Origin of the sequence: Lewinella sp. JB7, from assembly GCF_024297185.1 — a bacterium.
Lineage (GTDB): Bacteria > Bacteroidota > Bacteroidia > Chitinophagales > Saprospiraceae > Neolewinella.
Map to the genome: position 1 here is coordinate 627,067 of NZ_JANCTD010000001.1, position 57,671 is coordinate 684,737.

The following is a 57,671-nucleotide window of genomic DNA, read 5'->3' on the forward strand; positions in this document are numbered from 1 at the left end:
CGATCAGGCCCAGCGATAGGGGGCCGAAGCGGTAATTTAAGTTGGCATCGACCAGGAAGTACCCGTCGGCGACAATGGAAAAATCCTCCGTGGCGGGCCGGTCCCGCACGTAGCGGTAGCGGAGGCCGCCGGTAAGTCGTTCCCGCAGGACGTGCACCCCACCGGTGGCCGTAAGATCCGGAGCGAGCGGGATGTAGGCGGCTCCTTCCGGCGCGTCGAGGCTGCGGGCGAAGGCGTAGTTGATGTCGGCATCGGCAAAGAGCCAGTTGGTGAGCTGGTAGCGGACTCCCAGATCGGCGCCTACCCGCCGGCTTTGCCCACTCGGTTCCACGATGCCGGCATCGCCGACGTACACGAACTCCTGTTCCGAGTGGAGGTACCACAGCGCGGCGTTCACCAGGATCCGGCCGGCGGGGCGGTAGATAGCGCCCAGGTCCGCGCCGTAGGCCCGGGGCAGGATCTTGTCGGCCGACCGATCGATCACCACCCGCGTATCGTTGGCGTGGTAACCCATACCCGTGCGGACGTACAATTGCCACGCCTCGTTCGCGCTGTAGGAGACGTTGAGCTTTGGACTTACCGCCCCCCGGCGTTGCTCCTGCCGGTCGTAAGTAGGTGCCAGCCGGTCTACGTAGTTGAATACGAGTTGATCTATTCTCAGGGCGGGATTGATCAGCCACCGCCCCCTTTCGATCTCGAGACTGCAGTAGGCGAAGAGGTTGGTTTCGTCCACGTCGCCGTGCTGGATGGGCCGGAGCACCTCGCGCCGGTTGCGGGTATGGTTGAGCTGAATGTCGTCGACGTCGTCGTACCGCATACCGATGCCCGCCCGCAGCCGGCTTTCCCCGCCCAGGGCGGCGAGGCCGTGGTTCAGTTCGGAGCGGAAGCCGAAGAGCTGGCGGTCCTCCCGTTGCTGGATCTGGTCGCCGTTGACGGGATCCTCTAGAAAGAAGGTGAAGTTGGAGAACAGCTCGAAGGCGTAACGGGAATAGTACACGTCAGACTTCACGAAGGTGCCGCGGTTCACGATCTGGGTGAAGCTGGCGGCCAGGTTGCTGCGTCCCGTAAAGCCGCCTTCGGTATCGTCGATCGCCCCGAAGCGACCGATCAGTCCGCTTGCGACGGCCCGTTCCGGAATCTGTCCGGAGGCATCCCACCGGCTGCTGAAGTGGGAAGCCAGAAAGGAAAGCCGGCTGCCGTTCTCCAGTTCGGTCGCGTAGCGGCCCAGGAGGTTGAGGCGGCCGAAGTGCTGACTGGATTCGAAGGGGCCGTCGGTGAGGGTGTATTCCGTAGCCAGGTAAGCGCTGCTGCGCTCCCGGTCGAGCAGGTCGAAGAGGCCCACGGCCCGCAGCGTATTGAAGGAACCCGCCTCTACGGTCAGCAGCGAGCGGTCGAGCTTGTCCTTCAGCGAGAAGTCGACGTAGCCGGCGGTCGCGAAATTGCCCCGGTCGGCGAAGTAGGGTCCCTTTCCGTAGTCAATCTTTCCGATGGTTTCGGGGATCACGAAGTGGAGGTCGGCGTAGCCCTGCCCGTGGGCGTGGCTGACCATATTCACCGGCATTCCCTCCACGGAGATCGCGACGTCGGTGCCGTGATCGATATCAAAACCCCGCAGAAAGATCTGCTCGGCCTTGCCCCCGCCGGCGTGCTGCCCGATCACGAGTCCGGGTACGCGCCGCAGTACGTCCTGGGCCGAATTGACCGGGCGCAGGCGGGCGTCGATGTCGGTCACCACGTTCAGGGCGGCCACCGTCGGGCGCACCGTCACGGCGGCCAGGTCGAAGAAGGCTTCCTGCAGGACGACGTTCACCTCCCCCCCGCCCGCGGGTACCACCGCCCGGGCCGACCGGTAACCGAGGTAGGCGATCAGTAGCGTATCCCCGCCACGGACCCCGTCGAGGTGAAAGTTCCCCAGTTCGTTGGTGTGGGCGTGGTGTTCGCTCTGCAGGTGGGTCACGTAGGCTCCCACTACGGGCTGCCGGTCGACGTCGGTGACCCGGCCGTACACGGTCTGGGCGCGGAGTGCCGGACAACACAGCACGACCGACAGGAGAAGATAGATTACGGGATGCACGCGGACGATTGGTTTAGGTGGGCTTCCCGGAATCGGCAAGCAGCCGGAGCAGGGTGGCCTCAAGGTACGCGCCCTGCTCCGCTACGGTGGAGAGTTCAAAGATCATCGGCAGGGGAAGGTCGAGCTCAAAGGCCTCCGTGATTCGCGCCGCGAGGCGGATGGCGGTGAGGCTGTGTCCCCCCAGATCGAGAAAGGCGTCATGACGACCGATCGGACGCCGGTCCAGTACTTCCGACCAGAGTTCGGAAAGGATCGTTTCGATCTCCCCCTGCGGGGCTTCGTAACCGCCCGGCGGTGGTTCGGCCACCCCGGCACGCCCGGCCAGCGCCCGGCGATCGATTTTGCCGGCGGGGGTCAGGGGTAGGTTGGTCAGTGCTACGAAGGTTTGGGGGATACTGTAGGCGGGTAGTTGGCGCTGCAGCTGGTACCGGAGATCCGCTTGGGTCGTACCCCGGTCGGCCACGTAGTACGCCGTGAGTTGTCGTTGGTTGGGATCTTGCCCATTGGCGGGTGGGGGCAAAGCAAGGTCGACCGCCGCGGCCGTAACGCCGGGCACCGATGACAGCACCCGTTCGATCGCGTCCAGTTCGATGCGGAAGCCCCGCCATTTTACCTGGCGGTCGGTGCGGCCGATGAACTCCAACACGCCCTCCAGCGTCACGCGGGCCCGGTCGCCCGTACGGTAGAGTCGCGTCCCGGGTTCCGTGGGATGAGCCACGAAGCGTTGGGCGGTAAGTTCGGGCTGAAGCCAGTATCCCCGGGCCAGGCCACTTCCCCCTAGGTAGAGTTCGCCTACTTCACCGGCAACCGTGGGCTGCATCGCGTGATCGAACAACCACACGGAGGTATTGTCGGTCGGCAGGCCGATGGGAACGGCATCCGCGTGGTCGGTCCGCTTGTCGTAGCGGTGCACGATGCAGCCGACGGTCGCTTCGGTGGGGCCGTACTCGTTCACGATCTCCGTACGGGCCGGCAGGCAGCCACTCATTTCCCAAGCCAGGCGGGAGGATAATTGTTCGCCCCCTACGATCAGGGTGCGCAGTCGGTGTCCGCGGTAATCCTTCCCCCGCAGCAGGCCGAGGTGGGCGGGAGTCAGTTTGATGACGTCGCAACGGTCCTCCGCCATCACGTCCAGTACGGCAAGGTCCGGCGTGCCCGGGCGGGATTCGGGGTAGATCAACAGCCGCCCGCCACAGGTGAGTGGGGTGAACAGGGATGTGACCGTCAGGTCGAATCCGAAGGTCGTAAACAACGGAAATACGGGTGCGTCGGTGGTAACGTAACGGTCGCGAGCGAAGGCGATGTACCCCGCCAGGGCTTCGTGCTCGATCACGACGCCCTTGGGGGTGCCGGTCGAACCCGAGGTGTACATGATGTACGCTACGGCGGAAGGGGGCGCGGGCGCGGGAGCCACGTACGTCGGAGGCAGCAATGCGTCATTCACGGCAAGGACCGGGACACCGGAGCCGCCGAAATGATCGTCGCCGGTCCGGGAGGTAAGGATCAGCGCACACTGCGTTTCCCGCAGAATATGATCGCGGCGATCCGGGGGCGTATCCGGGGGCAGGGGAACGTAAGCGTGACCGGCGCGCCAGCATCCGAGCACCGCGATGAGCAAGTCCGCGGAGCGGGGGAGGTGAAGGCAGACGTTGCATCCGCGCTCCGGCAACTGCTGTCGGAGCCGGCCGGCGAGTTCGCCTGCGCGTTGATCGAGTTCGCGGTAACTAAGGCATCCTCCGGGGTGCTCGAGGGCGACCGACTCCGGTGTAAGCTCCACCTGACGGGCGATCATCTCCGGGACGGAGCGGAAGTGTAGGGGCAACGGAGCGGAAGCAGACATGAGCGGGGAGATGGGGCGATCGGGTAAAGAGAGATTCGTAGAAGCGAGAGCAAGCGGATTCACGCGCGTACCTTGTCTCGTATCGTAAGGGGCTGGCGAAGGGGTTAAATGTCGCGGCCTTAAAACTATTCGTATACCCTTTTCCGTATACAGAGTGCGTATTAATACCCCAGACAAACCTTCCCGAACCCCGCCGACCTTCACTCCGCCGGCTCCTATTACCCTCTTGTGGTCTAGGCATCGGGTTCTTCCGCGCTCGGGGCTACTTTTCAGCAGCTAGATCTATGAGCAATACTTCCCTACTGAGCCGGTGGCTTGGGCGAAATAAAGGTACCGACAAAAATTCCGCACCCGCCCGGGATACGAGCGATTACCCGACCACCTACGGGCAGCAACGTATCTGGGCCCTCTGCCAACTCTCTCCCGACGATCCCTTCTACAATTCCGCGGAAGCCTACCGCATCGTCGGTGACCTTGACCCGGAAAGATTACGGGCCGCCTACGCGGACCTGATCCGCCGCCACGAATCCCTACGCACGGTATTTTACGAACAGGACGGGACGCCGCGCCAACGGGTGCTGGACGAAAGCCCCACCGACTTTCAGGTTTGGGACGGGCGCAACGAGTTGGCCACGGACCGGGCCGGACGCATCCGATCCTTCGTCCACCAACCCTTCGACCTCGGGGCGGGGCCGCTAAGCCGTATGCTGGTCATCCGTGAAGGGGCGGATACCCACACGGTCGTGGTCGTCCTCCACCACATCATCAGCGACGAGGCCGCCATGGCCGTATTCCGTACGGAACTGGCCGCGGGTTACCGTGGTGGGGTCTCCTTACCCCCGCTACCCATTCAGTACGGGACGATGGCCGTCCGCCAACGGCAACGGGACCATACGGAATCCCTCGCCTACTGGCAAAATCAACTCCGAGAAGCCCCGGCAACCTCCACCCTGCCCGCCGCCGACTGGGAGCACGGCCCTACCTCCCGCTATGCGGGTGAACTGATCCACGCGGAACTGGGCGGCGCGCTCACCGCTCGTATACTAAGCCGGAGCCAAGAAGCCAGAACAACACCCTTTCTCTACCTGCTAGCAGCCTACTACGTCCTGCTGGAAGCCCAGTCGGGACAGGCGGACCTACTGGTGGGGACGCCGGTCACGAACCGGGACCGAAAGGAGTACGAGCCCCTGATCGGTTTTATGAATGAAACGGTGCTCCTGCGGCAACGACTGGACCTGAGTGCCGGCTTTGATGGAATCCTGCGGCAACTTCAGGCAACCTTTTACGAAGCGCTGGCCCACAAGGATACCCCCTTCGAGCACATCGTCAAACAACTGAATCCGGAACGGATGGCCGGCGTCAATCCGTTGTTCCAGACCATGTTCCTCCACCCGGAAGCTTCGCCGCCGCCGGATTTCGGCCCGGCTACGGTCACCACCTATGAATCCCTCGACCCCGGAACGGCCAAGTTTGACCTGACGCTTTCGGTTACGGAGACGGCAAACGGGTACCGGGTCACGGCGGAATACGCCACGGCACGGTACGGCGCCGCACGGATCGAGCGCCTACTGGCGCACTACCGTACGCTGCTCGACCAGGTAACGACCGATCCCACCCGGCCCCTGACCGATCTGCAACTGATCGTACCGGAAGAATGGGACCAACTACGGGACTGGAACGCGGCCTGCATCACGCCACCCGCGACGCTCGTGGACCGACTCATCACCGACCACGCCCGGACCAGCCCGGAAGCCACCGCCGCTACCGCCGGATCCGAGCACCTGAACTACCGGGAACTGGACCGTCGCTCCGCCGCCCTCGCCGCCGTACTGACGGCCGGGGGCATCAGGGTCGGGGAAATTGTCGGTCTGCATACCCGTCGCGGACCGGAGATGATCGTCGGAATCGTCGGCATTCTGCGGGCGGGCGCCGCCTACCTGCCCCTGGATCCGGAATACCCCGCGGATCGCCTGGACTTCATGATCGGCGACAGCGGTGCGCGGTGGATCGTAGCCGATACCGCCGCACGGGACGTTCCCGGCCCGGAGGGTGTGTCCACCGTCTACCTCGACCGCCTTTCCCCGGTGGACGCCCCCCCGGAGCCGGCCGACCGGTCTCCGGATGATCCCGCTTACATCATCTACACCTCCGGCAGTACGGGGTCCCCGAAGGGGGTCGTGGTGAGTCACCGCAACCTGCTCCACAGTACCCTTGCCCGCGGGGCGGTGTACGGTGCGGCACCGGAGGTTTTCCTGCTGCTGTCTTCCTTCTCCTTCGATAGTTCGGTGGCCGGCATTTTCTGGACCCTCACCGGCGGCGGATGCCTCGTGATCGCGCCGGAACGGGCCGAGCAGGATATGCGGGGTCTGAGTCGGCTCATCGCCGAGCGGGGCGTGACCCATACCCTATTGTTGCCCACCCTCTACGGCCATCTTCTGCAGTACGGCGAACCCGCCCGGCTCGCCAGTCTGGGTACGGTGACCGTCGCCGGGGAGGCCTGTAGTCCCACCATGGTGCGCGAACACTTTGCTCGTTTGCCGGACGTCCGGCTCTTTAACGAATACGGTCCTACGGAGGCTACGGTGTGGTCGAGTGTTCACCGCGTGACGGAGGCAGACGGGGCGGCGGGAAGCGTGCCGATCGGTCGGGCCGTTCCCGGCTACCAAATCTACGTGACGGACGATCACGGCCGCATCCTCCCCCCGGGCGTAGTCGGGGAGCTGTGCGTGGCCGGTGCGGGCGTAGTGGGCGGTTACCGAAACCGGCCGGACCTCACCGCCGAACGGTTCGCTCCGCTCACCCTACCCGACGGTACTAAGCCGCGTGCCTACCGGACCGGCGACCTGGCCCGGTACCGCGACGACGGTAGCCTGATCTTTCTCGGGCGCAAGGACCGGCAGGTAAAACTTCGGGGTTACCGGGTGGAGCCGGAAGAAGTCCGCAACGTCCTCCTGGCCGACCCCGGAGTCCGCGACGCCGAAGTATTAGTCGACCAACAGCGAAATCGCCTGCTCGGCTACGTGGTCCTGGAATCCGGGACTACGGCGAACGCCCTGGAGGCCCGACTGGCCGCTCAGTTGCCAACCTACCTGTTACCCGTGATCCAGCCCCTCGAAGTGCTGCCCCGGCTGCCCAACGGGAAGGTGGACGGCGGGGCACTGGCCACTACCACCCCGGCCGCTAAACCCACGAACGCCCCCGTCCCCGCGGCCGATGCCACGGAAGCGGCCCTGCTCGAGGTCTGGCGGACGGCCCTGGGACAGGAAGACATCGGGGTGACCGACAACTTCTTTTCTCTCGGCGGAGACTCCATTCTCAGCATCCAGATCATTGCCCGGGCGCGTCGTGCGGGGTGGGAATTGTCCCCTACGGCCATCTTTGACCGGCAAACGGTGCGGGAACTGGCCCGGACGGCCGTAGCGGTATCGGCCCGGGAAACCCCGGCGAGTGCTCAGGCTTATCACGGCCCCGTCCCTCTCACGCCGATCCAACACTGGTTCTTCGCGGAACACCGTACGGCCCCCCACCACTGGAATCACGCCTGGTGTTTCGAATTGGGCGAGGGTACGGACCCGGCGCGGGTCGCGGCCGTCGCCCGGCGGGTCTACGACGAAAGCGAGGGCCTACGTCAGAACTTCGCCTGCGTCGGAGGAGAATGGACGGCGACGATCGCGGCGCCGGGCAGTCACGATTGCTACACTACCACCGACGAGCATCTGCCGGCGTTCCTGGATCGTCTGCAGGCGGACCTCGACCTCTCCCGCTCATCCCTGTTTCGGGTGGTGCTGTTCCCCGCGGATCCCCCCGGCCGACCGGTAGTGCTGCTCTTTGCGCATCACCTGGTGATCGATATGGTATCGTGGTCCACCGTGGTGGCTGCCTTCTCCAGCGCGCTTGCTCCCGCGGCCCCGCCCCCCGCTCCCCTGATCCACGGTGCCGGTTACCACCTCTGGGCCCGCCAACTAAAGGAGTGGGCGACGGCGGGCAAGTTTCTGCCGGAGCTCGATTTCTGGGCCGCGCAGCACTGTCCGCCGGTCCTGGACGACCAGAAAACCCGACTGCCCGTGCGTCAGGAAACCGTAGCTACGGACTGCCGTACCGTTGGGGCCCGGATCACGCGGGCGGTGTTGCAGGATGCCAACGTAGCCTACGGAACGCGGCCCGAGGAGTTGCTCCTCACGGCGGTACTACTGGCGGTTGCCCGGGAAACCAAGGCCGACGTTCACGGACTGAACCTGGAGCGTCACGGCCGGGAACCCCTGGACAGCGGGCTGGCCGTTCAGGAAACACCGGGCTGGTTCACGGTGTCGTACCCGCTGACCTTCAGCATCGGACCGGAAACGGAGACCCAGCGGGCGGTCGTAGCGGTAAAGGAAACCCTGCGGGCGGTGCCGAACAACGGCATCGGGTACGGAGTACTGCGCTACCTCGGCCCGCGGCCCGAACTCGCCCAGTCGCCGGCGATCTACTTCAACTATCTGGGGCAGCGCTCAGTAACGGGCGGCGGAGCGCTGGAGCGGGGCCGGTTCATGAACAGCGGACTGCGGCACCCCGGGGGCGAGTTCAACCGCGTCTGGGAGATCAACGTCGAGGTCGTGGACCAGGAAGTACAATTCCATTGGTCGTACGGAACGGAACTCCACGACCGGACGACCGTAGAGCGCCTCCTCGCTTCGACCGCGGAGTACCTGGAGACCATTGTCACTCACTGTCTGGGACGCCGGGAAACTACCGTGACACCTTCCGATTTTCCGGAGGCCGACCTGAGCGCGGAGGACCTGGACGGATTATTCAGTGAATTAAACTTATAACGTGAACGTCAGCCAGCCCAAGATCGAGGCCATTTATCCCCTGGGGCACCTGCAACGGGCCCTGCTGTTTCACCACCTGTCGGCCAAATCCGACGATCAGGGACTAGTGCAGACGCGCGGCCGGCTTCTCGGCCGTCTTGACCGGCCGGCCTACGCAGCCGCCTGGGCGGCGGCTTTCCGGCGACACGAAGCCCTGCGGGCATCCGTGCACTGGGAAAAGGTCTCAAAGCCGGTCTGGGTGGTGCACCCCCACGTTGAGCCGGATATTACTTACCTGGACTGGAGCGATAGCGACGATTCCACCCAACGGCAGCACATCGCGGAGCATTTACGGGAAGATCGGCGAGCGGGACTCCCCTTACATCAGGTGCCCGCCGTGCGGCTTACGCTCATTCGGCTCGGGCCGGAGGTCCACTTTTTCAACTGGACCAGCCACCACATACTCCTGGACGGGTGGTCGGCGGGCGTAGTACTGCGCGACGTAATGGCCTTCTACGCGGAGGAGGTGGCGGGCGTGCCGGCCGCTCTACCGGAGGTACCCGCCTTCCGCCCGTACCTGCGGCACCTGCAGACCCAGGATGCGGACCGGCAAGCCACTTACTGGCGCGACCGGCTCTCACCGCTGACACGGCCATCCTGGTTGCCCGAGGCGGAGGGTCGGCAGCGGGACCTGACGGTTCGCCTGGATAAGCCGACGCGGGAGGGATTCGCCAAAAGCTGTCTGCAGGGGCAAGTGACGCAGAATACCGCGCTACAGGGTTTGTGGGCCCTGCTTCTAGCCCGTTACCTCGGTACGGACGCGGTCTGTTTCGGAATTACCGTCAACGGCCGCCCCCCCGAGATCGCCGGTGCGGAGCTGGCCGCCGGGATGTTCGCGCGGATCTTACCGAAAGTGATCACGGGGGGATCGGACGCTGACTTCTTCCGGCGCATTCAGCAGGACGGCGCCCGGGACACCGCTCAACAATATGTGAGTCTGGACCAGATCGCCGAATGGAGCCCGGTGGGTGGGGAACGCCTGCCCTTCAATACCATGCTCTCCGTGCAGAACTATCCCTGGTCGGCCCTGACGGGCGGCGGCCTGTCGGTAGCGGAATTTGCTGGCGACATTACCTCCCGGTATCCCGTCACCTGCGTCGTGACGCCCCGCGACGACTGGGAAGTATCCATCCGGTACCCGGAGAACCTGGCGGAGCCGTTGGCACGCTGGTTGTTGGAGGGGTACGTAGCCCTGATCCGGTGGGTAAGTACCGACGGGTTCGCGGGCGTGGTCGGGCATTCCCGGAACCTGCCGTTGCCGCAGGTGAAGGAGCAGGGTAGGGTCGCGGATCCCGGACCCCGGCCCGCATACGTGCCGCCGGCCAATCCTACTCAGCTGCGCCTGGTCGGCATCTGGGAGCAGCTGCTGTCCGTAGAGCGGGTGGGGATCGACGATAATTTTTTCCACTGCGGGGGCAGCTCGATGGGGGCGTTGCGCATGTTCGCCCGCCTAGAGGGGCTGACCGGGGAGAACGTAGCGCCCAGTAGCCTGCTGCTGAACCCGACGATCCGCCAACTCGCCCGGGTACTGGACTCCGGAACCTCGGAGACCCAGTGGAATAATCTGGTCCCCCAGCGGGTAAGCGGAGGGCTACCGCCCGCTTTCTGCTTTCACGGGGGCATGGGCCACGTGCTGATGTACCGGCCCCTCACGGAGTTTCTGGATCCCGACCGACCCGTGTACGCCCTACAGCCGAACGGCATCGACGGAGTCTCGGAACTCGACGGGAGCATCGAGGAAATGGCCCGCCACTACCTGGCCGAGATCGACCGGCTGGGAGCTCCCGACCCCCTCATCCTGGTGTCTTACTGCTATAGCGGCACCATTTGTCTGGAGATCGGGCGGCAGTTGGTGGCGGCGGGCCGGCCGGCACCCGTCTTCATCGGTGCGGACATCGATCCGCCGGGCCTGTTTTTCCGTCCCGGCGCCCCGAAGATCCGGCGGCCCGGATCTCCGAGCTGGTACTGGGGCCACCTGCGCCTGGGCCGCTGGACCGAGCTCCGGGAGCAGGTAGCCGCCGACTTTATCCCCGCGGCCCTGATCGGCGACGAGATGCGCCTCCGCCTACGGGCCCGTCGTCTCAAGCAGGGACTCGTGCGGGTCTTTGAGGACTACCGCGAAAAGACGTACGACCAACCCATTTGTCTGATCCGGAGCCGGGGTCTGCAGCAATGGGATTCTTACGCATATGTTATGGCGACCTGGGACCGAATATCCGGCGGACAGCTTACGGTACGCGACGTGGACTGTGAGCACCACGAACTGTTCGAAACGCCCGCGGTGCGGGAAACCGCCCGCTACATCGAGGAGTACATCCGGGAAGGGTGTTCCTAGCTTACGTACGCAACGAACGGGAACTCGCTCCCGCTAACTGGGAACGACTGCTTGCGCAAGTGCCCCCGGAGATCGGGGAGCAGGCCGGGCGGTACCGCCGGTGGCAGGATCGCCAGGCCTCACTGTTCGGTAAACTATTGTTGCGCACCGTATGCACTATACTGCTGGGCGAACCCACGGATCTCGGGCGGTTGACCCACGATGCTTACCGACGACCCCGGCTGGAGGGGTATCACGATTTCGACTTCAATATCTCCCACACCGATGGGCTGGTGGTGTGCGTGGGCGCGGTGGGCGCGGGTCGGGTGGGGGTGGACGTCGAGCGCCGGTTACCGATTCGACTCGAGGAATTTCGGCGGGTATTCACGGACGATGAATACGGGAGGCTTACGGCGGCAGAGCATCTGCTGGAGGACTTCTACCGGCTGTGGACCCGTAAGGAGTCCGTCATGAAGGCGGACGGTCGGGGTTTTCACCTCGATGCCCGCACGATCGACGCCCTGGCCGAACGGATCACGGTGGGGAACCGGTCGTACGACGTGAAGTCACTGGCCCTTACGCCCGACCATTCCTGTCACGTGGCCGCGGCCTCACTTACCTCCGTACGACTGCGGTCCTGTGGGGTGGAAGACTGGTTAAGTGCCGGCGGACTACATGAACAGCACCTCCTCCATCTTCGGAGAGGTCTGGCGGGATTGCCACGTCGTATAGGCGACAGCCCCCAGGGCGAAAAGACCCAGTGTGATGGGCAGCAGTACGAAGGGCAGTTCGGTGAAAATACCCAGTGATAGGTGATCTAGGCTGCCGTCGGAGCCGTCGCCGGAGCGGTATACCTCGTAGCCGATCCAGCCCAGGACGCTGAGTAGAGTACAGGCGGCCAGGCGGGGCGTGATGCGTTCGATGAGGGGTTGTTCCAGCATGTTGCTTTCCTTCACGGCGGGGTGGTCGCGGAGTGCCCGCATAGCTTCATCGCGGCAGGCCACCGACGGCAGCTGGAAGCGCCTGGACTTACCAGCGTGCTGGCGTACGATCAAACTGGTGCTTCCCTGGTAGGACTGAACGCGCATCAGCAAGTGCATGGGAATGAGGCTGACGGACTCGGGGAGTTCCCCCCGTCCGAGCTGTTTGAGCGCGGCGGTGGCGGAGTCGCGGTCCGGCGCCGACAGACTGCCAATACCGGCGCGGGTGACAACGAGAAACGTGAAAGTATTCGACGGCAGACGGGGTGTGACGGGCCAGTAGTACATAAAGCGGTTCGGGTCGGGCGATCTAAAGCGGTTCTGCCACTACATAGTGGAGTAGAAGCCGGTAAAGCAATAACCGCGCACCGCACCCCTTTAGTGTACGTTGCTCCCGCGCATCGCCGCCCGGAATGTTACCTTCGCACGTATGAAGTACCGGGGCTTGCTGCTGTTACTCGCGTTGAGCGTACTCCTGCTGGAAGGCTGTCGGGCCGGGGGGTGCGGTTGTCCTATGTATTAGTTGCCGGAAACCTGCTACATTTGTTGACTTTTTCCGGCGCCACGGCGTTCACCCTACAGCACCGCATTCGCAGCGACCGAACTAAAAAATAACAGCAGACCATGGCATTTGATATTGAGCTGATCAAGAAAGTATACGCAGACCTCCCGGCCAAAGTGGCCGAAGCCCGGCAGCAACTGGGTAAGCCTTTGACCCTCACCGAAAAGATCCTGTACACTCACCTGCACCCCGAGAGCCCCCTGCGGCAGTACGGTCGGGGAAAAGATTACGTTTTCTTTCAGCCCGATCGCGTCGCCATGCAGGATGCCACCGCCCAGATGGCCCTGCTGCAGTTCATGATGGCCGGCCGCGATAAGGTCGCCGTCCCCTCCACCGTCCACTGCGACCACCTCATCCTGGCCGAAACCGGTGCGGAGGCCGACCTGGCCCGCGCCAACGACGAGAACAGCGAGGTGTACGACTTTCTCTCGACCGTCAGCGACAAGTACGGCATCGGTTTCTGGAAGCCGGGCGCCGGCATCATCCACCAGATCGTTTTGGAAAACTACGCCTTCCCCGGCGGCATGATGATCGGTACCGACAGCCACACCCCCAATGCGGGCGGCCTGGGTATGGTAGCGATCGGTGTCGGCGGCGCGGATGCCGTGGACGTCATGGCCGGTATGCCCTGGGAACTCAAGATGCCCAAGGTGATCGGGGTCAAGCTCACGGGTAAGTTGAACGGATGGACCACCCCCAAGGACGTGATCCTGAAGGTAGCCGGCATCCTGACCGTAAAGGGGGGCACCGGTGCCATCGTCGAGTACTTCGGCGAAGGAGCCGAAAGCATGAGCTGCACTGGTAAGGGCACCATCTGTAATATGGGTGCCGAGATCGGCGCCACGACCTCGACCTTCGGGTACGACGAAAGCATGAGCCGCTACCTGAAGGCAACGGACCGCGCGGACGTGGCCTCCCTGGCCGACCAGGTCGCCGAGCACCTGACCGGCGACGCCGAGGTCTACGCCAACCCCGAAGCCTACTTCGACCGCGTGATCGAGATCGACCTGAATACCCTGGAGCCCCACATCAACGGGCCCTATACCCCCGACCGGGCCTTCCCCATTAGTGAATTCGCCGCGGCCGTGGATAAGTTCGAGTTTCCCCCGGTCCTGGAGGTCGGTCTTATCGGAAGCTGCACCAACTCCAGCTACGAAGACCTCGACCGGGCCGCCAATATCGCCAAGGACGCCAAGGCCAAGGGGCTTAAGTTCAAGAGCGAGTTTACGGTGACTCCGGGTTCCGAGCAGATCCGCTACACGGTAGAACGCGACGGTATCCTCAGTGCCTTCGAAGATATCGACGGCATCGTACTCGCCAACGCTTGCGGACCCTGCATCGGACAGTGGGCCCGCCACACCGACGATCCCAACCGCGCGAACTCCATCATCACGAGCTTCAACCGCAACTTCGCCAAGCGCAACGACGGCAACCCCCAGACGCGCGGCTTCGTAGCCAGTCCCGAATTGGTAACGGCCATGGCACTCAGCGGCAGTATGAAGTTCAATCCCCTCACCGATACCCTGACCAACGAACGGGGCGAGCAGGTGAAGCTGTCCCCACCCACCGGCTACGAACTGCCCCCTAATGGATTCGCCGTAGAAGACGCCGGATTCCAGGCACCCGCCGAGGACGGTAGCGGAATCGAGGTGAAGGTGAGCGAAAGCAGCGACCGCCTCCAGTTGCTTGAACCCTTCCAGCCGATCCGTCCGGAGCAGGTCAACGATATGCGTGTCCTGATCAAGGCCAAAGGGAAATGTACCACCGACCATATCTCCATGGCCGGCCCCTGGTTGACCTACCGCGGGCACCTGGAGAACATCTCCCAGAACTGCCTCATCGGTGCCATCAACGCGTACAACGAGAAGACCAACTCCGTCATCAACTTCATCACCAACGAGTACATGGCGGTGCCCGATAGTGCCACTACCTACCGCAACAACGGCGTAGGACAGATCGTGGTGGGTGAAGAAAACTACGGAGAGGGATCGAGCCGTGAGCACGCCGCCATGGAGCCACGCTTCCTGGGCGTCCACGCCGTGCTGGTCAAGAGTTTTGCCCGCATTCACGAGACGAACCTGAAGAAGCAGGGCATGCTGGCGCTGACGTTCGTCGACCCCGACGATTACGACAAGATCCGCCAGGACGACAAGGTGAGCATTACCGACTTCCACGCCATGGCACCGGGGCGGAACCTTACCGTTCAACTCACCCACGCCGACGGGTCGCGGGACACCTTTGAAGTAGCTCACACCTACAACGAAGCGCAGATCGACTGGGTACGCGCGGGCAGCGCCCTGAATAAAATTCGTCAGGAGTTAGCTTAAAGTAATGTTTAGACAGCTGAATTACCGAACATTAGTGAGGTTTGGTAGGGTTTTATGCAGTGTATTATACCACGCCCCAACCTAAATCGGTTAATGCCCTAGTTTTTCCCTTGAGACACATGGACGACTTCCGAATGTCCCGGTAAGCGGTTGCTTGCGGGGTTAACCTCCTTTCAATGTCCAAATATTTACTCTTTCCCCTCATCATCGGTGTCCTGCTGTTTTCCGGTTGCCGCCCGGAAGAAGAAGGAGAGTACGTAATCACGGAAGCCGACCTGGTCGGTAGCTGGGATGTCGATCAGTTCAAGAGTTCCTACAACGTCAGTGGGGTCTTCCTCGGCGAAGACGTCGACGAGAACGGTACCAGCAGCATCAGCAACAGCGCCCTCCGGCTGGAACTGGAAGAGGACGGCAGCTGGAATTCGAGCGGCAGCTATTTCCTAACCGTCACTTCCGAAGGCGATAGTGAAACCACGGAACAGTCCGGAATGGGCGAGGGCCGCTGGAGTTTCCGCCGCGATACCCTCTGGCTACAGGGTATGCAGAACTACAGCGGAAACGGTCGCTTCGAGCAGCAACAGGACTGCATCATTACGTCCTTCAATAAGGACCGGCAGGTCGCCCTACGCACTTCCATCGATCAGACCGATTCCAACGCCGACTACGGCATTACCCTACGGACGCGCGCCGACTGGACCATCCAGCTGATGCGCTGATCGATCTTGGTTATACCGAGGGCCGTTGCTTAGCGTCCCGATACGCTAACGGAGTCGGCTACCTCCGCCACGACCAGGCCGTCGGCACCGACCGCGGTAAGTTCCATCGGGACAAGGTGGTTGACCCAACTGTCGTCGGCCGGAAATTCGACCTTGACGTAATTATCGGTGAAGCCGTGCAGCAGTCCCTCAGTCTTGCTTTTTTCCAGTAGGACGGGCCGGACTTCCCCCAGGTGGCGCTCGTAAAAGGCCCGGCGTTTCTTTTCACTCAGAATGCCCAGCATCTTGTTTCGTCGCCGCCGCTCGCTGAGGGGGACGGCTCCCTCCATGTCGGCGGCCGGAGTATTGGCCCGCTCGCTGTAGGTAAACACGTGGAGGTAAGTAATATCGAGTTCCTGTACGAAGCGGTAGGTCTCCAGGAAATCCTCCTCCGTTTCCCCCGGGAAACCGACGATCAGGTCAACCCCGATACAGCAGTGCGGCATGACCTTCCGGATATGGGACACTCGTTCGGCGAAGAGCTCGCGGCGGTAGCGCCGACGCATCTGCGCCAGTTGTTTATTGTTGCCACTCTGTAGCGGCATGTGGAAGTGGGGCGCGAAACGCTCGCTATTGGCCACGAATTCGATCACCTCGTCGGTGCACAGGTTGGGTTCGATGCTCGAGATGCGGAAACGCGTGATGCCGGCTACTTTGTCCAGTGCCCGGGCCAGGTCCACGAAGAGGGCTTCCTTCCGCGGCCGCTGCCCCTCGATGACGGCCGTGCCGTTGCCGAAGTCGCCGATATTCACCCCGGTCAGGACGATCTCCTTCACCCCCCGGGCCGCGATCGCCTCTGCATCGCTGACGATTTGCTCCACCGTACTGCTCCGGCTGGCGCCGCGGGCGAGCGGGATGGTGCAAAAGGTGCACTTGTAGTCACAGCCGTCCTGCACCTTAAGGAATGAACGCGTACGGTCACCGAAGCTGAAACTGGAGACGAAGCGGTCGGCTTCCCGTACCTCCCCGGCCCGGACCATGCCCTTACCCGCGCCGCCGCCGATGCCGTCGATGAAGTCCAGAATGCGGAACTTCTCCGCGGCACCGAGGACCAGGTCGACCCCCTCGATGTTGGCGATCTCGTCGGGTTTGAGTTGGGCGTAGCAGCCGACGACGATAATCCTGGCTCCCGCGTTCCCGCCCAGTGCCCTGCGTACGACGTTGCGGCACTTGCGGTCCGCGAATTCGGTAACGCTGCAGGTATTGATCACGACCACGTCGGCGCCCTCGCGGAACGGAACTTCCCGGTAGCCGGCCGCCTCGAATTGCCGGCCGATGGCCGAAGTTTCGCTGTAGTTGAGTTTGCAACCCAGGGTGTAGAAGGAGACGGTACCGATCGTAGACATGCCGCAAAATTACATTAGGCCGCCGAAAACAGGGGCGGATGGGGTTTTGGGGAACAAGCCGGGGTCGGGTACAGTTGCACAAGAAAACCAATATGAACCTATCCGAAAAAGTAGCCATCATCACCGGAGCCAGTAGTGGTATCGGGGAAGCCACCGCCAAGAAACTCGCTGCCGATGGCGCGAAGGTGGTACTTGCAGCCCGCCGCGCCGCCCGCCTCAACGACCTGAAGAAGGAAATAGAGAAAGCGGGAGGGTCTGCCCTGGTTGTCGAAACCGACGTCACGAAAGCCGCGGACGTAAAGCGGCTCGTCCAGCAGACGAAGGATGCCTTCGGTCCCTGCGACATCCTCGTCAACAATGCCGGCATCATGCCCCTCAGCTACATGAAGAACGTGCACGTGGAGGAGTGGCTGAAGATGGTCGACGTCAACGTGAACGGAGTGCTTCACTGCCTGGCCGAAACGTTGCCGGACATGGTCGAGCGGAAGAGCGGGCACATCGTAAATATTTCCAGCGTGGCCGGCCGGGAGGTCATGATGGGCAGCGCCGTGTATTCCGCCACCAAGTTCGCGGTACGCGCCCTGAGCGACGGCTTACGGCAGGAGTTGGCTCCGAAGCATAACATCCGGGTCACCTGCATCGAGCCCGGGGCCGTCGAAACCGAGCTGACGGAAACCATCACAGATGATGAACTGATGGAAGACATCAAGGGCTTCTTCGAAAATCTGGAATTTCTGAACAGCGAGGACATTGCCAACGCCATTCACTACGCCATCACCCAGCCAGACGGGGTGCACATCAACGAACTGCAGGTGCGACCTACTTCGCAGGGGTAGGAGGGACTGGATGATCGGAGGGGTGGATGAGTGGATGGGGCGGGTTGCCTACATTTACGGACGATGTATAAGGACAAGAAGGTCGTCGTTGTCATGCCGGCGTACAATGCGGCGCGGACGCTGGAGCAAACCTATCGGGAAGTGCCCCGCGATCTGGTAGACGAGGTGATCCTGTGCGACGATGCCAGTGGCGACCAAACTTCCGTGCTGGCCCGCCAACTCGGGGTGGAGCACGTCATCATTCATTCCAGTAACCGGGGATACGGGGGCAATCAGAAGAGTCTGTACAACAAGGCACTGGAAATCGGAGCGGACATCATCATTATGGTGCATCCGGATTACCAGTATACCCCGAAACTCATTCCCGCCATGTGCAACATCATCGGGGAAAGGCTCTACCCCGTAGTCCTCGGTTCGCGAATTTTGGGAAAAGGGGCCCTGCGTGGCGGAATGCCCCGCTACAAGTACGTAGCCAACCGAATGCTGACCGTCTTGCAAAATCTGCTGATCGGATACCACCTCAGCGAGTACCACACGGGCTACCGGGCCTTCAGCCGCGAGGTGCTGGAGTCCATCAACTTCAATGCCAACGACAATGACTTCGTCTTCGATAACGAGATGCTCTCGCAGATCATCTTTCACGGTTTCGACATTGCCGAAGTGACCTGCCCCACGAAGTACTTTGCCGAGGCCAGCAGCATCAATTTCTTACGGAGCAGCAAGTACGGTTTCGGAGTACTGCGAGTTTCTCTTCTGCACCGTCTTGCCAAGTGGGCGTTGGTGAAGCCGGCGATCTACCGGAAGCCGTAGGGTTTAGGGATTTACCATGTGTACGGTTCCCCTGGCTTCTTAATTGGTGGGAATGCTCTTTACCACCGACATACTGGGAAGTGTTTCAAATTTAAAATTTTCAATGTAAAATTGTTATGACCCGTAATGCTTATCAAGCGTCGAGTTTAATCGATGTAACCCTCCGAGCGCAGCGAGTGTATGCCGGCAAATTTTAAATTTTAAATTTCACATTGTCCCACCTTTGCTTCCGAGCGCAGCGAGTGCATGCCGGCAAATTTTAAATTTTAAATTTCAAATTGCCCCCCCTTCCTCCGAGCGCAGCGATTGCATGCCCGCAAATGGTACATTGTACATCGTAAACGGTATATGGTAAATACCCTGCTTCCGAGCGCAGCGAGTGTATGCCGGCAAATTTTAAATATTAAATTTTCAATTTCACATTGCCCCCCCCTTCCTCCGAGCGCAGCGAGTGCATGCCCGCAAATGGTACATTGTACATCGTAAACGGTACATGGTAAATACCCCGCTTCCGAGCGCAGCGAGTGTATGCCGGCAAATTTTAAATACTAAATTTTCAATTTTAAATCACCCCCCCCTTCCCCCCAAACGCAGCAACTGCTTGCCCACAAATTTTACATTTTAAACTCCCAATTTTAAACCCCAAACCTCCTCCCCATGACCCCCATCTCCTTTCAGGGTATCCTCTTCGATCTTGACGGTACCCTCGTTAACAACATGATGGTCCACCACCGCGCCTGGCAACGCAAACTGGGGGAGCTCGGCCTGGACTATACCCTTAATCGGGTAAAGGCGGAGATTCACGGCGTGAACCTGGAAATCCTGGAGCGACTGTTCGGAGATCGCTACTCTCCCGATGAGCGGCAGCGTATTGCGGGGGAGAAGGAAGCGGCCTACCGGGAGATATTCGCTCCGGAACTGGCGGAAAACACCGTCGGCGGCGCACTGGACTTCATCCGGCGGGCCTTCGCGGAAGACGTGCCGATGGCGATCGCCACGGCCGGTCCCGAAGAGAACGCCTTTTTCGTGATCGACGGACTGGGCATCCGCGAAATGATGGGGCACGTCGTGCATTCCGGCATGGTGACGAACGGTAAACCCGATCCGGAGGTGTTTCGCCAGGCGGCGGAAGGCATCGGCGTACCTCTGGAGAAGTGCCTCATTTTTGAGGACAGCGTAACGGGCGCGCGCGCCGCCAATAATGCCGGTTGCCCCGTCGTCGTGCTGACCACTACGCACCTGCGGGAAGAATTCGCGGGGCTAAACGTTGCCGCCTTCCGGGAAGACTTCCGGGGGCTCTCCGTGGAGCGGCGACCCGAGGGGGATTTTCTCCTGGCTCAGTAAGGCGACGATGCATCCCTGGCTACCCTTCTTCCGCTCCTTCGCCGCTTACCTCAAACTCACCCGGGGATACAGTGAGCATACGCTGTCGGCCTACCGAAGCGATCTGGAAAAACTGACCGCTTATCTGGAACTGCGGGACTGGAAACTAGGCGTACGGGAGATCGAACCTATGCACCTGGACGGGTTCATTCAGTATCTGGCCGAACTAGGACTGGCTCCCCGCTCTCAGGCGAGGCTGGTTTCGGCACTGAAAACCTTCTTTGCCTTCCTGGTCGATGAGCGCGTCATCGAACACGATCCTACCGAACTGCTCCGGTCGCCTAAGCTAGGCCGGAAAATGCCCGAAGTGTTATCCTACGAAGAGGTCCGCGCGCTGCTTGGAGCTATTGACCTGAGTACCGATCATGGTCTGCGTGACCGTGCCCTGCTGGAAACCCTGTATGCCTGCGGACTGCGGGTCAGCGAGGCAACGGGTCTGCGCCTGTCCGATCTGCACCTGCAACACGAATTTCTGCGGGTCACGGGTAAGGGAAATAAGGAACGCATCATCCCCATCGCGGGCGGGGCCATTCGCCACCTGGAGATCTACCTGCGGCACGTGCGCAACGCGCTGCCCCACATACGGGACGAGAACACCGTATTCCTGAACCGGCGGGGCGGGGGGCTGAGCCGGGTTTCCGTTTTTACCGCCGTAAAGAAGTACGCCGCGGAGGCGGGCATCGAAAAATCGGTCAGCCCGCACACGTTTCGGCACTCCTTCGCGACCCACCTGATCGAGGGGGGAGCCGATCTACGGGCGGTCCAGGAAATGCTGGGACATGAATCGATCCTGACCACAGAAATTTATACCCATTTGGATACGGATTTCCTGCGCGAGACGATCCTGTCGTTCCATCCGGCTAACCAGCGCTAAACGAGCTTAGCCAGGGCGGGGATGAAGAACAGGGAAAGCAGAGCGAGGGCCAGGAAAGTGATGAAGGCGATGCGAAGAAAATCACCGCCAATTTCTGCGGAACGTTTCATGGGGTATGCTTGAAAAAACGGAAAGACTGTGTTATGGGTAAAACTGCTTAATGAACGACGGGGTTCGGCTTCAATTCCGACTTTAACCATAGCGGGCACTGTTTTATCGACCGCCCGTAACGAATACGCGCGCCGGGGCATTAAGCGGCAACAATCAATCACTTCCCGCCATGCTCCTACCTACTCTTGGACTGTTGCTCTCCACCACCCTCTGCGCCCTTTCCGTCACGCCCCCCGTATCCGCCGAACCCCTGCCACCGGGCGGCGGGGCGGATAGATTCACCGTAGCCCAGGACTTTAGCCTGGTCATGACCATCCGCGACATAAAGAAGAACGGTAAGGTCCACGAAGCCGTTATTCGCATGGGTGCCCTGGACGACCGCTTTGCCCTGATCTCCACCGACGACGGGGAAGGCGTAGTCAGCCAGATGATCTACAATACCGAAGACCGGAAAACCACCATGGTCACGACCGATAAGAAAGGCCGCAAACAGGGCTTCCGCATGCGCATGCCCAAACTGGGTAACGTTATTGCCGCCACTACCGACGAAATGGCCGAGTACATTACCATCTCCCGCACCGGCGAACGCAAGACCATCGACGGTTACGACTGCGAAAAGATTATCGTTACCGACAACAAGCACAACACCACCACCGAGTCGTGGGTAACCCAGGACGTCGATCTCACCTACGCCGACGTGTTCGGAGGACTTTCCAATCTCTCCGGTGTCGGAAAGCAGCAGTTCAAGACCCCCGGCGGAGCTCCCGCCGTCCTGGAAGGCATGCCTATCCGGTCTACAACCACCGACGGAAAAACCACCACCGAAATGTACATCACTGACATCAGGCTCGGCGACGACCTCGACCGTTCCCTCTTCGATACGGGTGGGGTGGAGATCCAGGAAATGAGATTCTGAACCCCCGGCGAGCGGGCGCCTACGCCAGCAGTACGAGAAGAATCGCCAGCAGCGCCGGGACCGCCTGGACGTACAGGATGCTCCGTGCCGCGGTGGCCGCGCCGTAAATGCCCGCGATCGCTACGCACGTGAGGAAGAACAGGGCTACGTGCCGGCTCCACTCCCCGTCTTGAATTAGCAACGACCAGACCAGTCCGGCCGCCAGAAAGCCGTTGTACAGTCCCTGGTTGGCCGCGAGCACTTTCGTGCGGGGGAACAGCTCCCGCGGTACTCCACGGAACACCCCGGGCCCCCGGCTTTCCCAGGCGAACATCTCGAGCCACAAAATATACAGGTGAAGGAGGGCGATCAAGCCGATCATCACTTTTCCTGCCATCATCATCGTGCCGCCGTCTTTTGTGGGCGGGATACCTTTCCCGCTCATCGCTGAACTACTGAGCCCGTAACTTACTTTTACCCCAAAAGTATCCATGCCCCCTTCCTCCACCACCGGCGACCGCTCGCCGTCACCCGCCGCACCCAACATCCAAATGGTCGATCTGAAGACCCAGTACGAGCGGATGCAAGAGGAGGTCGATCAAGCGGTGCTGGAAGTTATTCGCGGAGGCGCTTTCATTAACGGACCGGCCGTGAAGGACTTTCAGTCCGGATTGCAGGATTTCCTCCGGTGCAAACACGTCGTTCCCTGCGCCAACGGCACCGATGCCCTGCAGATCGCCCTCATGGCCCTCGGACTGAAGCCGGGAGACGAGGTAATCGTACCGGCCTTCACCTACGTCGCCTCCGCCGAGGTCATCGCCCTGCTCGGCCTCAGTCCCGTCATGGTCGACGTCGACCCCTTTACCTTCAACGTGACGGCGGAACTGATCGAGCCGGCCATCACCGAACGAACGAAGGCCATTATCCCGGTCCACCTCTTCGGGCAGAGCTGCGATATGGAGCCCATCGTACGGCTGGCCCGGCGGCACGACCTCTACATCGTCGAAGACAACGCCCAGGCCATCGGAGCCGAATACACCTTCTCCGACGGACGTACGGCCCGCACGGGGACCCTTGGGCATATCGGCTGCACCAGCTTTTACCCCAGTAAGAACCTGGGGGCCTACGGCGACGGCGGTGCCATAAATACCGACGACGACACGCTCGCCGATCGCCTGCGCATGGTGGCTAATCACGGACAAAACCGCCGCTACTACCACGATGTCGTCGGTTGCAACAGCCGCCTCGATTCGGTACAGGCCGCGATCCTTAACTGCAAACTGCCCCGCCTGGAAGACTACAACGCCCGTCGCCGGGCCGCGGCACGTTACTACGACGAGCACCTGACCAGCCTGCCCGGTCTACTCACCCCCGCCCGCCTGCCGGCCAGTACCCACGTGTACCACCAGTATACCCTGCGCATCGACGGGGACCGGCGCGATGCTCTCCAGCAACACCTGCATGCGGCCGGCATCCCGAGTATGGTGTACTACCCCGTCCCCCTCTACGACCAGGAAGCTTTCCGGGGCACCGCGGCCAACGCGATCGACTTCCTGCCGGTCACCGATACCCTGTGCAAGGAGGTCATCTCCCTACCCATGCACAGCGAACTGGAGGAGGATACCCTGGCCTACGTTTGCTCCCGCGTCCGCGCCTTCTTTTAACGCGTCCGGTCCCGGACCAAACATGAAACAAAAAGTTTGTAAAGTCCAACCATTCGGGCTTTCGGGGTGTTTTCAATTTACAGTAGTGAACTGAAAATCATTCCCTTATGGCACTTCCGATCGTCATGCAAAAGGTTAACTCCCAGATGCTCTCCGAGATGGGATACCTACGTGCCGCCAATACCCTGTTCGTCAAGTTCCGCAACAACGGGGCCGTCTACGCCTACTTCGGTGTACCCAGCGAGCACTGGCAACGCATCCGTGCCGTAGCAAGCATCGGGCGGTATATGCAGCGACACATCTTCAAGAAGTACGCCGCCGCCCGGATCTCGGAGGGAGAGAAGCCCGTCCATTCCACTTCCTCCGCGGAAGCCGCCTAAAAATTTCAAATCTGACATTTAAAGTTTGAAATTTTCTAACCCAGGGCCGCCTTCCCGAAGCGCTTGCGCACTTTATCCATGGCGAGTAGTAGCTGACTGTTCTCCTGGGTATCCGTGAACAGATTGAGCTGGGTGTGGCCGGTGGCCAGTCGGTCGAAGCGGATCCCGATGAGGCGGATGCACTGTCGGCGCGTAAAGAGTTCACGAAAGAGGGTCTCGGCTACCGGTATCAGCTGCTGATCGTGGGCCGTGTAGGGGATGCGCCGCTGACGGGTGTAGGTATTAAAGTCGGTATAGCGGATCTTTACCGTCACCCCCGCCGCGAGCCGGCCCGCCTGCCGCAGGTCGAAGGCCAGTTGCGCCGTCATACTGCGCAGTTTGCGGAGCAGAAATTCCACGTCAATGGTGTCGGTCTGGAAGGTATGCTCGCTCGAAAAAGACTTGCGTTCCGCGTGCGGCACCACCGGCCGGTGATCGATCCCGTTGGCGCGTCGGTGAAATTCCCGTCCCATACTTCCGAATTCCCGTTCCAGCAGGGTTACGGGCACCTGACCGAGCGTACCGGCCTTGCGAATCCCCATCAGACTCAACTTGCGGGCGGTAACGGACCCGATCGAAGGGATCTTGCGCACGGGTAGGGGAGAGAGAAAGGCCCGCTCCGCCCCGTCGGCCACCCACCCCGAACCGTTGGGCTTCGATTCCCCGGCCCTGACCTTCGAAACCAGTTTGTTTGTCGATAGGCCGGCCGAGATCGGTAGCCCCGTCTCCCGAATGATGCGCTCGCGCAATTCCCCGCTCCACTTCACGCAGCCGATGTGACGGTCCATCCCCGAAATGTCTACGTAGAACTCGTCGATGGAGGCCTTCTCGTACACCGGCCCCTCCTCGGCGATGATCTCGGTAATGATGTCGGAATGCTGCTCGTAGCTCTCGAAGTCGCCCCGTATCGTCTTCGCGTCCGGACACCGCCGCAATGCGATGGCCATGGGCATACCCGCATGGATCCCGAAACGCCGCGCCTCGTAGCTGCAGGAGGTGACCACGCCCCGCCCCCCGGCCCCGCCCACCAGCAACGGCAGGCCCGCCAGGGCACTATTTTTCTTGACTTCCACGGACGCGAAGAAGGCGTCCATATCCAAATGAAGGATGGCTCGTTGATACATGTCGTACGGAGTGAGTAAAAACCAAAACTGTTGCAAAAACGACGAATAAGCCGATTTGTGCAACAAAATGTTTGATTTTAACGCATCCTACTTCGCCCAGATACCCGTCTCCAGCGTCCAGTCGTACTCCTCGTAAGTACGCTTCATGTTCTTATTCTCCTCCGTGAGGATACCGTAGGTCACCAAAAAATCGTCTACGCCGTCGTGGTCGCGAAAGTCTCCCTTGAACCACTGGAAGAGCGGTGAAGTGACGAGGACCTGCTCGCCGTCGACGGTCTTGATTTCGCTGTGCTCCCGGAGGTAGCTGCGTACGCGGGCATCGATCTGTTCCTCGAAGGTGCCCGGGCGGTAGATCTCGACGGGCGGACAACTGCTCGCGCCGCAGTTTAGGGCGAAATGCACCCGGGAGTCACCCCCCCGGATCCGGAACGTACGCTCGAATTTGTTCGAGAACAACTGGGGTACGAAGCCCAGTCCGAAACGATTCTCGCCGCCGCGGATGATGGCGTGCTCCATTTCGTTGGGACTCAGTGTATGTCCGGCAACCGTAAAGGCCGGTGTACTGAAGAAGGCACTCCGGTCGTCAAACAACTCCGGATTTTCGGTGAGCAGGTACTGCACCATACCGTTGTAAATATTGATCCAGAAGGCTTCCTTCTTGGCGCGGGTATCCAGTTCGGCGGCCAGTTTCCGGGGTTCCAGGCGGGCAATCTCACTGACGAGGTCGGAAACGTCGCGCTTGCCCCGCAGGCCCTCCAGCAATTCCTGACTGAGCACGTTGGGGGTCATTTCGGCGTCCATGGACACGTAATCGTCGGCGGGCTGGTAGCGGCCGCAGGACGAAAAAAGGCAAACAAGCAGGAAAAGAAACAAGGCGGAGCGTAACATACGGTAGGGGGTTAACGGTATAAACGTACGCGCTCCCGTTTTGCTCGGTTTCATTGCGGGAGCATGACGGCTGGCGACAATCGGGCGGGGACGCGGGTGCGGAGACGTACCAAAAAAAGCGTAGTTTATGGGTACCCACCCCCCATCCGATTTCTGACTCGCGTATGCCCACCTTCACTACACGACGGGAAAAGCATCTCTGGTACGGCGTAGCGGCCGTGGTCATTACGATCGCCGCGACGCTCTTCGTCGGGCAACCGCTGGCGGACCTATTCGCAGATCAGAACGTCCGGGCGGCGATTTTCCTGCTCGTGATGGGGCTGATCGCGGCCACGGTGCTGATCTATACCCTGAAGAAACGGCCGGGTCGGGTGGAAGGAGCGGCGTGGGTGGGTATGGGGGCCGTGTACGTGATGTTCTTTCTGCGGCTGGGAATGCCCGAGCGCAGCCACCTCATGGAGTTTACCGTACTGGCCGTACTGCTGCACGCCGCCCTGGACGAACGGATGAGCGGGGGTCGGGGTCACCCACGGGCGGCCCTGTACGCCTTGCTGATCAGCGTACTGCTCGGGGTAGTGGACGAGTGCGCCCAATTGCTGGTGCCGGACCGGGTATTTGACCCGGCCGACATGGTCTTTAACGGACTGGCGGCGGCACTGGCCATCGGCACGGTAGTCGGGGTAGGGTGGGTGCGTAGAGCCTTCGGGAGCGCGCATTAGAAGACCTATCTTGTCACGTACAACCCCCCTCCGATGACTGAAGTTGTTCGCCTGTCCGTGTGCGCTGCGCTGCTGTTGAGCGGTGTTTGCTCCTGCGCGCGTCCGCCGGATCCCCCCGCCCCCCCTGCCGCCGCGCCGGAAATCGTGATCTCGCGGGCCGACTACGCGGAACGGCTATACGGATTCTGGTTGGGGCAGTGCATCGCTAACTGGACCGGCCTGGTGACCGAAATGGACAAGATCGGCGACGTCGGTGATATTCGGACGGGCGCGTTCTACACCCGCCACGACTGGGGTCAACCCGATCAGCCGAGCATCTGGGCGGAGGGCGTACCCAGCGATCTGTCGGAGACTATCGACTTCGTCATCCGCCGCCGGGGGGAAGTCTGGGGAGCCGACGACGATACGGACATCGAGTACATGTACCAGCATTTGCTCGACAGTCTGCAGACGACGATCCTGTCGCCCGCACAGATCCGCGATGGATGGCTGCGACACATCCGTCCGGAAGAGGAAAATTACCTATGGGTAGCCAACCAACGGGCTTTCGACCTGATGCGGGAGGGTATGCTGCCGCCGGATACGGGAAGCCCCGCGCACAACGAGCACTACGCGATGATCGACGCCCAACTGACGACGGAGATCTTCGGCCTCTTCGCGCCGGCCCGCCCCGACGTGGCCCTGCAGATGTCCTGGCTTCCCGTACGTACGGTGGCACGGGAGGATGCGGCCTGGATCTCCGAGTTTTACGTGAGCATGCATGCCCTGGCTTCCGCGGCGGATACTACCCGATCGGTAGGCGAACGACTACGGTGGATGGCGGATCAGTCCCGGCGGCAGCTCCCGGAAGGTTCCTACGCGGCGGCGATGTACGATTACGTGAAGGCACGACACGCCGCGGGAATAAGCTGGGAAGCCGCCCGGGATAGTATTTACGTGCGCTACCAGATCCGGCAGGCCGACGGTTACGACATGACCGACCGGAAGCTGTACTGCAACGGATGCTTTGCCGCGGGCATCAACTACGCGGCGAGCCTCGTCAGCCTCTTCTACGGAAACGGCGATCTGCGGGAGACCATCCGGATCGGCACGCTGGCCGGCTGGGATGCCGACAACCCCACGGCGACCTGGGGGGGACTGATCGGATTCATGATCGGTCGGAAGGGGGTGGAGGCGGCCTTCGGGTCCGACCTGTCGGACCGCTTTCACATTCACCGTACGCGCCGGAACTTTCCGAATGGTGGTGTGGATACGTTCTCCGCGATGGCGGCTACGGGCGTATCGATTGTCGACCGGGTAGTGGAGCGGGAGTTGGGGGGGCGGGTAGATACGTCGATGAATACCTGGCATATCCCCGCGGAATACCCCCGGTGAGGGAGCGGGGGCGGGGTGCCCCAACAAAAGAAGGCTGCCCGCGGGCAGCCTTCCGAAATGCGTGTGTTCATAGTGTCAACGAAAGAAAAAATTTGTGCGGCGACGGTATGGGTAGCCTCTAAAAAGCGTGTTTAAATTTGTATAGCGTCGCTTGGGGGGTGTCTCTTTACCTAATTCACACCATTCCGGAAGCGTTAGCGTACGGCGGGTACTTCCGGCTTGGTGAAACAAATATGGCTCATCTCCCCCGCAATTTTCCGGCAACTTGGTTCCCTAATCCGGCAACTTGATTCTTTTAGGTGCCAATTTCCGGCAAACTGTCCGCGGCACGAGGTTTGGATCAGTCAGTCAGGTATTCTGACGGTTTTTTGCCGAAACGCTGACGGAAACTGCGCGAAAAACTGCGGGCGGTGCGGAAGCCGACCTCCTCGGCTAATTCCTGCAGGGAGGTAAAATCCTGATCCTCCAGCCGCCGTCTCGCTACCCGTAGCCGGACCTCCTGCAGGTACTTTTTGGGGCCTAGTCCGGTGAGGAGTTTGAGCTTACGCAGAAGGGTGGATTCGCTCATGGTGAAAGTGCGGGCCAGGGAGGGTACGTCAAGATCAATGTCGGCATGGTGGGCTTCGACGTGCGCCTGGAATTCTCCGAGCCATTCCTGGTCGGCCTGATTCGGAGGCGTATCTACCTCGGTGCGGTAGGCTTCCCGCTTACGACGGTTGGCGATCAGGCTGGCCAGGCGGGCCCGCAGTTCGTCCTGGGAGAAGGGTTTCAGCAGGTAGTCGTCGACACCGAACCGCAAAGCCCGTAATCGAGCATGGGCATCGGCGCGGGCGGTGAGTACCACTAAGGGCGTATCCTGCAGGCTCTCCTCGCGCTTTACTTCCTCGATGAGTTGGAAGCCGTCCATCAGCGGCATCATAAGGTCGGTCAGGAGAAGGTCGATCCGCCGGTCCTGGTGAAGTACATCGAGGGCTTCCCGGCCGTGGCGTGCCAGGGTGAGGCGATAGTCCGGCTCCAGGATCAGTTGTAGGTACTCCTGTAATTCCGCATTGTCCTCCACGAGAAGTATGTGGGGCTTGCCGTGCGTTAGGGTTCCGGTGCCGGCGGTTAGGAGCGGTTCCCCGCCCGGGGCGCCGCTGCTGCCGGCTCGTTCCGCAACGATTTTTAGCGGGAAGTAGGCGCAAAACGTCGATCCCCGCCCGGGCGTACTTTCCGCTTCCATATCGCCGCCCATCAGACGGGCGTACCGACGACTGAGAGCCAGACCGATGCCCGTTCCCCCCTCGGCCCCGTAGTCGGAAGTGGAGGACTGGAAGTAGCGGTCGAAGATGCGTGCCAGGTCCTGGGCGGTTATCCCGCGTCCGGAGTCTCTGACGGTGATCCGCAACTGCCCCCGGTCGTGATCGATGTCCACCGCTATACTTCCCCCCTCGGGCGTAAACTTGCAGGCATTGGACAGCAGGTTGTCGATGATCTGGCGGCACTTTTCGCGATCGAGCATTCCCGTGCTGCCCGCCGGAAGACTCAGGCGGTAACGTAAATCGATGTGCAGAGATTCGGCGAGACTGGTGAACTCGCCCAGGCAGTGGTCGAAGAAGTCCGGCAGGGGGGTTAGGGTAGGCTCCGGCTCCAGCTGGTCCGATTCGAGCTTGCTCAGGTTAAGGATATCGTTGACCAGCGTTTCCAGTCGCTTGCCGCCGCGTTGCACCATTTGCAGGAGGCCGCGTTGACGGTCCGGCAGGGAATTCTCGGCAAGTAGGGTGCCGGCCGGACCAAGAATGAGGCTGAGGGGGGTGCGTAGTTCGTGACTTACGTTGGTAAAGAAGGTGGATTTGGTCCGGTCCAGTTCCAGGAGCCGCTCCGTCTGGGCGGCAATGACGGCATTCTGTTCGGCCAGTCGGTTGCGGCTGCGTTGCTGATAGCGCACGAACAACATCAGACCGATGACCAGAGCGCACACCACCGCGAAGGATGCCGTGAGAATGCGGTAGCGGGTCGTCTGTAGCTCCATTTGTAACTCCTGATTCTTACGCGCGGTGGCCAGCTGTTCCTTCTCCCGGTTGAGGTAGTAGGTCTGCAGATCGAACCCTTCACTGCGGCGGGCGAAGGTATCGCGGTGAGCCAGCTGTTGTTGGAAGTTGTGCAGGGCACGTTGATAATCTTCCTGATCCTGGGCGATCCGTGCGGACAGGCCGTACACCTCGGCCAGCAGATCGTGCAGAGCATGGTCGTGCGCTTTTTGCCGGGCGTCGTCCAGGTATTCCTGGGCGAGCCGGTGGTTGCCGGTTTTCCACTCCACCTCGGCGAGGGAGGTCAGGACCGCGATTTCCAACCAGAAACTGGCGAACTGACGGGTAAGACGGAGGGCCTGGAGATAATGTGTCCGGGCGGCCTCCGGCCGGTCGCGCCGGAGGGCGATATCTCCCCGCCCGATGGCCACGGTAAGGGCGATCGTAGCTTCCTGCTGGGTGGTCGGGGGAACGATACGTAGATCCTCGAGGGCCCGCAGATGCTGCTCGGCTTCCTGAATCCGACCTGCGTGTAGCTTAATGTTTACCAGTCGCAGATGAGCACGGGTGACGGAGGCGGAATCCCCCCTGTCCCGTGCCCTTAGCAGGAAGGAGTCCATAGCCGCCAGGGCGGGGCCGGGATTCACCGGATCGACGGCATTTTCCAGCTTCATGAACTCCAGATACGCTACCCGTTCGTGGTCGCCCGCAAGCCGGGCGTAGTGGAGGGCGTTCTCCAGATTCGCGATCATCAGCTCGTCGATGCCCAGCGCGTGGTAAAAGCGCATCAGTTGCAGATACGATTTAGCGAGCCGCTGGGGCTGTCCCCCGGCTTCGGCGATCGTCAACATCCGCTGTACGGCGTGGATGGCGGCCGGGAGGTGGTAGATATCCTCCAGCTTCAGAATAAGCTGGTCGAGGAACCGAAACCGACAATTGGGGTCGTCGCCACAGGCCTGCGCTACCGCCCGGTCGATGATCGTGAAATCCGACGCTTCCCGGGGATCCCCCAACTCGGCCGCTATCGCCGACCACGCCTGTGGCAGCAGAGTAGCGGTACTGTCGGTAGGTGACTGTGCCGCCATCACCGTCGGCAGCAACAGCAGAAGGCACCGCGCAATCCATGAGGGCATAAAAATTATTCGTTCAACCAGGGCGATCCGGCGACTGTAAACAAAAACTGGTAATACCGGAACGAGATTGGGTTAGGGTAGGTATAGTCAATACGGTAATATAACATCTCCGGCAGATAGGGAGTAGGAACAATTAATGTCCTGTCGGGTGCCGTACGGCCTGCGCGCCGTACGCTGTTTTGGTTACCTTCGGGCATGTCCACTTCCGCATTCCGCACGCTGTTCCTCGTCGTACTCGCGTGCTCGGCCACGGTCGCCCGCACCCAGGAAAATTCATGCTCCCTGCTCGTCCCCCGTTACGTCTTCGACGGGACGGATCTGCTGTCCGACCGGGTAGTCCTGATCGTGAACGATACCATCGCGGCCGTCGGGCCGGTCGCGGAAGTGTCCGTTCCCGGCGGCTGCGCGGTCCAAGCGTTCCCGGAGGGAACCCTGCTGCCGGGAATGATCGAGGGGCACGCCCACCTGCTGCTGCATCCCTACAACGAAACCTCCTGGAACGACCAGGTGCTGCGGGAATCCCACGCCGAACGCGCCATCCGGGGTGGGGTACACGCACGGGAAAGTCTGCGGGCCGGATTTACCACGGTACGCGATCTGGGGTCCGAGGGGGCGGGATATACGGACGTCGGACTCAAACAGGCAATTGAAAAGGGCGTCATCCCCGGACCGCGCATGATCGTGGCGGGCCGGGCAATCGTAGCTACGGGCAGCTATGGCCCTGCCGGCTTCGCCGACCACGTGGCCGTTCCCCTGGGGGCGGAGCCGGCCGACGGAAATGAAGGGCTGACCCGGGTGGTCCGCGACCAGATCGGGCACGGAGCGGACGTCATCAAGGTCTACGCCGACTACCGCTGGGGTCCGGAGCGCACCGCCCGGCCCACCTTCACGCAGGAAGAGCTGGAAACGATCGTCAGGGTAGCCGAAAGTAGCGGACGCCGGGTGGTCGCCCACGCCGCGACCGCCGAGGGTATGCGCCGTGCTACGCTGGCCGGAGTATCGACCATCGAACACGGCGACGGCGGTACTCCGGAAGTCTTCGCCCTGATGGCCGAGCGGGGAGTAGCCCTGTGTCCCACCCTGGCGGCGGGCGACGCTATTCTTCAGTACGGAGGATGGCGTAAGGGCGTGGACCCGGAGCCGGACCGCATCGTGGGAAAACGTCGCTCTTTTGCCGATGCCTTAGCCGCCGGAGTGACCATCGTAGCGGGAGGCGACGTCGGCGTGTTTCCGCACGGCGACAACGTGCGCGAACTGGAGCTGATGGTCGACTACGGAATGGAGCCCGTAGAGGTCCTGCGGTCCGTGACCTCCGGAAACGCGGAGGTATTCGGTATCCGCGATCGGGTAGGGCGTGTACAAGCGGGACTACTCGCGGATCTGGTGCTGGTCAACGGCAACCCCACGGAGAATATCTCCGTGCTGCGGGAGGTCCTTTTGGTTTGGAAAGGCGGACGGATAGTCAAATAATTCTATAAAATATGCGATTTCGGAGGCTTAACAAGCTTTATGTGATCTAGATCACTAAGCCGGAGCACGAACCCCCCCTAATTCTGCAGTAGCGTTTCCTCAGCCCACTTACCCGCAGGTAGCTCACGGCCCCGCGGAAGGGATGCAAATCCAACCTCACCAAATCCATACAGAATATTTGCGTCCGACGCCCACGGTGTCGGATCTATTGGTGTGTTTCATAGGTGTTTATATATAAGAAGGTTGCGGTTTAGGCCGCGACCTTCTCATTTTCTACCCCCGCCAAACGACACCGATCCCGATATTGATCCCCGGAGCTGCAATACCGCTCGCGAAGGGTTGGTAGAAACGATCCAGCAGGTTCTCCCCCTTCAGTTGCAGGGATAGCCGGTCCGATACCCGGTATGCCGTGTAGACGTTCAGGGTCCACCAGGCCGGTGTACCCATTCCGTAGGGCGTCAGTTCGGGATTGTCGGCACTCCCCACGAGTTCGAAGGTGTATCCGGTGGCGGCCGTCCCGCCGATGCTGTTCACGGCGTAGTCCTCAAGCCGTTTACGGCGCTGGGCGTCTACGCGAAGGTTGACATCCCACGCTCCAGTGGTGTAGCGCAATCCGATCCGACCGTAGGCCGGGGGGATGTGATCCTGGGGGAGGGTGAGTTGGTGACCGTCCGGAGCTTCCTGCCGCCGTCGTCCACGCAGCCAGTGCGCTTCGGGCCGCAGTTCCCATCCCGGAGCGAACGTCCAGGCAGCCGCCAGATCGAAGCCGTAGATCCAGGCTTTTTCCGCGTTGACGTTGGTATCTACGTAGAGGGTGTCCCCGTGGCTGACGAAAAATTCGCTACCGTCCGGCAGCCTTCCGTCACGTCGGATGATCGCGTCCGAGAGCAGGGTGGCGTAGGCCGTGAACTCGAAGCGGAGAGGACCTTCGAGCCGACTGTAGGTCGCTTCCACGGTATTCGACCGCTCGGGGCGTAGGTCAGGGTTCGGCACCTGAATCCGTCCGCTCTGTTCCCGGAACTTGGCGAAGTCATCGACGTTGGGCGCACGAAACCCCTGCGCGATGAGCATGCGCAGCCCGTGGGCCTCCCGCCGGTAATGCACGCCCAGGGCACCGGTCAGTGCACCGGACGAACTGACGATGCCGTCGAGGTACGGCTGCGGCCACTCGACCGGATCGTCGGCGCCGAAGGTAGCCGTGAGTCGTTGCAGACCGTACCGGAGTCCGCCGCGCAATTGCCAAAATTCGGTGAGGGTATGACTCATATCGAGGTAGGCACCGGCGCCCGCCAGCCCGCTTCCCTGACTGGGGTAGCGACTTGCTTCCCCCGCCGGCATGGCCTCGGCGGCGACCCGGTCGTGACGCAGATCGAAGCCGTAACGCAAGCGGGTGGCCGGACCGATCTCCTTCGCGAAATCGAACTGGGCGTTCCAGCTGCCGACGTCGACGAGACTGGCCTCCCGCACCGAACTGCCCAGCCGGCGTTGCAGTCGGTCCTCCTCCACGAACTGGTAGGATACCAGGTAGCTGGCTACGTCGTACAGCGACGTGGTCCGGCGGTCGTCCAGTCGCAGGCTGCCGAGCAGCCGGGTCTGCGGACCGTAGTCCCAGCGGGCCCACCGCAACTGACCGTCGCGCATCTCGGTGAGGGCATCGTAGCGCGGAACGTCACCGGTCGTGGAATACTGTAGGTTGGCATTTAACTCGAGCCCTGCGGCCGGTCGGAAACGCAGCTTTTGCAGCAGGTTATACTGTTCGTACCCACTCCCGACCTGCACGGCGGGCCGGGGATTGTCAACGACCTCATCGCCATCCACGTAAGTGGACCGCAGGCCGAAGTCACCGTAGTTTTCGGGTCGGTTGCCGCCGGCCCGCAGGTCGCCGAAGCGATTGAACGAAACGGCCGTGTATCCGGCCCATTTCGTGTTGCCGTAGTCCAGTCCCGTGGCGATGTTCACGGCATTCGCGGCGGAGCCGTAGTTGGTTTCGGCGTAGCCGTTCAGTCCGGGGCGCGCCCGAAATTCCGGTTGCCGGGTGCGGAAGTGGATCACCCCGCCGAGGGCGTCGCTGCCGTAGGCCAGGGCACCGGCGCCGTAGATCACTTCGACGCGGTCGAGCGCGTTGGGGTCCACGGTGATGGCGTTCTGGAGGTGGCCGTTCCGGTAGATAGCATTGTTCATGCGCACGCCGTCGACGACGAGCAGTACGCGATTGGCCTCGAAGCCGCGCACGACGGGGCTTCCGCCACCGAACTGGGATTTTTGCACGTATACTCCCGAAAGATCACTGAGCACGTCGGCCGTGGTAAGGCTCTGCACCCGGCGACGATCGGCGGCGGCGATCAGCTCGATCTGGTAGGGAAGTTCGCTGGCGAGCTCATTGCGGCGACCGACGACGGTAGCCGAATGCAGCAAAACACTGGTGTCCGCTACCTGGAGGGTTTGCCGTTCCGTTCCGCCTTGCTCCTGCGCGCCCGCCGCCTGAATGTACAGCAACCAGAGGGCCGTCCACCACCACTTCATGCCGGCGAAGGTAGCCTACTCCCGGGGAATTAGGACGTAGCCCGTACGGGCCAAATCACCGAAATCGTCGTACGTCATACTTACGTAGCCGCCGTTGCCCCAGTTGCGGCCGAGGGAGCTGCGCAGTTCGAAGGTTTCCTTCTCGCCGTCGTAGCCGATGACCGTCAGGAAGTGGGTTTCGGTGGTCGGGCCGGTGGGCTCGTAGATTCCCCCCTGGAGGCGGGTGAAGGAGGCGTCCGTGGCTACTTCCACCAGTACGGGATTACCGCGGCTGAGGGCTTTGCGGGTTTCGAAGACGCGATTGCGCCCCCGGGTTTCTTCCCGGAACAGGTAACCGAAATTGGTGATGCCGAAGCGCGCTACGGAGTACACCGAATTGGGGATGGTGCTGCTGTTGTAGGGTACGATGGCCGCCGAGACCGTGCCGGAATTGATGAGCAGTCCGAGTCCGTCGACGAGGTTGGGCCGCCGGCCGGCGTTGGCCAGGTTCATGACGATGTAGTCGGGGCTCAGGTTGTCCTTGAAGTTGCTGTTGAGGTTGACGTAGTACTCCAGGCAATCGGCCAGGGCGTAGGCCCATTCCATGCCGGTCTGGGGTACCTGGCGGATGGGCATCATGTAATTCTTGATGTTCTGCCGCAGCAGTTCTTCCCGGGAGGGGCTGCCGATCCCGGGGATGTAGAACATCATCTGGTCGATCGCGGCGAGGTCATTAAGTCCCTGGAGGGTTTCGGCGCTCTTGGCCGCCCCGTAGGGTTGTTGGGCGCGGACGCAGGAGCCAAGCAAAACGAAGAAGAGCAGGGTGGTCAGGCGGGGCATTGGCATAGTAGGCGGTACTTATCAACGATTAACGGTGAAAGTAAATATTCCGGTATGTATTGGTCGAGGCGTTGTACGCCGATTCGAGCTTCCAGGTCGAGCACTCCGGTCGAGTACTCAGGTCGAGGCGTTGCACGCCGAGTTATGACAAGGCTAAGGCACGACACACCGAGTATTCCATGGTCGGGGCATTGTACGCCGATTAAAGGACCTAAGGCGAGTACTCAGGTCGAGGCGTTGTACGCCGAGATTTAAAATAAAAGTTTTATAATCATGTTAAATAGAACAAAAACAATCATATATTCCTCCTCCCTCAGAGAGAACAGTATGAAATCCTACATCAACGTGTCGCACTTCCCACTGGGAGTAACACCGGTACACATCACTTACCGGCTGGCGGGCAGTATTCCAATGGAGGAGAAACGGCGCATTGCTCAACGGCGTGCCGAGCAAGTTGCCGCATTACGTCATAAGCTTCGTGGACAACCTGAATGGCTGTCCACTGAAGTTTATACGCAGGAGATGCAACGCATATCTGGGGAAGTGGAATCAGAAATAGAACGTTTGCTGCATCGTTGGGACTCCGGTCCTATGCACCTTAAATGTCCGACAATCAGTTCAGTAATTGTTGTATCGTGGCGCTTTCTGCACGATTATGAAGAAATCAAACTCTATGCTGTATGTGTTATGTCAAACCATGTACACGTGATACTCAGCGCACCTACTGGAAGTGAAAAGGTTTGTTTATCCAGAATTATGAACAGGCACAAACGCTACACGGCTTGTGCCTGTAATCTCATTTTAGACACTACCGGGCAAGCATTCTGGGCGCCTAACTACTTTGATCGAACGATTCGGAATGGTAAGTTCTTCACGGCTATGTGGTACGTATTGAATAATCCGGTGAAGGCACGAATGGTCGATAGATGGGAGGATTGGCACGGAACATACGTTAATCCCGCATACCTAAGTCATTTCGTGGAGAATGAGGAAAGAAAATTACGGGCTTAGATTTGGATTGCACAATTTAATGCTCGGCGTGCAACGCCTCGACCTATGACCCGCATCGCGCCCACCCCCTCCGGCTACCTCCACCTCGGTAACGCGGCCAACTTCGCGGCCAACGCGCTGCTGGCCCGCCGGTGGGGGCTCGATCTGTTGTTAAGGATCGACGACCTCGACCGGGCACGCTTCCGACCGGAATACCTACAGGATATCTTCGACGTACTGGAATGGCTGGGCATCGCGCCCACGGTCGGTCCGCGGGATCCGGCAGATTTCGCGGCACACTGGTCGCAGGAACGGCGGATGCCCCTGTACGTGGCCGCGCTGGAAACCCTTCGCTCCCGCGCACGCGCCCACGTTTTCGCTTGTCCCTGCTCCCGGACCGAATTAGCCGACGGCGTGCACGCACATGACTGCCTGAACGCGAACATCTCCCTAAGTGAAGCGGGGGTGGCCTGGCGGATAAACACTCGCGGCACCCCTCTGCACGCTTCCATACCAGATTTCGTGGTCCGCAAAAAGAACGGGCGGCCGAGCTACCAACTGGCCTGCACGGTCGACGACCGCCACTTCGGGGTCACGGCATGCGCACGGGGGGAAGATCTGCGCGACAGCACGGCGGCCCAGGCAATGGTGTCGGACCTGCTGGGCTACCCGAAACTAGCGGAACGCATCCGGTTCATTCACCATCCGTTGCTGACGGTGGGGGGCGAAAAGCTGTCCAAAAGCCAGGGGGCCGCGGGTGTACGCGACGGAGGCATGAGCCAAGAGGAAATTTTCGCCATAGCCGAGGGATGGATCGCTACACCTTGATACCGTCGATCTTGCGCACCTCCTTGATCACCCGCACTGCGTGCTTATTTGGCCGGATGGGGAAACCCCGCCGTTTGGCCCAGGTAGCGGTGAACTCCGCGCCGAGGAACAGGATCTGGCTGTTGTAGTAGGTCCAGACCAGCAGGGTTACCAGTGCCCCGGCGGCGCCGTAGGTGCTGCTGAAGTCGGAATTGCCGATGTAGAAGCCGATCAGGAACCTGCCCAGGCCGAAGAGGAGGGCGGTGAAGATGGCCCCCGCCCAGATGTCCTTCCAGCGGGCCCGGGCATCGGGCAAGTAGCGGAACAGCAGAGCGAAGATCACCGCGGTGACGGCCGTTGCCAGAATCCAGCTCGTCGTGGCCAGGACCACCGGGCCCAGGGCCGGCAGCATGCCCGCGAGCTTGTCCATGAACCCGATGATGAGGGCATTTACGACCAGGGTGATCATCAGCAGAAAACCCAGTCCGACGACGAAGCTGAAGCTCAGCAGGCGGGTCACTAAGAAGCCCAGAATGTTGTTGGTGGGCCGGGCCTCGATCTCCCAGATGCGGTTGAGGCTGGTCTTAAGGGTAGCGAATACGGTGGACGCCGTAAAGAGGAGGGTGGCTACGCCAATGATGGTGGCCCAGAGGCTGTCGCCCGTGGAGTAGGCGTTGCTGACGATCTCCTGTAGAGTAGCGGCGGCATCGGGACCGAGGAGTCCTTCCAGTTCCCCGTACAGCCGGCCCGTTACCGCCTCCTCTCCCATGAAGTAGCTGGCTACGGCGATGGCTACCACCAGCAGGGGGGCAAAACTGAATACCGTATAGTAGGCCAGGGCGGCGCCGAGGGTGAAGGCGTCGTCTTTGCCGAAGTTGGCGAAGAGGTCCTTCGTAAAGGACCAGACCCGTCCAAAAATGTTTTCTTTAGCCACGAGAGATGGGTTTCCTCTAAAAGGTGGCGCCGCCGGGTAGTGTTCGCCAGCTTCGCCTATCGTATTTTACCCCCGACCCTAACCGCATGAAAAGACCTGAATTTCCGCCCCGCCCCGATCATTCCCTCGCCCGCAAGCGCACGCCGGTAGCCGAATTGGCACCCGCTTCCGTCGCCGGCCGGCCGCCCTATCTGCGGGGTCCCTACGCCAGTATGTACGTCGGACGGCCCTGGACCATCCGCCAGTACGCGGGCTTCAGTACCGCCGCCGAATCCAATGCCTTCTACCGGCGCAACCTGGCCGCCGGACAGCGGGGGCTTTCCGTCGCCTTCGATCTGGCTACCCACCGGGGCTACGACAGCGATCACGAACGGGTCCGCGGTGACGTCGGGAAGGCCGGCGTAGCAATCGACACGGTAGAGGATATGCAGCGCCTCTTCGAGGAGATCCCCCTGGAGAAGATGTCGGTGAGCATGACCATGAACGGGGCCGTGCTACCCATCATGGCCTTCTACATCGTGGCGGCCGAGCGGCAGGGGGTAACGGCGGAAAAACTGAGCGGCACGATCCAGAACGACATCCTGAAGGAGTTCATGGTGCGCAATACTTACATCTATCCCCCGGGACCGAGCATGCGCATCGTCGCGGACATCTTCGCCTACACGGCCGCCCACATGCCGCGCTTTAACAGCATCAGCATCAGCGGCTACCACATGCACGAGGCCGGTGCGCCCGCCGAGCTCGAACTGGCCTATACCCTGGCCGACGGTCTGGCCTACGTACGGGCGGGGGTGGCGGCCGGACTGGACATCGACGATTTCGCTCCCCGCCTGAGCTTCTTCTGGGGCATTGGCATGCGCCACTTCACCGAGATCGCCAAACTGCGGGCCGGCCGCCAGCTGTGGGCGGAGCTCCTGGCTGACTTCCAGCCGAAGAACCCCAAAAGCTCCATGCTACGTACCCACTGCCAGACCAGCGGATACAGCCTCACCGAGCAGGACCCCTACAACAACGTGGCCCGCACCACCATCGAGGCCCTCGCGGCGGTCTTCGGGGGTACCCAGAGTCTGCACACTAATGCGCTCGACGAGGCCATCGCCCTGCCCACCGACTACAGCGCCAAGATCGCCCGCGATACCCAGCTCTATCTGCAGAACGAGTTGGGCATCACGGGGGCCGTGGACCCGTGGGGGGGCAGTTACGATCTGGAGCAAGAGACCCAACGCCTGATCACCGAGGCCCGTCGCCTCATGCGGGAGGTGGAGGAGGCCGGCGGCATGGTGCGTGCCATCGAAACCGGCCTGCCCAAGTTGCGGATCGAGGAAGCCGCCGCGCGCAAGCAGGCCGCCATCGACGCCGGCCGGGAACAAATCGTGGGGGTGAACGTCTTTCGCACCGAAGAGCTCTCTGACTTCGAGCTGCTGGAAGTGGACAACGATCGCGTCCGGGAGGAGCAACTCGCCCGGATCGATCAAACGAAAGCGAACCGCGATGCCAATGGACTAAACCGCGCTCTGGACCTGTTGCGGACCGCCGCCCGGGGCGAGGACAATCTGCTGGATGCCGCGGTAGGGGCGGCGCGCGCGGGAGCCACCCTGGGAGAAATCAGCGACGCCCTCGAGGACGTGTTCGGCCGCTACCGGGCCAGCCACCAACTCATTAGCGGTGTGTACGCCGGCCACTCCAACGCCGAGCAACTGCAGCGCGTCCGTCAGCTTTCGGATCGCTTCGTCGAACGCCAGGGCCGGCGCCCCCGCATTCTGATCGCTAAGCTGGGGCAGGACGGCCACGATCGCGGGGCAAAAGTCATCGCTTCCGGATTCGCGGATCTGGGCTTCGACGTGGATGTAGGTCCGCTCTTCCAGACCCCCGCCGAGGCCGCCCGCCAGGCCGTAGAGAACGACGTACACCTACTCGGAATCAGCTCCCTGGCCGCCGGGCACAAGACCCTGGTGCCGGAGGTTATCGCCGCCCTCGCCGAGCAGGACGCAGCCGATATTCGGGTGGTGGTGGGCGGCGTGATCCCCCCGGCCGACTACGGTTACCTACGGGATGCGGGCGTCGTCGGCATCTTCGGGCCGGGAACCAACATCGGGGTGGCGGCCGAGGAGTTGCTGCAGTTAATGCTCAACTAATACTTCAGACTCCGGATCTGATAGAATTCCAGCAGCCGCCGGGAATTGCGGTGGGCGTAGAAGCGGGGTTCGACGCCCCACGCGTTGATGTGAATGCCGGGTTCGGCACTTTCGTCGACGTACTTACCGAGTTCCGCCGGGTCGACGTGCTCGGGCAGCTGCGCGAGGATATGTGCTTTGGCGAGGGTCCATTCCTGCCCCAGCTGGCTCCGCAGGAGGCGAATGAAAATTTGGTCGTTTTCCGTGTGCTCGGGCATGATCGGTGTGGTTGTCGGTGTAAGTTACTCCCCGATGGAGTGGCAAACGAAATCCGGAATAATGCCGGAAGCGGCAATCTCCGTAGCGGCACTCTCCGGGCGGGTGTTTCCGCTCAGTACCAGGGCGGTGGCGACACCGTAGGTGTTACCGCCTAAAATATCGGTGTGCAGGGTATCGCCTACCATCAGGATATCCCCGGGACAGATTTCCGGCATCTCCAGCGCAACGCTGTCGAGGGCCATCTGAAACATCTGACTGGCCGGCTTGCCGAACTTGACGAATTTACGTCCCAGCACGTACTCCGCCAACCGGGCGATACTACCGGTAGCCAGGGCAACGTCGTTGGCCGTCGTGGGGTAGAGGAGGTCGGTGTTAGCCACGACTACGGGCACCTGGCAGCGGCGTAGGATATTGATGAGCAGGTTGATGTCGACGTTCTTGTCGTACCCCTCGTCGTCCAGGAAAGCCACGGCCTTGATGTCATCCAGTCGTTCGAAGTCGACCTCACCGATCGGGATCGCCTCCAGGCCGGCACCGATGATGTATTCCGCGGAGGCGGGGGTGCCGAGGTAGGCCACCTTACCGGATTTGACCTTTTGTTCCAGGAAGTGGCGGGTGGTGGCTCCGCTGGTGATCACCTCCGCCGAGGAGATCCCCCGGAGGCCGTAGTGGGCCAGTCGCGCGGCGGCGGCCTCGGGGCTGCGGGCGGCGTTGTTGGTCAGTACCCGAATGTGTTTGCCGGCGTCGCGCAGCAGGCTCACGGTTTCGAGTGCCCCGGGAATGGGGCCGCGGTGGTTGCGGAGCACGCCATAGCTGTCGAAAAAGATCACGGGAAACTGGGACGCGACGTCCTGAAAGGCACTGATGTTCATGGGGTAAATAGCTTATAACTCGAGAGCGGCGAGGATGGGTTCGGAATCAAACTTTTCGTCCAGGGTGGGCAGGTGTACGTTGAGAACTTCCCGGGCCAGTTTTTCGGCGAATTCGGGGCGGAAGAAGTAGCGACCCAGCCGCAGGACGTAATTGAGCAAGAAAAAGCGGTAAGCTTCCTTGATGAACAGCACCTCCGGCCGGGTGAGGGGGAAGATGTCATGGTAGGCACGCAGGAAAATCAGGAAGCGTTCTTCCATCAACCGATCCACCTCGTAGGTGAAAACGGTCTTGTCCCCCACTTCGCTAACGACCCGACTGAGGAAGTAGAAGTCCACCACCCGGGTCGAAACCCGGAACCAGTCGTAATCCCACCGACTGGTTAGCCGACCGTTCTGGTCGACGCTGAAGTTGCCGATGTTCCAGTCGACGAATACGGGAATCTTCTGAAAGCCGTACACGTTGATGCGGAAAGTGTTCTCCAGAAACTTCCGGCAGTGTTCTTCGATCAGGTCGAAGTGTTCGGGGTAGTCGGTGCGGGCGGAGGTGATCAGGGCATTGACGTCGGTGGTCATGTCGCGGTCGCTGCGGGGCAGGGTATTGGTGACCAGCGTGCAGTCGCGGTGGAAGTAGGCCATCTCCCGGCCCAGTTGCCGGACCTGCTCGATCGTCAGCCGTTTGGGCGGGTTCTCCTGAATCTGGATCGGGCGGTAAAAGATGATCCACGCGTCCTGATCCTCGTCGATGTGCCGGTGGAAAAACAACTGGTTGCCCTTCATGAGTCCGCGGCTCAGGAAGTTGGCGTAGCGTACGGGCAGGTTGTTGGCCAGTACGTTGATGATGGTATGGTCCTCGGCGAAACCCTCGAAGGAGCCGAAGTAGGTGACCTTGGCGATGAGTACGTTGCCGTCCGCCATGATCAACTTAAACACGTGGTTGGTCGATACCTGGGCGCTGATGTCCTCGATCGACCGGATGCTGCGGGTGTGATCGTAGGCGCGCCAGGCGTAGCGGAGAATGTTCTGGTAGTTCTGCAAGCGATGCGGGTTTGTCGGTTAGGGCGGGCGGTCACGAATGTAAGCACCCACGATCGAATCGACGGCGCCGCGAACTCAGGCCAATTCGAAGTACCGGCCTACTTCCCAGTCCGTAACCGCACCCAGGTACCGTTGCCACTCCCATTCCCGCGTGCGGAGGAAATGGTCGACGAAGTTCTGGCCGAAAAGGTCGGCTACTTCGGGAGTTCGCATGGCACCCGCGGCCCCGCCCAGATGTACGGGAAGCGGCTCGCCAATAGTCTGATCGTAGGCGCTGCCCCGCACCGGGTCCTGGTCGAGGGCAAGCTCGTTCTCAATGCCGTAGAGTCCGGCGGCCAGGGCGGCGGCGATGGCCAGGTACGGGTTGGCGTCGGCGCCGGGCACGCGGGTTTCCAGCCGGGTAGCTGAGGCCCCTCCGGGAATTACGCGCAGGGCCGTCGTACGGTTGTCGATCCCCCAGTTCGCCCGGGTAGCCGCCCACGAGCCCGGAACGTAGCGCTTGTAGCTGTTGACGTTGGGCGCGAAAAAGGGCATGAGGGAGGGCAACAGGGCGATCTGCCCGGCCACGTACTGCTCCATCACCGTACTCATGCCGTGGCGGCCGCCCGGATCGTGGAAGATGTTTTGCTCTCCCCGCCATAGCGACTGGTGCAGGTGACCGCCGCAGCCCGGCAGATCGGCGGAGGGTTTGGCCATGAAGCTGGCCACGAGCCCGTGTTGGTAGGCGAGTTCCTTCACGCCCTGCTTGAAGAGGACGGCGCGGTCGGCGGCCTCCATCGCTTCCCGGTGCGCGATCGCGGCTTCGAGTACGCCGGGCCCCGTTTCGGTGTGCAGACCTTCCAATTCGATCCCGAAGGCGGCGAGCTTGTCGAAAAGGTCCTGCATCAGACCCGCCTGCTGGGCGGTACGCAGCCCGGAATATCCGAACATGCCCGGGGAAAGCGGGCGCAGATTGCGGTAACCCTTGCGGGCAGCGGTCGCGGGCGTTTCCCGGTAGGCGAACCACTCGTATTCCGGACCGAAGCGAGCCGTGAATCCCATCCCCTCCGCTTTGACAACTACCCGGTGCAGCAGTGACCGCGGGCAGGCCGCGCCTGCGGGACCCTCATCATCACGAAAATCAGCCAGAAAAAAGGGGAGATCGTTTTCCCAGGGAATCGTGCGGCGCGATTCGGGTACGAGACGGGCGCTCGCGTCGGCAAAACCGGCGTCGGCTACGTGATTGCCGTATACCGTATCCTGCCCGTCCCAGCCGAACACCACGTTACAGAAGCCGAAGCCGTGCTCGAGCGTGCCGGTCAGTTTTTCCCGGGAGATGTACTTGGCGCGGAGGATTCCGTCGATGTCCGTCACCGCTACTTTAACGTGGGACGCGGAGTGCTCCCGCAGCCAGTCGAGGGTTGCTTGCATGGGGGTAAAGCTAGGGCATTTGCCGGCTTGGTAGCCGCGTGAGCGGGAGAACGGCCAATTCCCCTATATTTGCCTGAGTATAGCACCAAAAGATCCGGCGATGCGCCAAAATCCCCTTTCCTTTCTTTTTGTCTTTGCCGCCCTGGCGGTACTGCCCAATTTGAGCACCGCGCAGGTGGTGGAAGTCGTGGATGCAGCGGCTTCCGAAGTACTGACGGTCCGGGAGGCCGCGCTGCTGGCCGAGGAAAAGCGCATTCGCACGTTGATCAAGCACGGCCCTCACCGGAAGAACCGGTTGGCCGCGGGCCGGGGCCGTACCCTGCGGCGGGCCGCTCGGGTCAAACCGGTCCCGGTGATGCGCGCCCGGGTTTCGCGTCCGGCATTCGGAAAAGAGCTACGGGTGCGCACGTCCGCCCGGCTGCTGCCCCGTAAACCCGCGCCGCGACTGTACGGTCCGCAGTACAAGAATCGCGGTGCGAAACTGCGGTCCGGCCGGGGCTAAGGGTTATCCGGAATCACTCTTCCGGACGAAGGTCGAAGCGCCGGCGCAGTTCGTCGAGGGCCGGGTTTTTCTCCCGCATTTTCAGAAACTTATCCTTGGCGGAGAGTCGTTTCTTGACCTTGGTCTGCACGGGCTTCATGCGCTCGTCGTGCTCCAGGATCATGACCAGATTGGGCCGTTCAAAGGTCTCCCGCAGGAAGGCGACCAGGGTTTCATCGTCCCGCAGGGAAGCGATGGCGCGTTGAGAGCCGAGCTTTACCACCACTTCGTCGTCTCCCCGGACGAGGGGCAGGGCCTGTTTCAGAAAGATCGCCAGCGTGCTTCCCTTTTGCTCCAGCAGGAAGGCATCCCAGGCCTTGTGCAGGGATTCGTCGTCGAGTTCGGGTAGGTCCTCACTGGGTACGGTGGCGGCCAGTTCACCTTCGGCTTCCGCGATGAGACTGCTCATGTCCACGCTCGCGAAATTCGTTGCCGGCGGGGCGGCAGCGGGTTGGTGGGCGGCGGGCGGCGGGGTGTCCGGTGGCGGGGGAGCGGCCGGGGCGGCGGCGGCCGGCGTTACGTCAGGCGTTTTTTTTTCCGGGGGCGGGGCCGCGGGTGCCGCATCCGCCGGTGGAGGAGCAACGCTGATGGGTTCGTTCCGGAAGGCCCGGCGAATAGTCACCATGCGCAGCAGGCTCATTTCCACGTGTAGCCGTTTGTTGCGGGCGAGGCGGAAACCAAGATCGCAGTCGTTGGCTACGTCGAGAGCGGTGAGCAGCAGGTCGGGCGGAGTGATGGCGGCCTGTTGGTGGTAGCGTTCCCGGAGGCGGTCGCCGACTTCCAGCAGCTGGAGGGTGGCGGGGTCCTTACATACCAGCAGGTCGCGGATGTGGGCGGCGAGTCCGTTCAAAAAGAGGTCTTCGTCGAAGCCCCGACGCAGTACTTCGTCGAAGAGCAGCATCATGCCCGCCCGGTCCTCAGTGAGGATGTGGTCCACGGCCCGGAAGAAGTATTCGTAGTCGAGTACGTTAAGGTTCTCGATCACCGCTTCGTAGGCGATGCGGTCGCCGCTGAAACTTACGATCCGGTCGAAGATGGAGAGGGCATCGCGGAGGGCGCCGTCGGCCTTCTGGGCGATGATGTGGAGGGCGTCCTCGTCCGCGACGATACCTTCCTGGCGGCAGATGCCCTGCAGGTGCTCGATGATGTCGTTGGGCTGTATCCGCTTGAAATCGAAGATCTGGCACCGGGAGAGGATGGTGGGAATGATCTTGTGCTTCTCCGTGGTGGCCAGAATGAAAATGGCGTAGGGCGGCGGTTCTTCCAGCGTCTTCAGAAAGGCATTGAAGGCCTGCTGGGAGAGCATGTGCACCTCGTCGATGATAAACACCTTGTACTCCCCCTGCTGGGGCTGGAAACGAACCTGCTCGGTGAGGGCGCGGATGTGGTCGACGGAGTTATTGCTTGCCGCGTCCAGCTCGGTGATGTTGAGACTGGCGTTGTTGTTGAAGGCTACGCAGCTTTCGCAGGTGTTGCAGGGCTCGTAGTCCTCCGTACGGTTCTGGCAATTGAGCACTTTGGCCAGAATGCGGGCCGAGGTCGTCTTACCAACTCCCCGCGGACCACAAAAAAGAAAAGCGTGGGCGAGGTGGTCCGTCTGCAGGGCGTTCTTCAGCGTCTGGGAAACGTGCCGCTGCCCGACGACTTCATCGAAGCGGACGGGCCGGTACTTGCGGGCGGAAACGACGAATTTGCTCATTGGGGCGAAGATAGGGATAGTCGTTCACTGGACCTTGCGGTGGGGGTACCGATCGCCCTGCGCGTGGAGGCGTTATTCCTTGATGGGTTCCAGCATCTTGCGGGAGACGATCTCGCCGGCCTTCGAGTATACGGAATCGATCCAGACGGGTTCCTGGCGCAGGATCCACATGATGCTGTCGAATTCCTGGCGGGTGAGTCCGTGGTCAGCGAGGACGGCGTCGTAAAAGACGGCTTCCATGGAGTCACGAACGAGCACGGGAACTTCGCCGCTGAGTGCCTGGGTGACGTGGAGATCGGCCAGCACCAGAGACATCCGGGCGGTATCGACGGGTGGGGGCCCGGGGTTGACGTTCGCGCAGCCGATCAGAAGGGGGAGGATGCCGAGGATCAGTGTCCACTTCATTGGTCCTCCTTGGGGTAGTGGAAAGCCGTGCGCTGGGCGTCGGCGAGTTTCCACTTCGACCACTTTTTTACCGGGGCGGTACTGGCGACGATGCCGCAGGTGGGAACGTTACCGATGTAGGAATCGTTCTGCAACTGGTTCGCGGTTTCGGTGTATCCGGGGTTATGACCAAATACGAGCACGGTATCCCAGTCGTCGGGGAGGTCCTGGATGCACCGTTCGATGGTTTTGGGGCCGGCGTGGTACAGCTTTTTCTCCTTCTTAACGTCGTCCTTGCTGAGTCCGAACGCTTCGATGAATGCCTGAGCGGTCTGCCGGGTGCGTTTGGCGCTGGAGGTAAGAATGCCGTCTACCTTGATTCCCTGCCTGGCCAGGCGGGCGGCCATGTGGGGCGCATCTTTTTTGCCGCGAGAATTGAGGGGGCGATCGTGGTCCTTGAGGTTCATGTCGGCCCAGCTGCTCTTGGCGTGACGGATAAAATAAACTTGTTTCACGGCGGAGATTTACTGCTTTGCTTTACCTGCACTTAACGCGTATTTAAGCTGCAAGCCATATGCTAGGCCTACTTTTGCACTCAATTTAACCCTACACGTATGAATGCTACACCGGCGAAGATACTTCTGGTCGACGACGAACCCGACATTCTCGAAATTCTCGAGTTCAATTTGCGCAAGGAGGGCTTCGAGGTCGCTACCGCCGGGAACGGGGAGGAGGGCTTGCAGTTGGCGCGCACCTTTCGACCGGACTTGATCGTGCTGGACATTATGATGCCCATCATGGACGGCGTGGAAGTATGCCGGCAACTGCGGGCCGAGCCGGAGTTCAACAATACGGTCATCACTTTCCTGACGGCGCGGGAGGAGGATTACAGCCAGATTGCCGCCCTCGACACCGGCGGGGACGACTACATCACCAAGCCCATCCGTCCCCGGGTACTGATCAGTCGCGTAAAGGCACTGTTGCGCAGGAACGTGCGCCAGGACGACGAGGACGAAGCCGTCAGTTCCATCAGCATCGGCGATCTGGAGATCGATCTCGAGCAGATCGTCGTACGCCGCGGCGAGGAACGCATCGAGCTAGCGAAGAAGGAGTTCGATCTGCTCACCCTGTTGGCCTCGAAACCCGGTAAGGTCTTCAGTCGGGAGGAGATTTTCAATAAAGTCTGGGGCACCGACGTCATCGTAGGTAACCGGACCATCGATGTACACATCCGCAAGTTGCGGGAAAAACTCGGCGACCACTACATCAAGACCATTAAGGGCATCGGATACAAGTTCGAGTTTTAAGCATGCTCAAGAACAGCACCCCCCGCGAGATCTCGATTCGGACCAGCCTCTTCATCGCTCTGGCTGCCGAAGGTATGCTGCTGGTGATCATGGCCCTGCCCGGCGTTCCGTTTAGTTGGTGGATCGTGCTGCTGATGGCCCCCTCCACCTTCCTGATCAGTTACTACATTGTACTGTCCACCCTCGATCACTACATCTACCGCAAGATCAAACTGATTTACAAGACCATTCACAGTCAGAAGGTAAGTTCGGACGTCAAGCGAGAGGGTATCGATGCCGACCAACCCATCATCGATGAGGTCGAGCAGGAGGTAGCCGAATGGGCCGAAAGCCAGCAGGAGCAGTTAAATCAGTACGAACGCTTTGCCGAGTATCGCCGCCGCTACGTCGGGGATATCAGTCACGAGCTGAAGACGCCCATCTTCAACATCCAGGGGTACTTGCATACGCTGATGGATCACGGTTACGGGGATGAGAAGATTACCAAGTCATTCATCAAGAAGGCTGCTAAGAACGTTGAGCGCCTGCAAACCATCGTGGAGGACCTCAGCGCCATCAGCCGACTGGAAAGTGGGGACCTTATGTTCGACCCCGAACCATTCAACATCAAGGAACTCGCGCAGGAGGTGATCGAGGAGGTGGATCTGAAGGCCCGTCAGGCGAGCATCGCACTGGGGTTCAAACCTGGTGCGGATACCGGGTTCATGGTCTCCGCCGACCGGGAGAGCATCCGGCAGGTTTTGATTAATCTGGTCACCAATTCCATTAAGTACGGCAATTCCGGCGGGGCCACCCGCTTCGGTTTCTACGATATGGAGTCTTACATTCTCTGCGAAGTCGCGGACAATGGGATCGGTATTCCGGAAAAACACCTGCCCCACGTCTTCGATCGCTTCTACCGGGTGGACAAAAGTCGCAGCCGCATGAAGGGGGGAAGTGGGCTGGGCCTATCCATCGTGAAGCATATCATGGAGGCGCATCAACAAACGATCAATGTGCGCAGTACGCCGGGTTTAGGCTCGACGTTCGGGATCACGCTGGCAAAGGCGTGATCTTCTAGCGGATCGACCTTAACCGTCCAACGGTCCGCCCCCGTCCAACGGTCTGACACCGTCCAACGGTCCGACACCGTCCAACGGTCTGACACCGTCCAACGGTCTGACACCGTCCAACGGTCTGACACCGTCCGACACCGTCCAACGGTCCGACACCGTCCAACGGTCTGACACCGTCCAACGGTCTGACACCGTCCAACGGCTGGGCGGATTTTAACATCCCCTAATTTGCAACTACGAACCCCTTCGTATATATTTGTACGAAACCATTCGTAAGATGCAACCCCCTACCGAAGGCGAATTAGCTATCCTCGGCGTGCTTTGGCGGCGCGGCGCGGCTACGGTCCGCGAAGTCAACGACCGCCTGAATGAAGACAGCGACAAATCGATCGGTTACACGACCACCCTGAAACTGATGCAGCTTATGGCCGATAAAGGATTGGTCAGTCGCGATACCTCAGCACGCAGCCACGTCTATACAGCCACCGCGGAACGGGAACGCACCCAGCAGGGCCTGCTGCGTCGGTTTGTGGAATCGACCTTCGGCGGCTCGCGTACGCAGTTGGTGCTCCGCGCACTGGGGGAGGGTAGTGCATCCCCCGCCGAGCTGGCCCAGATCAAACAACTTATCGAGCAACTCGAAAAAGAGGAGAGCCATGACTGAGCAATTCTTCGATTCAGGCCTGCTGTCGGCCGCCGGCATGACCGTCCTGCATTCGTTCTGGCAGGCTTCCCTGCTGGCGCTGGTCCTCTGGCTGTATTCGCGACAATCGTACTCCAGTGCGCATCCCCGCTACGCCATCGGATGTTCGTTGCTGGTAGCCCAGGTGGTGCTGGCCATCATCACCTTCTTCACCTATTACGACCCGGTGGGGACCGCGGCATACGGCACCTTCGTCGTTGCTGCCGATTCAATCGTAACCGCGGGCTCCTCCCCCCCGGATGCCGAAACGGCGGCCTGGCACACTCCCGATTTCTGGCTCAATGCACTGGTTGCCTGCTGGGCCATCAGTACGGCGGCGGGCGGAGCCCGCCTGGCGTGGTCGTACCGACAAGTTCGCCGCATGGCCCTCGCGGCCGTACCGGTAGAACCGGACGGCAGTTACGCCCCGTTCTATGAACACGCCCGCCATCTAGCCCACCGAATCGGCTACTTCGGACCGCTGCGGATAGGGCTCTCCGAACACATCAACGGACCGATGCTCGTCGGACACCTGAAGCCCCTCCTGCTATTCCCCGTAGCTCTTGTCAACGAACTCACGACGGACGAGGCCGAAACCGTCCTGCTGCACGAACTGGCTCACCTGCGCCGCTACGATCACCTGCTTCACCCCGTACAGTGCCTGGTGGAAGTGCTCTTCTATTATCATCCGGCCATTCACTGGATCAGCGAACGGGTCCGGGAAGAACGCGAACACTGCTGTGACGATCTGGTGCTTCGCTACGGTCCGGGGCGCCTGCCCTACGCCCGGGCACTCCTTTACTTCAGTCAGCGAGCTCCGGCGACGGCCGCCCTGTCCCTTACCGACGGGGGCGGCCTGCTCGGGCGGGTTCGCCGCTTCATCGATCACCAGGAAATCAAGTACACCATGAACAGCAAATTATTATTCCTGCCCCTACTGGCCGCGTTAACTCTGGTCACCACCGCCGCCTACGTACCCGCGGAAATCACGGAGGACACCTGTACAAGCCTGTACGCGCCACCGCTGACTCCCGAGGCTGTAGTAGTAGCTCCGGATACCCTACCCCGGGGAACACACCAGGTCACCAAGATCTCCGACGGGAAGACGACCCGTCTACGGGTAGAGGACGGTAAGATCACCGAACTCCAACTCAAGGGCCAGGTGATTCCGCCCGAAGAGTTCGATCGCCACGAGACGACGGCCGAGCGACTGCTGGGCGTTGATGCCGGCCCCGACCGCGTTTGGGACCGGGATTCCCGCGAGCTCATCGTCCGCCGCTTCGGGCCGGCGGAACGGGAAATAATGGATCGGGCACTTGCGGAAGCCAGAAAAATCGATCCCGAACACTTTAAATTTCAGTTCGAAGGGCTCGCCGAACAAATGGATTCCCTCCGGGGACAACTCGCTCACGTCTACCGCTTCGGCGATGGTGACGGGGATGCGATGATCAGGCTCCATGAATTCGATTTCGATTCGTTGGTCCCCAAACATCTTCTCCGCATCGAGCCCTTCCGGCAACAGCTGCGGGAGCTCGACGTGCAGGAACTCGACCTGCAGGATATTGAAGAACGGGAACGCGAACTTCGCGACGCACTCCGCGAGCTGGAACAACGTAAAAAGGCATTATCCGGTGAAGGGAAGAACGATTCCTGGGGGGGTGCCCTGCGCGAAGCAACGGATCCGGTCTGGAACCACGGGACGGAGCGCGCCATTGCGGAAAAGAAGGCCGCCGCCCGGCAAATGCGGGAACACTACCTTGCGGAGGGTCGCCGGCAGCGGGAGCGCGCTCGTTCGGAATCGGATTGCTCCCGCGCGACGGCCGCCGCCTACCCTACCTTCCCCCGCCGCGTCGCACCGGTACGTACGACCCTTACGGTCGTCGCCCACCCGGGTTAGCGACCACCCGCCAGCGGCACTAAGCCAACCGGATCGGTACTACTCACGTACGCCAGGAAGCGATCGAGAGCCTTTCGTTTTCTCTCGTCGAGCGCGTAGTCGATGTGGTGGGTGAAGTAAGTCGTCAGATCGAATTCCGGGGTAGGGGACGGCAACAATAACTGCAACTGCGGAAGATGCTCGAGCCCCTCCCGCAGGGCACCGTTGAACTCCGTAATGAAGGAAGCCGGCAGGCGACGGGTCGTGACCCAGGCCGCGAAGACGAAGGGCAGTCCGGTGTGATCTTTCCAGGCGGCACCGAGATCGTACACGTACGGAAAGCGACGGTCGAGCCCGATCGTCCGGTCGCCGATGACCAGGCCGCCAATGGTGCCATTGATGTGATCGATGTAGCCGTCCCGGGCGTCCATGAACTCCACCTCGTGCTGCCAGTACTCCTCCAGAAGTAAGCGCGTGAGCATTACGGAGGTACGACTATGGTGATCCAGATAGATATGGGTCATCTGTTCGAGGGGAACCTCGCCGTACAGACATACGGTAGCTACGGCCCCGTCCGCCCCGATGCAGTAATCGCTGATGATCTGGTAGCGGGGAAGTTCCGGCAGCACCGCCACCGGTACGAGGGCGATGTCCGCTTCTCCGTCTACAAGACGACGGGCGCACTCACTGGGGATGGCGAGGTCCATCCGCAACCGGTCGCTGATCGGATTACGCAGCAGCCCGTACAGCAGCGGCTTGGTGTTGAGGTAGCTGACGGCGACGAGTCGGTAAGGGTCTACCATTGGTCCGTCTTGAGCGGCTCGGGAATGTGGCCGCGATCGTTGAGAAGTTCAAATTCGAAGCGTTGATCCGGTTCCTGCCGGGCGAGCCACAGGCCCAGGTTGCTGTGCCGCAACTCGTTCATCCGGGGCAGGGGGCGGCTCATCATGAGGGTGACGAGTCCGCACATGGCACGACCGTGGCTACAGATCAGAATGCGTTCTTCTTTCCGGGTGCGCAGGTGATCGATGAAGCGTTCCAGGCGTTCACCCAGTTCGCGGGCGCTTTCCCCCCCGCCGATGCGGCCGTCGAGCTGGCCCGCTCCCCAGCCGTTCTTGATGCGTTGGTATTCTTCGATGCTGTCGGGGGTGCCGAGTTTACCTTCGTGACTGCCCCAGCACATCTCGTTGATGTCGGGATGCTTTTCCCACGGAATTCCGTCGTTGATGAAGCCCTCTACGGTTTCCCAGGTACGCTTCAGGCTGCTGGTGAGGACGGCGTCGAAGGGGACCTCGCGGTAGCGCTCGTAGAAATGCCGGGCCTGGTGGCGCCCGGTTTCGTTCAGGCTGGAATCTACTCCGCTGCCCTGCACGATCCCGCGCAGGTTGAAGTCGGTTTGTCCGTGCCGGACGATGTAGATCATTTTACAGTTTGCCATAGGGTGGGGCGGTTTTGGGGGGAGCTTAGCTGCTGGAACGATGAATGCTACACCACCGGCAGGGCGGTGTAGCCCCGGTATTCCCGCTCGCTGGCAAACTCCACGTCGGTGTAATCCTGCACGACGCCGTACAGGGTATCGCGTTCGACGGGTTGGCGGCCTACGGCACGGATCATCTTCACCAGGTCTTCGGTACTCATGGCGGGGTGCTGCTCGCCACCGGCCATGGAGTAGATCCGAGTCGTATCGTCGATGGTGCCGTCGAGGTCGTCTACTCCGAAGGCCAGACTCAGCTGCGCGGTGGTCCGACCGATCATGGGCCAGTAGGCCTTTACGTGGTCGAAATTATCCAGGTAGATGCGGCCGATCGCGTAGTTGCGCAGATCCTCCACCACCGTCGATTCCGGCAAGTGGCTGAGCTCGTTGTTCTCGTTGCGAAACTTCAGGGGGATGTAGGTCTGAAAGCCCCCCGTTTTGTCCTGTAGGGCCCGCAGCTTTTCGAGGTGGTCGATGCGGTGACCGTAATTCTCAATGTGGCCGTACAGCATGGTGGCATTGGAGCGTCCCCCCAGTTCGTGCCAGATTTCGTGGATACGTAGCCACTGTTCACCTGAACACTTGCCGCCGGCGATCTGATCGCGGATCTCGTCGGCAAAGATCTCCGCGCCGCCGCCGGGCATACTGTCGAGGCCGGCCTCCCGCATCAGCCGCATCCCCTCTTCGTAGCTGATCTTGGCCTTCTTGAAAATGTAGTGGTACTCTACCGGGGTGAGGGCCTTGATGTGCAAGCCGGGGCGGTGCGCCTTGATCCGGCGGAAGAGCTCGGTGTAGAAGGGGACATCATACTGCGGCAGCACGCCCCCCACGATGTGCACCTCCGTGACAGGCTGATCGTCGTACTTTTTGATGATGTCGAGCATCTCGTCCATCGTATACTCCCAACCGTCTTCCCGCTTCTTCATACGGCGGCTGTAACTGCAGAAGGTGCAGGTGTAAAGACAAACGTTGGTGGGCTCTACGTGGAAATTCCGGTTAAAGTAGGTGCGGTGGCCGTGTTTGCGTTCGCGGACGTGATTCGCCAGGGCTCCCAGGTAGCCGAGGGGGGCCTCTTCGTAGAGCATCAGGCCTTCCGCGGGGCTCAGTCGGGTGCCGTCGGCCACTTTTTGGGCGGCGGAGCGCAGGTGCCGGGGCAATTGGGTATCGCGAAGTATGCTGGTGAGGCCGGTGGAAGGCATAAGAGATGGGGTTGACGGTAAGGGTAGAACACCCCGGCCAACTTTCAGTTTTTTCTGAAAGTAAATAACTTAATTTATTCTACGGTCAGCAGTTGTCGTCGGATTTCCCCGCCGCCGCGCCAGTAGTAACGATAGACCACCCGCACGGCTTGCCCCGGTCGGAGGGGAAGTCGGCGCAACTGCCGGGGGCGGGCGAGGAAGGTGAGGTATTCCCCCGAGTGCAGGCGTAACAACAACTCCCGGTCGGGGGTCATCCCGGCGTAGGTGCCCTCCGTCTGGTACAGTTCCCGACCCTCCCGGGCGGTGGTTTCCAGCGAGTCCGGAGGCGGATTTTTGGGAAGGGAGATCGCCACGTCGTCCTCGGCGAGTGCAATGTCGTTGTAGTGCAGCTCGGGTTCGACCGTGCCGGGACCCAGACCCAGGAGGATCGGACAATCCGCCGTCAGACGATCGACGAGCAGGCCGCCGAGTTGCTGGCGATCACCCGCATCCGCCGCCGAGAGCTGCAGCTCCGCACGGATGCGAACGGCGTGTGCGGTAGCAACCACGGTGACGCAATTCGTAGCCTGCACCCGGGGGTATACGATCTCGGGGGCCGTGGTCATACAGTCGCACACCTCGACCGCTAGGGTATCGAGCAGCCCCTGGCCCGTCGAGACAACGGGCAACAGCAGGATCGTCGCGAGGAGAAAACGTAACATCAGTTTATAGAACAACTCGCGGTCCCATTGTTGTGAGGTCGGCGGTGGAATACGTGACGACCGCAGTAGGGGATGCGCTATCTTATGCCGCATGCGCCACCTTTGTTTCACCATCTTGCTTCTCCTCTGCTGCGGTCACGATCGGGGGGCGGTCGCCCAGCAGCGCCCCAACATCCTTTTCGTACTCACCGACGACCAGGGCATCGGCGATCTCTCGCTGCACGGCAACGACAGCATCCGTACGCCGAACTTGGATGCACTGCTCCTGCGCTCCGCGCGCTTCGATCGGTTCTACGTAAGTCCGGTCTGCGCCCCCACGCGTGCCAGCTTTCTGAGCGGGATGTATCACCCCCGTACGGGCGCGGTCTTCGTAACCCGCCGCCGGGAGAACATGGACGCCGGCGTGACGACAATCGCCGAATACCTACGCGAAGCGGGCTACCGGACGGGGCTGTTCGGTAAGTGGCACAACGGAGCCACCTTTCCCTATCACCCCGCCGGCCAGGGATTCACCGAGTTCCTGGGTTTTACCCTGGGCCACTTCAACGACTACTTCACGGGTAGGCTGCGCAACGAACGCGACGAGGCCGTTCCCTTCCAAGGCGACCTCACCCGGATATTCACCGATTCCGCCATGCACTTCATGGCCCGGGACAGCAGCCCCTTCTTCTGCATGCTCGCTTACCAGGCCCCCCACACCCCGGTGCAGGTGACGGACGAACGCTGGAACGCGGTCCGGCCCCGGGGACTCACCGACTATAACACGGGCATCTACGCCATGGTAGAGTCCGTCGACCAACAGATCGGCCGACTCGTAGAGGAGCTGCGACGGAACGGAAAACTGGGGAATACCATCATTGTATTTTCCACCGACAACGGGCCGAACGGGGATCGCTACCGTCAAGGATTGAGGGGGACGAAGGGCCAGGTAGACGAGGGGGGTGTCCGAGTTCCCTTCGGTATCCGTATACCGGGCAATCCCGCCAATGGCCGCATCATTTCCACCCCGGCCGCCCACATCGATCTACTACCGACCCTCCTGGAGGCAGTTGGCGGGCCGGCCCCCGCCGGCGTAGACGGCATGAGTTTACTACCCCTTCTCCGCGGAGGTAACTTCCCGGAACGCTACGTGTACGCCTTCGGCCAGGGATACGACTATACCGGTTACCCGGGCAGCATGCGCAATGACCGTTACCTCTACGTAGCGCGGGACAGCAATAACCACGAACTCTACGATCTGCTCGAAGACCCCGGCCAGCAAACCGATTTGTACGCTGAAACCGAGATCGGTCCCCGGATGGCCGCTACCTACCGACAATTCGCAACGTCCATCGGTCGCCCGGAGCTGGTCGCCCCGCCCATCGATCTACTGGCCGCACCGGATACCGTCCGTTTACTGGCCCACGAAGGGGAACCTACGGGCCGGACCCGCTTTCGGGACGACTACGGCTGGGCGAATGATTACTTCGTCGATCTCGGCGTCGACGGAGCTTACTGGCCGGTCACCGCCGCACGGAGCCGGCAGTTTGAGGTGGTGGTCAGGTATCACCTGGATGCCCCGGTCCCACGCAGCATCACGGTAGCGACCGACGCGGGCACCCGCCTCCTGGGTTCCCTGCCCCCCGCCCGCACGGAGGAGTTACCGGTGGCGGACCGGGTCCCCCGCAAGGAGGTGTACCCACGAGCCTGGGGGGAAGCGGTCCTGGGGGTACTTCAAATACCGCCCGGAACCAATCGGATCACGATCGCCTCACCCGTTCAGACGGGGGAGGAAACCGGACTGTGGGTCAAGGAACTGGTCCTGCGGCCTACCGGAGAATGACCACCTTGCCGAGTCCGTTACGGAAGTAGGCGCTGGTGCCGTTATCGTAAGATTCCAGGGTTTTGCCTCCGGCATCGGAAGTGATGACGCGGTAGAGGTATACGCCGTTCGCCAGGCGATCGCCGTACTCGTCCGTGCCGTCCCAGGTGAAGTCCGTTTGGTGGGTCCCGATGGTAATGTTCTCGTACGCCAGCAGGTCGATGTCCCGTACGACCCTTCCCGCCACCGTCATGATCTGGATGCGGAACACGTCGGGGGGAGTATTACCCGTGAGGGTGTAGACGAAGCGGGTCTGGGTGGTGAAGGGGTTGGGGTAGGTTAGTACGTCGCTGATCAGTTGCTGGTTGATCACCTCAAAGGACTGTCGGTATTCCAACTGGCCGGCGGCATT

General features: G+C 61.3%; 46 protein-coding genes (2 of these 46 only partly in view). 24 read left to right on the top strand and 22 right to left on the bottom strand.

What is annotated here, in order from left to right; genetic code table 11:
• Positions 1-2,074: the 5' portion of a TonB-dependent receptor domain-containing protein gene (locus tag NMA52_RS02325; RefSeq protein WP_254826022.1), read on the bottom strand. Its footprint begins 146 nt before the window's first position; 2,074 of the gene's 2,220 nt are visible here — the first part of the coding sequence; its start codon is at positions 2,072-2,074; its stop codon lies beyond the left edge, outside the window.
• Between the two features lie 13 nt (positions 2,075-2,087).
• Positions 2,088-3,914: a non-ribosomal peptide synthetase gene (locus NMA52_RS02330; RefSeq protein ID WP_254826023.1), complete on the bottom strand. Its 1,827-nt coding sequence runs from the start codon at positions 3,912-3,914 to the stop codon at positions 2,088-2,090.
• 284 nt (positions 3,915-4,198) lie between these two features.
• Here NMA52_RS02330 and NMA52_RS02335 point away from each other — a divergent pair, with 284 nt between their 5' ends.
• From NMA52_RS02335 to NMA52_RS02355, 5 genes are all read left to right on the top strand, one after another.
• Positions 4,199-8,725 carry a non-ribosomal peptide synthetase gene (locus NMA52_RS02335; RefSeq protein ID WP_254826024.1) on the top strand — a complete coding sequence of 1,509 codons (4,527 nt, stop codon included), beginning with the start codon at positions 4,199-4,201 and terminating at the stop codon, positions 8,723-8,725.
• Position 8,726: 1 nt separating this feature from the next.
• A complete protein-coding gene (locus NMA52_RS19045) occupies positions 8,727-11,099 on the top strand; it encodes a condensation domain-containing protein (protein ID WP_254826025.1) in 2,373 nt (790 codons plus the stop codon).
• A complete protein-coding gene (locus tag NMA52_RS19050) occupies positions 11,090-11,887 on the top strand; it encodes a 4'-phosphopantetheinyl transferase superfamily protein (RefSeq protein WP_254826026.1) in 798 nt (265 codons plus the stop codon). Before NMA52_RS19045 ends, NMA52_RS19050 begins: the two co-directional genes overlap by 10 nt.
• A gap of 795 nt (positions 11,888-12,682) precedes the next feature.
• Positions 12,683-14,947 carry an aconitate hydratase gene (locus NMA52_RS02350; RefSeq protein WP_254826027.1) on the top strand — a complete coding sequence of 755 codons (2,265 nt, stop codon included), beginning with the start codon at positions 12,683-12,685 and terminating at the stop codon, positions 14,945-14,947.
• 176 nt (positions 14,948-15,123) lie between these two features.
• Positions 15,124-15,663: a hypothetical protein gene (locus NMA52_RS02355; protein WP_254826028.1), complete on the top strand. Its 540-nt coding sequence runs from the start codon at positions 15,124-15,126 to the stop codon at positions 15,661-15,663.
• Between the two features lie 29 nt (positions 15,664-15,692).
• Here NMA52_RS02355 and mtaB read toward each other — a convergent pair whose 3' ends face one another.
• The gene (gene mtaB / locus NMA52_RS02360) at positions 15,693-17,048 is read right to left on the bottom strand and encodes a tRNA (N(6)-L-threonylcarbamoyladenosine(37)-C(2))-methylthiotransferase MtaB (protein ID WP_254826029.1); all 1,356 of its coding nucleotides are present in this window, start codon (positions 17,046-17,048) and stop codon (positions 15,693-15,695) included.
• A 92-nt stretch (positions 17,049-17,140) separates the two neighbouring features.
• On the opposite strand from mtaB, the gene NMA52_RS02365 reads away from it, so the two are divergent.
• The 5 genes from NMA52_RS02365 to NMA52_RS02385 all read left to right on the top strand — a co-directional run bounded on the left by NMA52_RS02365 (position 17,141) and on the right by NMA52_RS02385 (position 21,978).
• Complete coding sequence (locus tag NMA52_RS02365; RefSeq protein ID WP_254826030.1) at positions 17,141-17,884, top strand: SDR family NAD(P)-dependent oxidoreductase; 744 nt, start codon at positions 17,141-17,143, stop codon at positions 17,882-17,884.
• A 63-nt stretch (positions 17,885-17,947) separates the two neighbouring features.
• On the top strand, positions 17,948-18,694 hold the full coding sequence (locus tag NMA52_RS02370; RefSeq protein ID WP_254826031.1) for a glycosyltransferase family 2 protein: 747 nt from the start codon (positions 17,948-17,950) through the stop codon (positions 18,692-18,694).
• 657 nt (positions 18,695-19,351) lie between these two features.
• Positions 19,352-20,038, top strand: a complete 687-nt coding sequence (locus NMA52_RS02375; protein ID WP_254826032.1) for an HAD family phosphatase — start codon at positions 19,352-19,354, stop codon at positions 20,036-20,038.
• 7 nt (positions 20,039-20,045) lie between these two features.
• Positions 20,046-20,951 carry a site-specific tyrosine recombinase XerD gene (gene xerD / locus NMA52_RS02380; RefSeq protein WP_254826033.1) on the top strand — a complete coding sequence of 302 codons (906 nt, stop codon included), beginning with the start codon at positions 20,046-20,048 and terminating at the stop codon, positions 20,949-20,951.
• Between the two features lie 280 nt (positions 20,952-21,231).
• Positions 21,232-21,978: a DUF4412 domain-containing protein gene (locus tag NMA52_RS02385; RefSeq protein WP_254826034.1), complete on the top strand. Its 747-nt coding sequence runs from the start codon at positions 21,232-21,234 to the stop codon at positions 21,976-21,978.
• Between the two features lie 19 nt (positions 21,979-21,997).
• Here the strand turns inward: NMA52_RS02385 and NMA52_RS02390 are convergent, their stop codons facing one another.
• The gene (locus NMA52_RS02390; protein WP_254826035.1) at positions 21,998-22,360 is read right to left on the bottom strand and encodes a DUF1304 domain-containing protein; all 363 of its coding nucleotides are present in this window, start codon (positions 22,358-22,360) and stop codon (positions 21,998-22,000) included.
• An 88-nt stretch (positions 22,361-22,448) separates the two neighbouring features.
• On the opposite strand from NMA52_RS02390, the gene NMA52_RS02395 reads away from it, so the two are divergent.
• Both NMA52_RS02395 and NMA52_RS02400 read left to right on the top strand, forming a co-directional pair.
• Positions 22,449-23,621, top strand: coding sequence for a DegT/DnrJ/EryC1/StrS aminotransferase family protein (locus NMA52_RS02395; protein ID WP_254826036.1), 1,173 nt, complete (start codon positions 22,449-22,451; stop codon positions 23,619-23,621).
• A 107-nt stretch (positions 23,622-23,728) separates the two neighbouring features.
• A complete protein-coding gene (locus tag NMA52_RS02400; RefSeq protein ID WP_254826037.1) occupies positions 23,729-24,001 on the top strand; it encodes a KTSC domain-containing protein in 273 nt (90 codons plus the stop codon).
• A 35-nt stretch (positions 24,002-24,036) separates the two neighbouring features.
• Here the strand turns inward: NMA52_RS02400 and dinB are convergent, their stop codons facing one another.
• Positions 24,037-25,164: a DNA polymerase IV gene (gene dinB / locus NMA52_RS02405; RefSeq protein ID WP_254826038.1), complete on the bottom strand. Its 1,128-nt coding sequence runs from the start codon at positions 25,162-25,164 to the stop codon at positions 24,037-24,039.
• 87 nt (positions 25,165-25,251) lie between these two features.
• The gene (locus tag NMA52_RS02410) at positions 25,252-26,052 is read right to left on the bottom strand and encodes a DUF547 domain-containing protein (protein ID WP_254826039.1); all 801 of its coding nucleotides are present in this window, start codon (positions 26,050-26,052) and stop codon (positions 25,252-25,254) included.
• A 164-nt stretch (positions 26,053-26,216) separates the two neighbouring features.
• On the opposite strand from NMA52_RS02410, the gene NMA52_RS02415 reads away from it, so the two are divergent.
• Both NMA52_RS02415 and NMA52_RS02420 read left to right on the top strand, forming a co-directional pair.
• Positions 26,217-26,771: a VanZ family protein gene (locus NMA52_RS02415; RefSeq protein WP_254826040.1), complete on the top strand. Its 555-nt coding sequence runs from the start codon at positions 26,217-26,219 to the stop codon at positions 26,769-26,771.
• Between the two features lie 33 nt (positions 26,772-26,804).
• Positions 26,805-28,145 (top strand): ADP-ribosylglycohydrolase family protein, encoded by a 1,341-nt coding sequence (locus tag NMA52_RS02420; RefSeq protein WP_254826041.1) that lies wholly within the window; start codon positions 26,805-26,807, stop codon positions 28,143-28,145.
• 340 nt (positions 28,146-28,485) lie between these two features.
• Here the strand turns inward: NMA52_RS02420 and NMA52_RS02425 are convergent, their stop codons facing one another.
• Positions 28,486-31,287 (bottom strand): ATP-binding protein, encoded by a 2,802-nt coding sequence (locus NMA52_RS02425; protein WP_254826042.1) that lies wholly within the window; start codon positions 31,285-31,287, stop codon positions 28,486-28,488.
• A 195-nt stretch (positions 31,288-31,482) separates the two neighbouring features.
• On the opposite strand from NMA52_RS02425, the gene NMA52_RS02430 reads away from it, so the two are divergent.
• On the top strand, positions 31,483-32,757 hold the full coding sequence (locus NMA52_RS02430) for an amidohydrolase family protein (RefSeq protein WP_254826043.1): 1,275 nt from the start codon (positions 31,483-31,485) through the stop codon (positions 32,755-32,757).
• A 273-nt stretch (positions 32,758-33,030) separates the two neighbouring features.
• Here NMA52_RS02430 and NMA52_RS02435 read toward each other — a convergent pair whose 3' ends face one another.
• Positions 33,031-35,280 (bottom strand): TonB-dependent siderophore receptor, encoded by a 2,250-nt coding sequence (locus NMA52_RS02435; protein WP_254826044.1) that lies wholly within the window; start codon positions 35,278-35,280, stop codon positions 33,031-33,033.
• A gap of 15 nt (positions 35,281-35,295) precedes the next feature.
• On the bottom strand, positions 35,296-36,105 hold the full coding sequence (locus NMA52_RS02440) for a C1 family peptidase (RefSeq protein ID WP_254826045.1): 810 nt from the start codon (positions 36,103-36,105) through the stop codon (positions 35,296-35,298).
• 321 nt (positions 36,106-36,426) lie between these two features.
• On the opposite strand from NMA52_RS02440, the gene NMA52_RS02445 reads away from it, so the two are divergent.
• Both NMA52_RS02445 and NMA52_RS02450 read left to right on the top strand, forming a co-directional pair.
• Positions 36,427-37,110 (top strand): transposase, encoded by a 684-nt coding sequence (locus tag NMA52_RS02445; protein WP_254826046.1) that lies wholly within the window; start codon positions 36,427-36,429, stop codon positions 37,108-37,110.
• Between the two features lie 45 nt (positions 37,111-37,155).
• Positions 37,156-37,917, top strand: coding sequence for a glutamate--tRNA ligase family protein (locus tag NMA52_RS02450; protein ID WP_254826047.1), 762 nt, complete (start codon positions 37,156-37,158; stop codon positions 37,915-37,917).
• On the opposite strand, the gene NMA52_RS02455 is transcribed toward NMA52_RS02450, so the two are convergent.
• Positions 37,907-38,830: a YhjD/YihY/BrkB family envelope integrity protein gene (locus tag NMA52_RS02455; protein ID WP_254826048.1), complete on the bottom strand. Its 924-nt coding sequence runs from the start codon at positions 38,828-38,830 to the stop codon at positions 37,907-37,909. The genes NMA52_RS02450 and NMA52_RS02455 overlap by 11 nt on opposite strands.
• Before the next feature lie 86 nt (positions 38,831-38,916).
• Between NMA52_RS02455 and scpA the strand changes: the two genes are divergently transcribed.
• Positions 38,917-40,965 carry a methylmalonyl-CoA mutase gene (scpA, locus tag NMA52_RS02460; RefSeq protein WP_254826049.1) on the top strand — a complete coding sequence of 683 codons (2,049 nt, stop codon included), beginning with the start codon at positions 38,917-38,919 and terminating at the stop codon, positions 40,963-40,965.
• Here scpA and NMA52_RS02465 read toward each other — a convergent pair.
• The 4 genes from NMA52_RS02465 to NMA52_RS02480 form a co-directional block, all read right to left on the bottom strand.
• Positions 40,962-41,222 carry a hypothetical protein gene (locus NMA52_RS02465; protein WP_254826050.1) on the bottom strand — a complete coding sequence of 87 codons (261 nt, stop codon included), beginning with the start codon at positions 41,220-41,222 and terminating at the stop codon, positions 40,962-40,964. The two genes, scpA and NMA52_RS02465, sit on opposite strands and share 4 nt — an antisense overlap.
• 24 nt (positions 41,223-41,246) lie before the next feature.
• The gene (locus NMA52_RS02470) at positions 41,247-42,095 is read right to left on the bottom strand and encodes an HAD-IIA family hydrolase (RefSeq protein WP_254826051.1); all 849 of its coding nucleotides are present in this window, start codon (positions 42,093-42,095) and stop codon (positions 41,247-41,249) included.
• A 12-nt stretch (positions 42,096-42,107) separates the two neighbouring features.
• Positions 42,108-43,130, bottom strand: a complete 1,023-nt coding sequence (locus NMA52_RS02475; RefSeq protein ID WP_254826052.1) for a hypothetical protein — start codon at positions 43,128-43,130, stop codon at positions 42,108-42,110.
• Positions 43,131-43,205: 75 nt separating this feature from the next.
• On the bottom strand, positions 43,206-44,540 hold the full coding sequence (locus tag NMA52_RS02480) for a glutamine synthetase family protein (RefSeq protein ID WP_254826053.1): 1,335 nt from the start codon (positions 44,538-44,540) through the stop codon (positions 43,206-43,208).
• 100 nt (positions 44,541-44,640) lie between these two features.
• Between NMA52_RS02480 and NMA52_RS02485 the strand changes: the two genes are divergently transcribed.
• Positions 44,641-45,042 carry a hypothetical protein gene (locus tag NMA52_RS02485; protein ID WP_254826054.1) on the top strand — a complete coding sequence of 134 codons (402 nt, stop codon included), beginning with the start codon at positions 44,641-44,643 and terminating at the stop codon, positions 45,040-45,042.
• A gap of 13 nt (positions 45,043-45,055) precedes the next feature.
• On the opposite strand, the gene dnaX is transcribed toward NMA52_RS02485, so the two are convergent.
• The 3 genes from dnaX to NMA52_RS02500 all read right to left on the bottom strand — a co-directional run bounded on the left by dnaX (position 45,056) and on the right by NMA52_RS02500 (position 47,679).
• Entirely contained in the window at positions 45,056-46,780 is a 1,725-nt protein-coding gene (gene dnaX, locus NMA52_RS02490; protein WP_254826055.1) for a DNA polymerase III subunit gamma/tau, read from the bottom strand.
• A gap of 72 nt (positions 46,781-46,852) precedes the next feature.
• Positions 46,853-47,185, bottom strand: coding sequence for a DUF4296 domain-containing protein (locus NMA52_RS02495; RefSeq protein WP_254826056.1), 333 nt, complete (start codon positions 47,183-47,185; stop codon positions 46,853-46,855).
• The gene (locus tag NMA52_RS02500) at positions 47,182-47,679 is read right to left on the bottom strand and encodes a histidine phosphatase family protein (RefSeq protein WP_254826057.1); all 498 of its coding nucleotides are present in this window, start codon (positions 47,677-47,679) and stop codon (positions 47,182-47,184) included. The genes NMA52_RS02495 and NMA52_RS02500 overlap by 4 nt, the downstream gene beginning before the upstream one ends.
• Positions 47,680-47,778: 99 nt before the next feature.
• Between NMA52_RS02500 and NMA52_RS02505 the strand changes: the two genes are divergently transcribed.
• From NMA52_RS02505 to NMA52_RS02520, 4 genes are all read left to right on the top strand, one after another.
• Positions 47,779-48,471, top strand: a complete 693-nt coding sequence (locus NMA52_RS02505) for a response regulator transcription factor (RefSeq protein ID WP_254826058.1) — start codon at positions 47,779-47,781, stop codon at positions 48,469-48,471.
• A 2-nt stretch (positions 48,472-48,473) separates the two neighbouring features.
• Positions 48,474-49,523 (top strand): cell wall metabolism sensor histidine kinase WalK, encoded by a 1,050-nt coding sequence (locus NMA52_RS02510; protein ID WP_254826059.1) that lies wholly within the window; start codon positions 48,474-48,476, stop codon positions 49,521-49,523.
• Positions 49,524-49,803: 280 nt separating this feature from the next.
• On the top strand, positions 49,804-50,190 hold the full coding sequence (locus NMA52_RS02515; RefSeq protein ID WP_254826060.1) for a BlaI/MecI/CopY family transcriptional regulator: 387 nt from the start codon (positions 49,804-49,806) through the stop codon (positions 50,188-50,190).
• Positions 50,183-52,105 (top strand): M56 family metallopeptidase, encoded by a 1,923-nt coding sequence (locus NMA52_RS02520; protein ID WP_254826061.1) that lies wholly within the window; start codon positions 50,183-50,185, stop codon positions 52,103-52,105. Before NMA52_RS02515 ends, NMA52_RS02520 begins: the two co-directional genes overlap by 8 nt.
• On the opposite strand, the gene NMA52_RS02525 is transcribed toward NMA52_RS02520, so the two are convergent.
• The 4 genes from NMA52_RS02525 to NMA52_RS02540 form a co-directional block, all read right to left on the bottom strand.
• Complete coding sequence (locus NMA52_RS02525) at positions 52,102-52,887, bottom strand: menaquinone biosynthetic enzyme MqnA/MqnD family protein (protein ID WP_254826062.1); 786 nt, start codon at positions 52,885-52,887, stop codon at positions 52,102-52,104. The genes NMA52_RS02520 and NMA52_RS02525 overlap by 4 nt on opposite strands.
• Positions 52,881-53,522, bottom strand: a complete 642-nt coding sequence (locus NMA52_RS02530) for a histidine phosphatase family protein (protein WP_254826063.1) — start codon at positions 53,520-53,522, stop codon at positions 52,881-52,883. The genes NMA52_RS02525 and NMA52_RS02530 overlap by 7 nt, the downstream gene beginning before the upstream one ends.
• 47 nt (positions 53,523-53,569) lie before the next feature.
• On the bottom strand, positions 53,570-54,757 hold the full coding sequence (gene mqnE, locus NMA52_RS02535; RefSeq protein WP_254826064.1) for an aminofutalosine synthase MqnE: 1,188 nt from the start codon (positions 54,755-54,757) through the stop codon (positions 53,570-53,572).
• 74 nt (positions 54,758-54,831) lie between these two features.
• Entirely contained in the window at positions 54,832-55,458 is a 627-nt protein-coding gene (locus NMA52_RS02540; protein WP_254826065.1) for a hypothetical protein, read from the bottom strand.
• 91 nt (positions 55,459-55,549) lie between these two features.
• On the opposite strand from NMA52_RS02540, the gene NMA52_RS02545 reads away from it, so the two are divergent.
• Positions 55,550-57,280 carry a sulfatase-like hydrolase/transferase gene (locus NMA52_RS02545; RefSeq protein WP_254826066.1) on the top strand — a complete coding sequence of 577 codons (1,731 nt, stop codon included), beginning with the start codon at positions 55,550-55,552 and terminating at the stop codon, positions 57,278-57,280.
• Here the strand turns inward: NMA52_RS02545 and NMA52_RS02550 are convergent.
• A protein-coding gene (locus tag NMA52_RS02550; RefSeq protein ID WP_254826067.1) for a C25 family cysteine peptidase crosses the window boundary here: on the bottom strand, positions 57,267-57,671 show its final stretch. 4,566 nt of this gene lie beyond the right edge of the window; only the last 405 of its 4,971 coding nucleotides appear in the window; its start codon lies off the right edge, out of view; it ends in the stop codon at positions 57,267-57,269. The genes NMA52_RS02545 and NMA52_RS02550 overlap by 14 nt on opposite strands.

What these genes read in the sequence shown, in the direction of transcription:
- NMA52_RS02330 (WP_254826023.1), bottom strand. Translation starts at nt 3,914, where the DNA reads ATGTCTGCTTCCGCTCCGTTGCCCCTACACTTCCGCTCCGTCCCGGAG.
- NMA52_RS02335 (WP_254826024.1), top strand. Translation starts at nt 4,199, where the DNA reads ATGAGCAATACTTCCCTACTGAGCCGGTGGCTTGGGCGAAATAAAGGT.
- NMA52_RS02350 (WP_254826027.1), top strand. Translation starts at nt 12,683, where the DNA reads ATGGCATTTGATATTGAGCTGATCAAGAAAGTATACGCAGACCTCCCG.
- NMA52_RS02355 (WP_254826028.1), top strand. Translation starts at nt 15,124, where the DNA reads ATGTCCAAATATTTACTCTTTCCCCTCATCATCGGTGTCCTGCTGTTT.
- mtaB (WP_254826029.1), bottom strand. Translation starts at nt 17,048, where the DNA reads ATGTCTACGATCGGTACCGTCTCCTTCTACACCCTGGGTTGCAAACTC.
- NMA52_RS02365 (WP_254826030.1), top strand. Translation starts at nt 17,141, where the DNA reads ATGAACCTATCCGAAAAAGTAGCCATCATCACCGGAGCCAGTAGTGGT.
- NMA52_RS02370 (WP_254826031.1), top strand. Translation starts at nt 17,948, where the DNA reads ATGTATAAGGACAAGAAGGTCGTCGTTGTCATGCCGGCGTACAATGCG.
- NMA52_RS02375 (WP_254826032.1), top strand. Translation starts at nt 19,352, where the DNA reads ATGACCCCCATCTCCTTTCAGGGTATCCTCTTCGATCTTGACGGTACC.
- xerD (WP_254826033.1), top strand. Translation starts at nt 20,046, where the DNA reads ATGCATCCCTGGCTACCCTTCTTCCGCTCCTTCGCCGCTTACCTCAAA.
- NMA52_RS02385 (WP_254826034.1), top strand. Translation starts at nt 21,232, where the DNA reads ATGCTCCTACCTACTCTTGGACTGTTGCTCTCCACCACCCTCTGCGCC.
- NMA52_RS02390 (WP_254826035.1), bottom strand. Translation starts at nt 22,360, where the DNA reads ATGATGATGGCAGGAAAAGTGATGATCGGCTTGATCGCCCTCCTTCAC.
- NMA52_RS02395 (WP_254826036.1), top strand. Translation starts at nt 22,449, where the DNA reads ATGCCCCCTTCCTCCACCACCGGCGACCGCTCGCCGTCACCCGCCGCA.
- NMA52_RS02400 (WP_254826037.1), top strand. Translation starts at nt 23,729, where the DNA reads ATGGCACTTCCGATCGTCATGCAAAAGGTTAACTCCCAGATGCTCTCC.
- dinB (WP_254826038.1), bottom strand. Translation starts at nt 25,164, where the DNA reads ATGTATCAACGAGCCATCCTTCATTTGGATATGGACGCCTTCTTCGCG.
- NMA52_RS02410 (WP_254826039.1), bottom strand. Translation starts at nt 26,052, where the DNA reads ATGTTACGCTCCGCCTTGTTTCTTTTCCTGCTTGTTTGCCTTTTTTCG.
- NMA52_RS02415 (WP_254826040.1), top strand. Translation starts at nt 26,217, where the DNA reads ATGCCCACCTTCACTACACGACGGGAAAAGCATCTCTGGTACGGCGTA.
- NMA52_RS02420 (WP_254826041.1), top strand. Translation starts at nt 26,805, where the DNA reads ATGACTGAAGTTGTTCGCCTGTCCGTGTGCGCTGCGCTGCTGTTGAGC.
- NMA52_RS02425 (WP_254826042.1), bottom strand. Translation starts at nt 31,287, where the DNA reads ATGCCCTCATGGATTGCGCGGTGCCTTCTGCTGTTGCTGCCGACGGTG.
- NMA52_RS02430 (WP_254826043.1), top strand. Translation starts at nt 31,483, where the DNA reads ATGTCCACTTCCGCATTCCGCACGCTGTTCCTCGTCGTACTCGCGTGC.
- NMA52_RS02435 (WP_254826044.1), bottom strand. Translation starts at nt 35,280, where the DNA reads ATGAAGTGGTGGTGGACGGCCCTCTGGTTGCTGTACATTCAGGCGGCG.
- NMA52_RS02440 (WP_254826045.1), bottom strand. Translation starts at nt 36,105, where the DNA reads ATGCCAATGCCCCGCCTGACCACCCTGCTCTTCTTCGTTTTGCTTGGC.
- NMA52_RS02445 (WP_254826046.1), top strand. Translation starts at nt 36,427, where the DNA reads ATGAAATCCTACATCAACGTGTCGCACTTCCCACTGGGAGTAACACCG.
- NMA52_RS02450 (WP_254826047.1), top strand. Translation starts at nt 37,156, where the DNA reads ATGACCCGCATCGCGCCCACCCCCTCCGGCTACCTCCACCTCGGTAAC.
- scpA (WP_254826049.1), top strand. Translation starts at nt 38,917, where the DNA reads ATGAAAAGACCTGAATTTCCGCCCCGCCCCGATCATTCCCTCGCCCGC.
- NMA52_RS02465 (WP_254826050.1), bottom strand. Translation starts at nt 41,222, where the DNA reads ATGCCCGAGCACACGGAAAACGACCAAATTTTCATTCGCCTCCTGCGG.
- NMA52_RS02470 (WP_254826051.1), bottom strand. Translation starts at nt 42,095, where the DNA reads ATGAACATCAGTGCCTTTCAGGACGTCGCGTCCCAGTTTCCCGTGATC.
- NMA52_RS02480 (WP_254826053.1), bottom strand. Translation starts at nt 44,540, where the DNA reads ATGCAAGCAACCCTCGACTGGCTGCGGGAGCACTCCGCGTCCCACGTT.
- NMA52_RS02485 (WP_254826054.1), top strand. Translation starts at nt 44,641, where the DNA reads ATGCGCCAAAATCCCCTTTCCTTTCTTTTTGTCTTTGCCGCCCTGGCG.
- dnaX (WP_254826055.1), bottom strand. Translation starts at nt 46,780, where the DNA reads ATGAGCAAATTCGTCGTTTCCGCCCGCAAGTACCGGCCCGTCCGCTTC.
- NMA52_RS02495 (WP_254826056.1), bottom strand. Translation starts at nt 47,185, where the DNA reads ATGAAGTGGACACTGATCCTCGGCATCCTCCCCCTTCTGATCGGCTGC.
- NMA52_RS02505 (WP_254826058.1), top strand. Translation starts at nt 47,779, where the DNA reads ATGAATGCTACACCGGCGAAGATACTTCTGGTCGACGACGAACCCGAC.
- NMA52_RS02510 (WP_254826059.1), top strand. Translation starts at nt 48,474, where the DNA reads ATGCTCAAGAACAGCACCCCCCGCGAGATCTCGATTCGGACCAGCCTC.
- NMA52_RS02515 (WP_254826060.1), top strand. Translation starts at nt 49,804, where the DNA reads ATGCAACCCCCTACCGAAGGCGAATTAGCTATCCTCGGCGTGCTTTGG.
- NMA52_RS02520 (WP_254826061.1), top strand. Translation starts at nt 50,183, where the DNA reads ATGACTGAGCAATTCTTCGATTCAGGCCTGCTGTCGGCCGCCGGCATG.
- NMA52_RS02525 (WP_254826062.1), bottom strand. Translation starts at nt 52,887, where the DNA reads ATGGTAGACCCTTACCGACTCGTCGCCGTCAGCTACCTCAACACCAAG.
- NMA52_RS02530 (WP_254826063.1), bottom strand. Translation starts at nt 53,522, where the DNA reads ATGGCAAACTGTAAAATGATCTACATCGTCCGGCACGGACAAACCGAC.
- mqnE (WP_254826064.1), bottom strand. Translation starts at nt 54,757, where the DNA reads ATGCCTTCCACCGGCCTCACCAGCATACTTCGCGATACCCAATTGCCC.
- NMA52_RS02540 (WP_254826065.1), bottom strand. Translation starts at nt 55,458, where the DNA reads ATGTTACGTTTTCTCCTCGCGACGATCCTGCTGTTGCCCGTTGTCTCG.
- NMA52_RS02545 (WP_254826066.1), top strand. Translation starts at nt 55,550, where the DNA reads ATGCGCCACCTTTGTTTCACCATCTTGCTTCTCCTCTGCTGCGGTCAC.